The organism is Alteromonas gracilis (assembly GCF_002993325.1).
GTDB classification, from domain to species: Bacteria; Pseudomonadota; Gammaproteobacteria; order Enterobacterales; family Alteromonadaceae; genus Alteromonas; species Alteromonas gracilis.
The window spans coordinates 1-57,671 of sequence record NZ_PVNO01000010.1 but is presented as its reverse complement, the minus strand read 5'-3'; the positions used below and the strand labels follow the sequence as shown (position 1 = coordinate 57,671).

General features: G+C 43.7%; 54 protein-coding genes (1 of these 54 running past the window's edge). 23 read left to right on the top strand and 31 right to left on the bottom strand.

Features of this window, described 5'->3' with window-relative positions:
• The 4 genes from C6Y39_RS04305 to C6Y39_RS04290 form a co-directional block, all read right to left on the bottom strand.
• Positions 1–1,097: the 5' end (the start) of an efflux RND transporter permease subunit gene (locus C6Y39_RS04305; RefSeq protein ID WP_105930091.1), read on the bottom strand. Its footprint begins 2,257 nt before the window's first position; the window shows 1,097 of its 3,354 coding nt (coding positions 1–1,097); the start codon lies at positions 1,095–1,097; its stop codon lies beyond the left edge, outside the window.
• Positions 1,098–1,122: 25 nt separating this feature from the next.
• Entirely contained in the window at positions 1,123–2,256 is a 1,134-nt protein-coding gene (locus tag C6Y39_RS04300; protein ID WP_105930090.1) for an efflux RND transporter periplasmic adaptor subunit, read from the bottom strand.
• A gap of 213 nt (positions 2,257–2,469) precedes the next feature.
• Positions 2,470–2,862, bottom strand: a complete 393-nt coding sequence (locus C6Y39_RS04295) for an OsmC family protein (protein ID WP_105930089.1) — start codon at positions 2,860–2,862, stop codon at positions 2,470–2,472.
• 86 nt (positions 2,863–2,948) lie between these two features.
• Positions 2,949–3,833: a CvfB family protein gene (locus C6Y39_RS04290; RefSeq protein WP_105930088.1), complete on the bottom strand. Its 885-nt coding sequence runs from the start codon at positions 3,831–3,833 to the stop codon at positions 2,949–2,951.
• A 65-nt stretch (positions 3,834–3,898) separates the two neighbouring features.
• Between C6Y39_RS04290 and C6Y39_RS04285 the strand changes: the two genes are divergently transcribed.
• Genes C6Y39_RS04285 through C6Y39_RS04270 form a run of 4 tightly spaced genes read left to right on the top strand, consistent with a single transcriptional unit; the run spans position 3,899 to position 7,279 of the window.
• Positions 3,899–4,636, top strand: coding sequence for a 5-oxoprolinase subunit PxpA (locus tag C6Y39_RS04285; RefSeq protein WP_105930087.1), 738 nt, complete (start codon positions 3,899–3,901; stop codon positions 4,634–4,636).
• Positions 4,637–4,692: 56 nt separating this feature from the next.
• On the top strand, positions 4,693–5,472 hold the full coding sequence (locus C6Y39_RS04280; RefSeq protein ID WP_105930086.1) for a 5-oxoprolinase subunit B family protein: 780 nt from the start codon (positions 4,693–4,695) through the stop codon (positions 5,470–5,472).
• Positions 5,469–6,416 carry a 5-oxoprolinase subunit C family protein gene (locus C6Y39_RS04275; RefSeq protein ID WP_105930085.1) on the top strand — a complete coding sequence of 316 codons (948 nt, stop codon included), beginning with the start codon at positions 5,469–5,471 and terminating at the stop codon, positions 6,414–6,416. Before C6Y39_RS04280 ends, C6Y39_RS04275 begins: the two co-directional genes overlap by 4 nt.
• Positions 6,413–7,279, top strand: a complete 867-nt coding sequence (locus tag C6Y39_RS04270; protein ID WP_105930084.1) for a D-amino acid aminotransferase — start codon at positions 6,413–6,415, stop codon at positions 7,277–7,279. Before C6Y39_RS04275 ends, C6Y39_RS04270 begins: the two co-directional genes overlap by 4 nt.
• A gap of 55 nt (positions 7,280–7,334) precedes the next feature.
• Here C6Y39_RS04270 and fur read toward each other — a convergent pair whose 3' ends face one another.
• Complete coding sequence (fur, locus tag C6Y39_RS04265; protein ID WP_105930083.1) at positions 7,335–7,763, bottom strand: ferric iron uptake transcriptional regulator; 429 nt, start codon at positions 7,761–7,763, stop codon at positions 7,335–7,337.
• Between the two features lie 314 nt (positions 7,764–8,077).
• On the opposite strand from fur, the gene C6Y39_RS04260 reads away from it, so the two are divergent.
• On the top strand, positions 8,078–10,084 hold the full coding sequence (locus tag C6Y39_RS04260; protein WP_105930143.1) for a methyl-accepting chemotaxis protein: 2,007 nt from the start codon (positions 8,078–8,080) through the stop codon (positions 10,082–10,084).
• A 118-nt stretch (positions 10,085–10,202) separates the two neighbouring features.
• Here C6Y39_RS04260 and fldA read toward each other — a convergent pair whose 3' ends face one another.
• The 5 genes from fldA to C6Y39_RS04235 form a co-directional block, all read right to left on the bottom strand.
• Positions 10,203–10,727: a flavodoxin FldA gene (gene fldA / locus C6Y39_RS04255; protein ID WP_105930082.1), complete on the bottom strand. Its 525-nt coding sequence runs from the start codon at positions 10,725–10,727 to the stop codon at positions 10,203–10,205.
• 26 nt (positions 10,728–10,753) lie between these two features.
• Positions 10,754–10,972 (bottom strand): DUF2788 domain-containing protein, encoded by a 219-nt coding sequence (locus tag C6Y39_RS04250; RefSeq protein ID WP_014998613.1) that lies wholly within the window; start codon positions 10,970–10,972, stop codon positions 10,754–10,756.
• Between the two features lie 123 nt (positions 10,973–11,095).
• Positions 11,096–11,875: an alpha/beta fold hydrolase gene (locus tag C6Y39_RS04245; RefSeq protein WP_105930142.1), complete on the bottom strand. Its 780-nt coding sequence runs from the start codon at positions 11,873–11,875 to the stop codon at positions 11,096–11,098.
• Between the two features lie 103 nt (positions 11,876–11,978).
• A complete protein-coding gene (locus C6Y39_RS04240) occupies positions 11,979–12,377 on the bottom strand; it encodes an H-NS histone family protein (protein WP_105930081.1) in 399 nt (132 codons plus the stop codon).
• Positions 12,378–12,522: 145 nt separating this feature from the next.
• Positions 12,523–14,172: an electron transfer flavoprotein-ubiquinone oxidoreductase gene (locus tag C6Y39_RS04235; protein ID WP_105930080.1), complete on the bottom strand. Its 1,650-nt coding sequence runs from the start codon at positions 14,170–14,172 to the stop codon at positions 12,523–12,525.
• A gap of 370 nt (positions 14,173–14,542) precedes the next feature.
• On the opposite strand from C6Y39_RS04235, the gene C6Y39_RS04230 reads away from it, so the two are divergent.
• Positions 14,543–15,295, top strand: coding sequence for an electron transfer flavoprotein subunit beta/FixA family protein (locus tag C6Y39_RS04230; protein ID WP_105930079.1), 753 nt, complete (start codon positions 14,543–14,545; stop codon positions 15,293–15,295).
• Positions 15,292–16,218: an electron transfer flavoprotein subunit alpha/FixB family protein gene (locus C6Y39_RS04225; protein WP_105930078.1), complete on the top strand. Its 927-nt coding sequence runs from the start codon at positions 15,292–15,294 to the stop codon at positions 16,216–16,218. Before C6Y39_RS04230 ends, C6Y39_RS04225 begins: the two co-directional genes overlap by 4 nt.
• Positions 16,219–16,329: 111 nt before the next feature.
• Here the strand turns inward: C6Y39_RS04225 and C6Y39_RS04220 are convergent, their stop codons facing one another.
• Positions 16,330–16,638, bottom strand: a complete 309-nt coding sequence (locus C6Y39_RS04220; RefSeq protein ID WP_105930141.1) for an isoamylase early set domain-containing protein — start codon at positions 16,636–16,638, stop codon at positions 16,330–16,332.
• A 356-nt stretch (positions 16,639–16,994) separates the two neighbouring features.
• Between C6Y39_RS04220 and C6Y39_RS04215 the strand changes: the two genes are divergently transcribed.
• The 4 genes from C6Y39_RS04215 to C6Y39_RS04200 all read left to right on the top strand — a co-directional run bounded on the left by C6Y39_RS04215 (position 16,995) and on the right by C6Y39_RS04200 (position 24,084).
• Positions 16,995–18,227 (top strand): efflux RND transporter periplasmic adaptor subunit, encoded by a 1,233-nt coding sequence (locus tag C6Y39_RS04215; RefSeq protein ID WP_105930077.1) that lies wholly within the window; start codon positions 16,995–16,997, stop codon positions 18,225–18,227.
• Positions 18,227–21,361, top strand: coding sequence for an efflux RND transporter permease subunit (locus C6Y39_RS04210; RefSeq protein ID WP_105930076.1), 3,135 nt, complete (start codon positions 18,227–18,229; stop codon positions 21,359–21,361). Before C6Y39_RS04215 ends, C6Y39_RS04210 begins: the two co-directional genes overlap by 1 nt.
• Before the next feature lie 48 nt (positions 21,362–21,409).
• Entirely contained in the window at positions 21,410–23,572 is a 2,163-nt protein-coding gene (locus tag C6Y39_RS04205; protein ID WP_105930075.1) for a prolyl oligopeptidase family serine peptidase, read from the top strand.
• Between the two features lie 155 nt (positions 23,573–23,727).
• Complete coding sequence (locus C6Y39_RS04200) at positions 23,728–24,084, top strand: hypothetical protein (protein WP_105930074.1); 357 nt, start codon at positions 23,728–23,730, stop codon at positions 24,082–24,084.
• 84 nt (positions 24,085–24,168) lie between these two features.
• Here the strand turns inward: C6Y39_RS04200 and C6Y39_RS04195 are convergent, their stop codons facing one another.
• Positions 24,169–26,445 (bottom strand): TonB-dependent receptor, encoded by a 2,277-nt coding sequence (locus C6Y39_RS04195; protein ID WP_105930073.1) that lies wholly within the window; start codon positions 26,443–26,445, stop codon positions 24,169–24,171.
• Between the two features lie 257 nt (positions 26,446–26,702).
• Positions 26,703–27,692 carry a GlxA family transcriptional regulator gene (locus C6Y39_RS04190; protein WP_105930072.1) on the bottom strand — a complete coding sequence of 330 codons (990 nt, stop codon included), beginning with the start codon at positions 27,690–27,692 and terminating at the stop codon, positions 26,703–26,705.
• Between the two features lie 142 nt (positions 27,693–27,834).
• Between C6Y39_RS04190 and C6Y39_RS04185 the strand changes: the two genes are divergently transcribed.
• The 4 genes from C6Y39_RS04185 (at position 27,835) to C6Y39_RS04170 (ending at position 31,862) form a co-directional block, all read left to right on the top strand.
• Positions 27,835–29,637: an acyl-CoA dehydrogenase gene (locus C6Y39_RS04185; RefSeq protein ID WP_105930071.1), complete on the top strand. Its 1,803-nt coding sequence runs from the start codon at positions 27,835–27,837 to the stop codon at positions 29,635–29,637.
• 79 nt (positions 29,638–29,716) lie between these two features.
• On the top strand, positions 29,717–30,484 hold the full coding sequence (locus tag C6Y39_RS04180; protein ID WP_105930070.1) for an SDR family NAD(P)-dependent oxidoreductase: 768 nt from the start codon (positions 29,717–29,719) through the stop codon (positions 30,482–30,484).
• Between the two features lie 132 nt (positions 30,485–30,616).
• Complete coding sequence (locus C6Y39_RS04175) at positions 30,617–31,378, top strand: SDR family oxidoreductase (RefSeq protein ID WP_105930069.1); 762 nt, start codon at positions 30,617–30,619, stop codon at positions 31,376–31,378.
• A 25-nt stretch (positions 31,379–31,403) separates the two neighbouring features.
• Positions 31,404–31,862: a YaiI/YqxD family protein gene (locus C6Y39_RS04170; protein ID WP_105930068.1), complete on the top strand. Its 459-nt coding sequence runs from the start codon at positions 31,404–31,406 to the stop codon at positions 31,860–31,862.
• 57 nt (positions 31,863–31,919) lie between these two features.
• Here C6Y39_RS04170 and C6Y39_RS04165 read toward each other — a convergent pair whose 3' ends face one another.
• The 4 genes from C6Y39_RS04165 to C6Y39_RS04150 form a co-directional block, all read right to left on the bottom strand.
• Positions 31,920–32,171 carry a hypothetical protein gene (locus C6Y39_RS04165; protein WP_105930067.1) on the bottom strand — a complete coding sequence of 84 codons (252 nt, stop codon included), beginning with the start codon at positions 32,169–32,171 and terminating at the stop codon, positions 31,920–31,922.
• Between the two features lie 108 nt (positions 32,172–32,279).
• Positions 32,280–34,445 carry a S46 family peptidase gene (locus tag C6Y39_RS04160; protein ID WP_105930066.1) on the bottom strand — a complete coding sequence of 722 codons (2,166 nt, stop codon included), beginning with the start codon at positions 34,443–34,445 and terminating at the stop codon, positions 32,280–32,282.
• A gap of 284 nt (positions 34,446–34,729) precedes the next feature.
• A complete protein-coding gene (locus C6Y39_RS04155) occupies positions 34,730–35,920 on the bottom strand; it encodes an amino acid aminotransferase (RefSeq protein ID WP_105930065.1) in 1,191 nt (396 codons plus the stop codon).
• 147 nt (positions 35,921–36,067) lie between these two features.
• The gene (locus C6Y39_RS04150; RefSeq protein WP_105930064.1) at positions 36,068–36,850 is read right to left on the bottom strand and encodes an NRDE family protein; all 783 of its coding nucleotides are present in this window, start codon (positions 36,848–36,850) and stop codon (positions 36,068–36,070) included.
• Positions 36,851–37,115: 265 nt separating this feature from the next.
• Here C6Y39_RS04150 and C6Y39_RS04145 point away from each other — a divergent pair, with 265 nt between their 5' ends.
• Together C6Y39_RS04145 and C6Y39_RS04140 are read left to right on the top strand one after the other, a co-directional pair.
• Positions 37,116–37,751, top strand: coding sequence for a 1-acyl-sn-glycerol-3-phosphate acyltransferase (locus tag C6Y39_RS04145; RefSeq protein WP_105930063.1), 636 nt, complete (start codon positions 37,116–37,118; stop codon positions 37,749–37,751).
• 96 nt (positions 37,752–37,847) lie between these two features.
• Positions 37,848–39,089 (top strand): cystathionine gamma-synthase family protein, encoded by a 1,242-nt coding sequence (locus C6Y39_RS04140; RefSeq protein ID WP_105930140.1) that lies wholly within the window; start codon positions 37,848–37,850, stop codon positions 39,087–39,089.
• A 103-nt stretch (positions 39,090–39,192) separates the two neighbouring features.
• On the opposite strand, the gene C6Y39_RS04135 is transcribed toward C6Y39_RS04140, so the two are convergent.
• Positions 39,193–41,661, bottom strand: coding sequence for a CHRD domain-containing protein (locus C6Y39_RS04135; protein ID WP_105930062.1), 2,469 nt, complete (start codon positions 41,659–41,661; stop codon positions 39,193–39,195).
• Positions 41,662–41,902: 241 nt separating this feature from the next.
• On the opposite strand from C6Y39_RS04135, the gene C6Y39_RS04125 reads away from it, so the two are divergent.
• Positions 41,903–42,505, top strand: coding sequence for an FMN-dependent NADH-azoreductase (locus C6Y39_RS04125; protein WP_105930060.1), 603 nt, complete (start codon positions 41,903–41,905; stop codon positions 42,503–42,505).
• Between the two features lie 185 nt (positions 42,506–42,690).
• Here C6Y39_RS04125 and C6Y39_RS04120 read toward each other — a convergent pair whose 3' ends face one another.
• Positions 42,691–43,245 carry a glutathione peroxidase gene (locus C6Y39_RS04120; RefSeq protein WP_105930059.1) on the bottom strand — a complete coding sequence of 185 codons (555 nt, stop codon included), beginning with the start codon at positions 43,243–43,245 and terminating at the stop codon, positions 42,691–42,693.
• A 179-nt stretch (positions 43,246–43,424) separates the two neighbouring features.
• On the opposite strand from C6Y39_RS04120, the gene C6Y39_RS04115 reads away from it, so the two are divergent.
• A complete protein-coding gene (locus C6Y39_RS04115) occupies positions 43,425–45,920 on the top strand; it encodes a prolyl oligopeptidase family serine peptidase (protein WP_105930058.1) in 2,496 nt (831 codons plus the stop codon).
• 204 nt (positions 45,921–46,124) lie between these two features.
• Here C6Y39_RS04115 and rrtA read toward each other — a convergent pair whose 3' ends face one another.
• Positions 46,125–46,709 (bottom strand): rhombosortase, encoded by a 585-nt coding sequence (gene rrtA, locus C6Y39_RS04110; protein ID WP_105930057.1) that lies wholly within the window; start codon positions 46,707–46,709, stop codon positions 46,125–46,127.
• 112 nt (positions 46,710–46,821) lie between these two features.
• Here rrtA and C6Y39_RS04105 point away from each other — a divergent pair, with 112 nt between their 5' ends.
• Positions 46,822–47,586: an enoyl-CoA hydratase gene (locus C6Y39_RS04105; protein ID WP_105930056.1), complete on the top strand. Its 765-nt coding sequence runs from the start codon at positions 46,822–46,824 to the stop codon at positions 47,584–47,586.
• A gap of 14 nt (positions 47,587–47,600) precedes the next feature.
• Positions 47,601–49,358 carry a gamma-glutamyltransferase gene (ggt, locus tag C6Y39_RS04100; protein ID WP_105930055.1) on the top strand — a complete coding sequence of 586 codons (1,758 nt, stop codon included), beginning with the start codon at positions 47,601–47,603 and terminating at the stop codon, positions 49,356–49,358.
• Positions 49,359–49,518: 160 nt separating this feature from the next.
• Here the strand turns inward: ggt and C6Y39_RS04095 are convergent, their stop codons facing one another.
• The 6 genes from C6Y39_RS04095 to C6Y39_RS04070 all read right to left on the bottom strand — a co-directional run bounded on the left by C6Y39_RS04095 (position 49,519) and on the right by C6Y39_RS04070 (position 52,330).
• Positions 49,519–50,310: a PhzF family phenazine biosynthesis protein gene (locus C6Y39_RS04095; protein WP_105930054.1), complete on the bottom strand. Its 792-nt coding sequence runs from the start codon at positions 50,308–50,310 to the stop codon at positions 49,519–49,521.
• Positions 50,300–50,677 (bottom strand): DUF3703 domain-containing protein, encoded by a 378-nt coding sequence (locus C6Y39_RS04090; RefSeq protein WP_105930053.1) that lies wholly within the window; start codon positions 50,675–50,677, stop codon positions 50,300–50,302. Before C6Y39_RS04090 ends, C6Y39_RS04095 begins: the two co-directional genes overlap by 11 nt.
• 14 nt (positions 50,678–50,691) lie before the next feature.
• Positions 50,692–51,060: an MmcQ/YjbR family DNA-binding protein gene (locus C6Y39_RS04085; protein WP_105930052.1), complete on the bottom strand. Its 369-nt coding sequence runs from the start codon at positions 51,058–51,060 to the stop codon at positions 50,692–50,694.
• Positions 51,061–51,124: 64 nt separating this feature from the next.
• Complete coding sequence (locus tag C6Y39_RS04080; protein WP_105930051.1) at positions 51,125–51,409, bottom strand: hypothetical protein; 285 nt, start codon at positions 51,407–51,409, stop codon at positions 51,125–51,127.
• 240 nt (positions 51,410–51,649) lie between these two features.
• Positions 51,650–51,832, bottom strand: coding sequence for a PLDc N-terminal domain-containing protein (locus tag C6Y39_RS19020; RefSeq protein WP_338065001.1), 183 nt, complete (start codon positions 51,830–51,832; stop codon positions 51,650–51,652).
• An 84-nt stretch (positions 51,833–51,916) separates the two neighbouring features.
• Positions 51,917–52,330 (bottom strand): hypothetical protein, encoded by a 414-nt coding sequence (locus C6Y39_RS04070; RefSeq protein WP_205664136.1) that lies wholly within the window; start codon positions 52,328–52,330, stop codon positions 51,917–51,919.
• Between the two features lie 47 nt (positions 52,331–52,377).
• On the opposite strand from C6Y39_RS04070, the gene C6Y39_RS04065 reads away from it, so the two are divergent.
• The gene (locus tag C6Y39_RS04065; protein WP_105930049.1) at positions 52,378–53,427 is read left to right on the top strand and encodes an IS110 family RNA-guided transposase; all 1,050 of its coding nucleotides are present in this window, start codon (positions 52,378–52,380) and stop codon (positions 53,425–53,427) included.
• Between the two features lie 452 nt (positions 53,428–53,879).
• Here the strand turns inward: C6Y39_RS04065 and C6Y39_RS04060 are convergent, their stop codons facing one another.
• The 5 genes from C6Y39_RS04060 to C6Y39_RS04040 form a co-directional block, all read right to left on the bottom strand.
• Complete coding sequence (locus C6Y39_RS04060) at positions 53,880–54,293, bottom strand: hypothetical protein (protein WP_105930048.1); 414 nt, start codon at positions 54,291–54,293, stop codon at positions 53,880–53,882.
• 116 nt (positions 54,294–54,409) lie between these two features.
• Entirely contained in the window at positions 54,410–54,676 is a 267-nt protein-coding gene (locus C6Y39_RS04055; protein ID WP_105930047.1) for a hypothetical protein, read from the bottom strand.
• A gap of 137 nt (positions 54,677–54,813) precedes the next feature.
• Complete coding sequence (locus C6Y39_RS04050; protein ID WP_105930046.1) at positions 54,814–55,227, bottom strand: hypothetical protein; 414 nt, start codon at positions 55,225–55,227, stop codon at positions 54,814–54,816.
• A 123-nt stretch (positions 55,228–55,350) separates the two neighbouring features.
• Positions 55,351–55,638 (bottom strand): hypothetical protein, encoded by a 288-nt coding sequence (locus C6Y39_RS04045; RefSeq protein ID WP_105930045.1) that lies wholly within the window; start codon positions 55,636–55,638, stop codon positions 55,351–55,353.
• A 132-nt stretch (positions 55,639–55,770) separates the two neighbouring features.
• Positions 55,771–56,067 (bottom strand): hypothetical protein, encoded by a 297-nt coding sequence (locus C6Y39_RS04040; protein WP_105930044.1) that lies wholly within the window; start codon positions 56,065–56,067, stop codon positions 55,771–55,773.
• A gap of 129 nt (positions 56,068–56,196) precedes the next feature.
• Here C6Y39_RS04040 and C6Y39_RS04035 point away from each other — a divergent pair, with 129 nt between their 5' ends.
• Positions 56,197–57,351, top strand: coding sequence for an IS110 family RNA-guided transposase (locus C6Y39_RS04035; RefSeq protein WP_105930027.1), 1,155 nt, complete (start codon positions 56,197–56,199; stop codon positions 57,349–57,351).
• Positions 57,352–57,671: the final 320 nt, after the last annotated feature.

The following is a 57,671-nucleotide window of genomic DNA, read 5'->3' as shown; positions in this document are numbered from 1 at the left end:
ATGATGACGGTAGCCCAGAAATCTTTTAGGAAGAGGTAAAGCACCAGCATGGCTAAAATGCCCCCCATGACTGCTGCTGACTTCACATTGTCTATGGCTTGCTTGATAAACACGCTTTGGTCGTAAATTTCGCTTAGCGTGTAATTTTCAGGCAGGTTATTGTTTATTTCGCTTAATCGGTTAGCCACTTTTTGCGCGACATTTACCGCGTTAGCGTCACCTTCTTTATAAATGGCAACTTCAATGCCTTCGCTTCCGTTGAAGCGGGTTACCACGTCACGGTCTTTATAAGCACTTTCTACCGTAGCAATATCTTTAAGCTGAATGTTTCTGCCTTCGAAGCGACCAATAAAAAGGTTCTCAATATCATTTAACGATTCAAACTGGTTTAGTGTTCTTACTAAAAACGCCTGCGCTGCGTTATCAATTCTGCCGCCAGCTGCATTAATATTCTCAGCGCTAACCCGGTCAATGATGCGGGTGATAGGAATAGACAGCTGACTGGCTTTTTGCTGGTCGATAAGAATGTGAATTTCGTTCTCTAAACCACCGCCTACACGTACTGCAGCCACACCCTCTACGGATTCCAAAGCGCGCTTTACCTGTTGTTCGGCATATAAACGCAGTCGCTTCATTTGCGCTACGCTCAAACTTGATGTGTCGGTTTGTGCCGTAAGACCTAACTTAATCACCGGGTCTAGACTGGGGTTGAAACGAAGAAGTCGTGGCTTCTCTATATCCAAGGGAAGTTGCAACACATCGAGCTTTTCGCGCACTTCTAAGCTTGCGAAATCCATGTCTGTGCCCCAGGCGAAAGATAAAACCACGTCAGACTGACCTGCGCGCGACGTGGAGGTGACTTTACGTACTCCTTTCACAACGCCGATGGCTTCTTCAATGGGTTTTGAAACCAGTTGTTCTACTTCGCCTGGCGCTGCGCCGTCGTAGTCGGTGCGGATAGTGAGGGTGGGGTAAGACAAATCAGGCAGCAAGTTTACCGATAGCCGGCCCAAAGACACCATACCAAATAATAATACCGCAAACGTAAACATGCTAACGGCTACAGGGCGCTTTACAGCGAGATCTACAATACGCATTGTGTGAATTCCTTGTAAGGCCGAATTAGCTGTTAACTACTTCAACGGGGGCGCTGTCTTTCAAGTTTTGGTGGCCTGCAGTAACGACTTCTTCGTTTCCGCTTAATCCATTGATAACCTCAATGACATCGTTATTTTCAAACCCAGTAGAGATATCAACTTTTTTCACCTTGCCATTATCGACTACGAATACGCTGTGGCTGTTATCAATGGTGACCAGCGCTCTGCGAGGTAGCAACGTAGCGTTAGCATGAGTAGCGTATTCAAGTGATACATCGGTAAACATGCCAGCTTTAAGCTGGTTGTCTTCGTTCGGTACTTTTAAGGTAACTTTGAACGTGCCGGTGGTTGCATCGATAACTGGGCTTATACGTTCCACGTTGGCCGTGATAGTTCTATCGCCTAACGCGGCAACAGTAAGTACTGCACCTTGACCAACCACTACGTTAGGAAGTTCGTTTTCTGGCAAGTAAACAACGCCTTGAAGATTACGCTGTTGAACAATATGAAACATTCTTTCGCGTTGAAAAGACTCGGTTAAGTTACCGACTTTGGCGTTTCTCTCTGCAATATACCCGTCAATAGGCGCCGTGATCGTTGCCTCTTTTAAGTCAAGCTCAGCCAATCGTACAGACGCTTTCGCCGATTCAAATTGCGAGGTAAGTTTGTCGTAGGTATCGTCGCTTATGAGCTTTTTGGAATAAACTTTATTGACCTTATCAAGTTCACTTTCTATGCCGGCTAAATCAGCCAGTGCTTTAGATAAGTTCAGCTCGTAGCGACGCTTATCAAGTTGCGCTAGCACTTGGCCCTTTTGCACATAGTCACCTTCTTCAACGAAGATTTCTTCAATGATCCCCGAGGCGCGAGCAACAACAAACGCTTCTTCTCGTGCTTCCAGGATGGCGGTAGTGTCATAGGTGGATGTTATGTCGCCAGTAATGATGGTTTGAGTTTCAACAGGAATAGCAAAGGCCGTTTCCTCTGCTGATTCTGCCTGGGCGTTGGCGTCGATAGCATCGGCATTGGAACATGCAGTCATCGAAAGAGAGAGAGCAACAATACCGCTTCCAAGAAGAAGCTTTAGCGGTGTTGGTGAAAATGAAAGTAAGGAATGTAATGGTGAAAAAGAGATGTTGCTTTGCGTTGATGTTTCCATGGTCAATAACCCTAACGTGTGTGTCGTTATATAGTAATGACCGGATACAGCAGCTAATATGCCAAAGATGTTAAATAATGTTAATTTCTAATTAATTCAATAGCTTATATATGTAACAAGTGGTTTCAATAAGAAAGCCAACATTTGCAGTTGGCCTTTTGCACTAATGCTTAGCGAAAAATGCTAATAACCGGTTATTTCCACTATAGTCTATTAAACCAAAGTATAGCTGGTGGTGATATCAACGTTGCCCGTAAGCATAAGCATAACGGAACAGTATTTTTCTGCAGAAAGCTGCACGGCGCGAGCAAGGGCCTTTTCGCTAATACCTTCACCTGACACTGTGTAATGTGCATGAATCTTAGTAAAAACCCGCGGCGGCTCTTCGGCTCGCTCTGCTTCTAATTCACAATTACACGCTTCGATATTAAAACGGCCTTTTTTCAGAATATCGACCACATCAACACTCGAGCAGGCACCAACGGCTATGAGTACCGACTCCATTGGAGACACTGCGTTGCCGCTACCATCCATTACAGTTTTATAACCGCTGTCTGTAGTGCCAGTAAAAGTAAGATCTTTGTCCCAAGAAACTCGTGCTTTCATTGTTTGTCCTAATATCATAAAGCTATCGAAAGAGGCTGCAAGCCACTGTTGTCACTAACGCATACGACAGCAGCGACATGTTGTTCTTATTTATTCAGACGAATGGCGTCTGGGCTTAGTGTTATTTTCTTTTGCTTGTACAATGCGCCCAACGCTTTTTTATAAGCAGCTTTACTCACATTAAAATGAGAATAAATAGCCTCCGGCGCACTTTTATCTGTTAACGTAGAAATACCACCATGGGCTTCCAAGTCATCTAAAATTGCCTGTTGAAGAGCGTCACGGCCGCCTTTGTCAACGCGCTGAAGGGCAACATCAACCTTGCCGTCCTCGCGGATAGTTTTGATAACACCCTCTGTCGCTTGACCGATTTTAAGCGGTTTAAAAGCATCGCTGTGGAAAATGAGCCCTAAATTTTTCTCGTTGATGACCACTTTAAAGCCTAAATCGGTTTTAGCGTAAACTAAGCAATCTACCGTATCGCCTTCGTTAAGATAGGCGCTGCTTTCTTTGAGAAAATAGTGAAGCTTTGTTGCACCTAAAATACGCTGTGTCTTGTCGTCAAAAAAAGCGTGAACGACGTAATACATTCCTGGGTTAACAGGTTGAGCTTGGTAGTCGTTAGGCATCAACAGATCGTTGTCCAAACCCCAATCGAAAAATGCACCAAAATTCGTCGCTGAGACGGCTTTGAGTACTTTGGTCTCGCCAACTTGGATTAGTGGCTTCTTCACAGTGGCATAAAGGTCGCCGCGCTGATCTGTGGCAACAAAGACTTCAACTTCTTGACCGTCAGCCAGTGGCGTTTCCACGTCGTCAATGGCAAGTGTGACAGTTTGCATTTCATCAGCGTCTTCAATTTCTATGATACCGTCGTTCGCATCATCATTTTCGACAAGTGGCGCAAGTGCGTAGCCAAAGGGGTATTGGGCTACCACGCGTAATGTATTAATTTTTCCAATATTTATCATCAGCACTGACTTTTTAAAAAGAACAGGTAACATGATACTGGAATGAAGGTAAGAGCTAAACCATTATGAAGTTAAATTGCGATTTAGGTGAAAGTTACGGTGCGTGGTCCATGCCGGTAGAGTCGGCTATTATGGCAGAGATTGATCAGGCGAACATCGCGTGTGGATTTCATGCAGGCGATCCACTGGTAATGAAACAGGCGATATTTCTAGCGAAAACCCACGGTGTTGCCATAGGAGCGCATCCAGCTTACCCAGACTTGCAGGGCTTCGGCCGACGAAGTATGACGATAGGGGCCGACGAACTTATCGCCATGATTCAGTATCAGGTTAGCGCGCTAGCCGGTATGGCGGAGCTTTCTGGGACAACAGTGAGCTATGTTAAGCCCCACGGTGCGTTATATAACGATATGATGAAAAGCCTCACAATTAGACGTGCAGTGATGCAAAGCGTGGCTGAAATAAACGCGCAAATTTCACGGGAACCATTGACGCTAATGGTGCAAGCGACAGCAAGAAATGACGTGATTAAAGATGAGGCGAAAGAGTGGGCGCTGCCATTATACTTTGAAGCGTTTTCTGATAGACGTTACACCGATGAAGGATTATTGCAATCGCGAACGATAGAAGGTGCAGTATTAAGCGAAGATGAAGCCTTAGCCCAGGCAGAGCGGCTTATAGAGTCAGGTACTGTTATCACCGCGTCTGGCAGTACGCTGAAAGTAGAAGCAGATTCATTGTGCGTGCATGGTGACACGAAGGGCGCTGTGAGTATTGCGCAAAGGATCAGAAAGTTTCTATAAATTCGCCTCATAAAAAACACAATTATTAAGAATAATTACAGTATCAAGGACAGCAGATGCAGGCTTTCGGGTGTATTAAGCGAATTGTGACAGCAGGTGCTGACGCCATAATAGTGTATTTTGACGGCGCGAATTTAGATGAAGCAAACAGCGCATGTCACCAAATGCTTGCGGCTATTGACGCTAAACAGGAGCATATCGCTCATATTGATGTTGGTAAGAAGCCAGAAGGTGATACAAGTACCCGATGGAGTTGGTTACGCGAATGCGTGCCGTCCTATGACAGTCTGCTTATCATCTTTGACATGGCATTAATTGACAGTCACGGTGTATATCTAGCCTTAAGAGAGTTAGATGCCGAAAATATATATAGGCTTTCTACTGCATCAGAACAGCGCGTGAAAACCTCGGTGGTTGAAATTCCTGTTTGGTATGGCGCGCCGAATGCGAGCGATTTAAGCATCGTGAGCAAGAAAACGTCACTGTCTATTGAAGAGGTTATAGCGCTCCATACAAGTACAACTTATAAAGTATACGCAGTGGGCTTTTCCCCCGGGTTTGCCTATATGGGCGATATTCCAGAAGCGTTGAAATGTGCCCGTTTAGGCACACCGCGCAAGCGGGTTCCCAAAGGAGCAGTCGCTATAGCGGACAGGCAAACTGCCGTCTACCCAAGCGAGTCACCCGGTGGATGGAACCTTTTAGGGCTCACTGCGTTTGATATGCTTCTGCACAAAGATCAGCACAGTGAGTCACGATTGAGAGCGGGAGACGTAGTTAAGTTTGTTTCGATTACTGAGCAAGAATACAAAGCAGGGTTGCAGGTTGAACTATGAGAATTAACGTACTCAGCAAGGGACTGTTTAGCCTCATAATTGATAAAGGCAGAGTAGGAAAACAGAGGGAAGGTTTTTGCGAGTCAGGCCCGATGGACAGTAACGCCTATGATTGGGCCAATTTTCTTGCCTTCAATTTAGATGGCACGCCGTGCATTGAAGCGATTGGCGAGATGCAGATACGCGTTGATGAAGATTGTGTTATTGCGGTTACTGGAAGAGAGCCTTCACTTGATATAGATGGGATCGCTCAAGCGGTATATCAGAGCCAAAAAGTATCAGCAGGCGCAACGATAACCTTCAAAAGTGCGCTTTTAGGTAGCAAAGCATACTTGGCAATATGTGGTAACTGGCAAGTGCCAAAAGCAGTGGGCAGTGCCTGTACGGTGGTTCGCGAACAGCTTGGAGGATTGGACGGTAAGGGATGCGTGTTAAAAGATGGCGATTGCATCGAGGTTTTAGCTAACACAAGAGTGAAAGACAACGCTAAAATGCGAACGCTAGCGCAGCAGCACATAGATGACTATGGCTTTATAGAATCAATCCGGGTTATTCCAGGCTATCAGTTTACAAGCTTTAGTACTGTTGCCGTACGTACATTTGAAACCAGTACTTATACGGTTTCATCATCAATCGACCGTATGGGCTTCAGACTAACAGGTGAGTCAGTGGCCTCCGATATAGAGAATATGCGCTCTGAAGCCATCCACTTAGGCGCCATTCAAGTTCCCGGCGACGGGCAGCCTATTGTGATGATGCGCGACAGGCAAACGTTAGGGGGCTATCCGAAATTAGGCTGTGTGAGCCCCTGTGATATAAGTCGCTTGGCACAAGCCGTGCCCGGTGAAAAGGTAAATTTTGTTTTTCAAGATGAAGAAGAGGCAAGGGCCGACTGGCTGCTTATGACAAGTAGACGCCGCCGATTGCAAGGAGAAATATTGTGACAATTGCGTTTTTAAACGGTGAGTATATGCCTCTTTCTGAGGCGAAAATTTCTCCAATGGATAGAGGCTTTCTATTTGGTGACGGTATTTATGAAGTCATACCAACTTACGCTGGTAATCCTGTCGGGTTCAAGGGACACACCACGCGCATGGCTCAAGGTTTAGAAGCAATCGAAATCACCAATCCGTATACCGCAGAACAATGGCAGGATATTCTGTCAAATCTGGTTTCAAAGAATCAAACATTCATTGAAAGCGGAAACATTGGCGTTTATTTTCACGTAAGCCGAGGTACCGATACTAAGCGGTTCCATGCTTATCCTAAGCATATAGCACCAACGGTGTTTGGCTTTGCGTTTGAAATCGCGCCTCCTCAACCTACGTCTAAGACTGATGTTAAGCCCTTTAAAGTGGCACTCCAGCAAGATAAAAGATGGCAGCGATGCCACATTAAATCAACGTCGCTGTTAGGTAACGTTATGCATTATCAGGCGGGTGTAGACGCGGGCGTTAACGAAACTATATTGTACAACGGCGACGGTATGATAACCGAAGCAAGCTCATGTAATGTGTTTATGGTTAAAGACGGTGCTATATCGACCCCGCCACTCAATCACGAACTTCTTCCTGGCATTACTCGCGCTATAGCCATTGAAGCGTTTAAGCAAGCTGGGTTAGTCGTCACCGAAACGTGGTTTAGTAAAGAAGATCTTTTGAATGCAGATGAAGTATGGCTTACCTCATCGAGTAAAGAAGTAGCACCTGTGGTAGAGGTAGACGGGCACGTCATTGGAAATGGTGAAGTGGGGGATGTCTGGGAGAAAGCTATTGCTGCCTATCACTCCTACAAATTTAAAGCGTAAAAAACAAAAGAGGCCCGCATAATAGCGGGCCTCTTCTTGAATAAATACAAATAACTTAGTCTGGTACGTTATCGCAGTTACCGTCTGTGCATTCGCCGTAAAGATAAAGGCTGTGATGTGTGAGCTTCATCTTATGTTTTTTGGCAATCATTTCTTGGCGTTCTTCGATGATCTCGTCTTCAAACTCGATAACTTTGCCGCACTTGAGGCATACCAAGTGGTCGTGATGATCTTTGTGGCTTATTTCGAATACCGATTTTCCGCCTTCAAAATGATGACGATTAAGGATACCAGCATCATCGAACTGGTTTAAGACGCGATATACTGTCGCTAAACCAATTTCTTCACCCTGTTCAATGAGTATTTTGTATACGTCTTCAGCACTGATGTGTTGGTTTTCTGGCTCTTGCAGAATTTGTAAAATTTTAAGGCGAGGCAGAGTGACTTTAAGCCCTGCTTTTTTCAATTCTTTATTTTGATCCATTACAACCTACTAAGAACGAGTGAATAAATATTTGGGGTTATTATAGGTAAGTTAAAACAATTTAAAAGGAAAACCGTGGAAACTTTGTTTTCTCGACGAAAATTTACCCATTGCTTCAAGAACGACTAAATTTGACCCAGTGTGGTCGAGTAAATTAAGCAACTCCGACCAGTACATAAGTCTCAGATAATGTTACTAAATAACTAAAATAAATAAAACTTTTGACGTATTGCATTAACATCCTGTTAAACTAAACTTAATGAAGTGACTCAACGCTCCGATATTTTTGGCATGCAGTTTTAATGGAAGTGCCCATGCAGTTAACAATTATAAATAAAATCACACTAGGCTTCGGTCTATTCGGCTGCTTGCTTTTACTCACTAGTACTCTCTCTTACTTTGGACTCAGTAGTATTAAAGACTCCGCGTTAGATGTTGTAGAACAGAAAATGCCGGTGCAAACCAGTATGGTAAAGGTGAAAACCGAGATTCTTTCGTTATCGGTAATTACGGCTAATGGCTATCACGTCGTAGATATTGCTGAGTTAAATGCTAATAAAGCGACCTTTGACTCATTATCGTCAGCATTCGAGGGTGACCTATCGCAGTTAACCTCCCTCATGCCCAAAAACAATGTAGCATCCAATGCCGTTGACGTAAGTTTGGCCTATGTTGATAGCAGCAATAACATGTATGCGGCAATTAATGAGAGGATGAATATTGAAAAGGCACTTGCCACCCAGCTTGAGAAGGTTCTGATGACCGCCGACGAAGCCAGTGCTCTTATGCTTGATCTTTCTTATTTAGAAGGTAATAACCCTAGCATCGAAACGCTTATTGGGGCTGGAACGGCTATCGATAATAAGCTACTCACAATGAACGACTCTTTTGTTGAATTGGCGGAAACAAACGATGCAGCACAAAGTGCCAATATTATCGAAGATTTAAATTATCAATTGAGCAATTTGCAAGTTGATAAAGACTACGTTAACCGTTTAGCAACAGATGTTAATGACGGTGGCACAATAGAGGCGTTTAACGAGCAGTATGACCTGCTTATTGAGGCGGTAAACGGGTCAAATGGCCTGATTGCTCTTCAACGTCAGAAACTGTTAGAGGTAGAAAAAGCTGCGGTTGCGCAAAAGCAAGCAAAAGAGGCATTACAGACGGCACTTACCGACATTAATACCTTGTTCGATTCAGTACAGGCGCAGTCGCTTGATGGACAAAACGCCATTCTCGAATCCGTTCAGGAAAATTTAGTTCGCAATATTATTGTTGCAGTCTTAGGGCTAACCGCAGCGATATTCTTAGCGGTAATTGTGACGCGTAGTATTTCAAAGCCATTAGGTCGAATAAACCAAGGGCTGAGCCTGCTGAGTAAAGGCGATTTAAGTACGAAACTATCTGAAGAAGGCAACGATGAGTTTTCAGCACTATCAGCAAAGGTGAACAGTTTAACTGACAGTTTAAGAGAGCTGGTGGGTAATATTTTAGAACAAGAAAAGCGGCTAATTGAAATTACAAAAGAAAGCGTTGAGCTTGGTAACAAAAGCCTTTCGGAGGTGGATAAGCAGCGAGAGCAAGTTACTGTTACCTCAACGAACACGAAAAATGTTCAGGATAAGAGCCGCAGCAATCTTGCTCAAATTCACGATGCAATGGATGCGCTTAGAGAAATAACCCAGCAGAGCACAGACATCGGCCATTTAGTCGATAAGAACCGTCAGCAAGTAGGAAATCAAGCTAGACAAGCCGAATCATCTTCACAAATTATAAGTAGGCTAGACGATAACTCTCGCAGTATTGGCAGTATTTTAGACGTCATTAAGACAATAGCAGAACAAACTAACTTGTTAGCGCTGAATGCTGCCATAGAGGCAGCCAGAGCCGGTGAGCAGGGCAGGGGGTTTGCTGTGGTTGCTGATGAAGTACGAACGTTGGCAAATCGCACACACGACTCAACGGAAGAGATAGAGCAAATGATAGGTAATTTGCAAAAAGATGCTGCTGAGGCCGTTAAAGCGATCAATGCAGGGCGTGAGCAAGCGCAAGAAGGGGTGCAAATCACGCAGCAAGTTTCACAACAAGTTGAAAGCATTCGCCAGATTATTGAACGTTTAAGTGATATTAACGAACATATCGTCACGGATACTCAGCAACAAGACATACTGCTTGGTGATGTTGCCGAGAGCTTGAATAAAATTGTTGCCTTGGCAGATTCGAGTGCACAGAGCACTAGACAGTCTAATGAATCAACGATGATGCTGGATGCACAAACTGAAAGCCTAAGAAAGGCAGTAGAGCGTTTCCACTTGTGATTTTTAGAAGGTACTTCTTGTACGCAACGCAATTCCCTTTAATGTAAATCAAAAAAAACCGCTCGTCTGAGCGGTTTTTTGTATACATATTTGTGCACGCTAATGCACCGCGTTCAAACTAGGCCAGTTCTGCCAAGCATAGTTCGTCGTGAATTTGCTTACACCACGCTTTAACGCGAGACTCTGTTAGTTCAGGTTGGCGATCTTCATCAATTCCTAGACCAACAAAATGATTGTCGTCAGCCATACCTTTAGATGCTTCGAAGTCATAGCCATCAGTTGACCATTGACCAACTAAAATCGCGCCTTTGGCTTCAACGATGTCTCTAACCATACCCATCGCATCTAAGAAGTATTCAGCATAATCTTCTTGATCGCCACAACCAAAAATTGCAACCAGCTTATCATTAAAGTCGATTTGCTCTAACTCTGGAAAAAAGTCATCCCAGTCGCATTGCGCTTCACCGTAGTACCACGTAGGGATACCAAAGATAAGCAAATCAAAATCAGCGATGTCTTCTTTACTGCTCTTGGCAATGTCTTTAACATCAATTAGCTGTTTACCCAATTCCTTCTGGATCATTTTCGCAACATGTTCGGTATTACCCGTGTCACTTCCGAAAAATAGGCCAACGCTTGCCATATCTAACCTCTATTAATCGTTACTAATTAAACGCCTGTGCTTAACCAAAACCATTCAATAATGCCTTTCGCAAGAAACCCCAAGGCTCCTAAACCTAGCACACCATAGGTGACGACACGCCCTATGAGCGGTACATCGTTCTTACGCAGTACATCGTGTACAGCGAAACCCATCAATACGAAAAGTATAAATAAGCCGCCATACAACATGATGGACTCAATGAGTTCGTAATTTTCTGCAAGCATAGTGTTGTTACTTCAAAATTCTGGCGCAATGATACCACAGTATATACGCCTGTAAGAGCCTAAAACGTTCAAAAAAATGTAATAATAGTCATTCTCATCTTAAACGATGGAGAAACCTTATTTTTAGGACGATTTCTTGAGCGTTCTCTCAACTATCGAATTAAATGCCGCAGGCTTTTCTGCATGCAACCAATGGCCCGTACCCTCTATAATATGTGCTTTCGCATTAGGGAAATAACGACTTATCTCATCGCGATAGGCAGATGTTATGTAGTCAGACTCACTTCCCTTAATAAACAATGTTATGCCATCAAACGTCTGATTAGTTTGTTCCCAGTCAATAATATGGGAATAACTTGCAATGAGACCTTCTACATTAAATCGCCATTTCCATGCGCCGCTATCATCCTGATACAGGCTTTTCAAAAGAAACTGGCGCACGCCAGGTTCTTTTACATGCGCCGCCATTTCTTTTTCTGCGTCCTTTCTACTTTGGATGGTGGTTAACGGAACAGAATTCAAGCCTTCAAATACCGCTTGATGGCTATGGTCGTATTTAACCGGGGCAATGTCGGCAACAATTAAGTGGGATATTACATCACTGTGACTTAGGGCTAATCTCATTGCAACTTTGCCACCTAAAGAATGGCCCAATACTGCACTACGACTTATTTCAAGCGATTGCATTAGTTCGAACACTGCTTCAGCTGCATCGTCTATTGAAAACAATGAAGTCCACGGTGATTCACCATGATCCGGTAAATCAATGCTAAGGACATTAAAATCTGATTCAAAATGGCGTTTAATTCCCGCTAAATTATCGGCATTGCCAAAAAGACCGTGAATTAATATTAACCACGGAGAAGATGTTTGGCTTTTTGAAAGTTTATAGTTTAACTCCACAGCTTTATACCTATTTTCCATTTAAAAATGCGCTAACTGACGTGTGGTCAAAATAAAATAAGGCCTGTAAAACAGGCCCCATTATAATGGTTAAGCAGATAATTTAGTTTATAGCGTAATCGTCAAGTGACTTGCCGCTGTCGAGCGCATCTTTATATATGCGAGGCATACGACCTATGCCTGTCCATAAATGTTCTTCGCCTTTTTCATCTACCAGCTTATATTTGATTGGGCGCTTTTTTCCGGCCTTTTTATTTGTGTCTAGATTTAACGCCTGTAAATCTTCTACATTTAAGCCAGCTTCTTCCATTTGCTTTTTAATTGACGCTAGCTTTTCTAACTTTTCTTTTTCTAGTTTTTCTTGCTCAAGCGCTTTTTCTTTTCTTTTTTCTATTATACCGCTAAGTTTTTCTTGAACCTGCTCAAGTTCTTCTATGCTTAATTCCTTAACAGCACCTTGTAAACGTCTTCCATGGGTTAAAATATCTAAAAATTCGCTCATTAATTAACCTTAATACGTTGTACTAAATTTCAATTAGATAATAATTAAAAGTAGCACAAAAAAAAAGCGAGCTACGCTCGCTTTTAAAAATTATCCGTTTAATTGCAGAAACTATTAAATGTTGTTTCGCAAAGCTAGAGGAAATTTACATATTTGGATAATTGGGGCCACCTGCACCCTCTGGTACAACCCATTTAATATTTTGGCTGGGATCCTTGATATCGCAGGTTTTACAGTGAACGCAGTTCTGTGCGTTAATTTGAAAACGAGGTTGTCCTTCTTCTTCAATTACCTCATATACCCCAGCAGGACAGTAGCGCTGAGCAGGCTCGGCAAATTTAGGTAAATTAATTTGAATAGGAATAGAAGGATCTTTCAGTTTTAAGTGACAGGGCTGATCTTCTTCATGGTTGGTGTTAGATAAAAATACCGACGATAATTTATCAAAACTCAACACGCCATCTGGTTTCGGATAGGAAATCTCTTTCGCATCTTTTGCTTCTTTAAGTTGAGCATAATCTTTATGTTCATCTTTCATAGTGAAAAACAAATTGCCGTTAAAGAAATTTTGCTCAAGTGTATTAAATGCGCCGCCCCAGAAATTACCTAGCTTATGAATCGCAGGACCAAAATTACGAGAGCGGAACAATTCGTCATACAGCCACGATGATTTAAATTTCTCTGTAAAGCTGGTTAACTCTTTTGTGGGGGCTTCAGAATTCTCCACAATGGCATCAAAAATACTTTCAGCGGCTAACATGCCTGACTTCATTGCAGTGTGATTACCCTTTATCTTCGCAAAATTGAGGGTACCTGCTTCACAGCCTACTAATAAGCCGCCAGGAAAGGTCATTTTAGGCAACGAATTAAAGCCACCCTTTGCAATTGCACGAGCGCCGTAAGAAACGCGCTTACCACCTTCCAGGTACTGTTTAAAAACAGGGTGATGTTTGAGGCGCTGAAATTCATCAAACGGGCTTAAATAGGGGTTGTCATAATTAAGGTCAACGATTAGGCCAACGAACACCTGATTGTCCTCAGCGTGATAAAGATAGCTGCCGCCGGTGGCATCATCAAGGGGCCAACCCGCGCTGTGAACAACCAAACCTGGCTGATGCTTGGATGGATCTATATCCCAAATTTCTTTAAAGCCAATGGCATAGTGTTGAGGAGAAGCATCTTGATCTAACTTAAAGTGAGAAATGAGCTCTTTGCCTAAGTGACCGCGACAGCCCTCAGCAAACACGGTGTATTTAGCACGTAACTCCATGCCTGGCATATAGCCGTCTTTAGGTTCGCCATTTTCGCCGACACCCATGTCTCCGGTAAGCACACCGCCAACACTGCCATCTTCATTATAGATAACTTCAGAGGCAGCGAACCCAGGAAATACTTCAACCCCTAACTGTTCAGCTTGTTCCGCTAACCAGCGGCTAACGTTCCCCATTGAGACAATATAATTGCCGTCATTGTGCATGGTTTTTGGCGTTATGCCGTTTGGTAGCTTTCTCGATGACGTTTCATCGTTAAGTAAATAGATATGGTCTTCAGTGACTGGCGTGTTGAGCGGTGCACCTTTTTCTTTCCAGTCAGGAAAAAGCTCGTTGAGTGCGCGAGGTTCGAACACCGCGCCAGAAAGAATATGCGCGCCTACTTCGGAGCCTTTTTCGACCACACAGACCATTAGCTCTTGGTCTTTCTCATTTGCAAGCTGCATAAGCTTGCAAGCCGTTGATAATCCAGCTGGGCCGGCACCGACGATGACTACGTCAAACTCCATCGATTCTCGTTCCAAGGGAGGCTCCTTATGTTTGTATTTTTATAGTGCACTATTGATGAAACAAATAATGCTTTGTGTCAAAAACATGTAAATTAATTGTCGTTTTGCAAGGTAATGCAGGTTGACGTTTACGTCAACAGTAAGTACATTGCAAAGCAGTTTACGTTAACGTTAACTGGTAGTTCATTATAACTGCTCGTAAACGTGGTGTTAACGTCGTTTTAAGGCTAGCCTTTTAAAAACGTACGTTCCACAGTTTCTTTTTTAACGTAGAAGCATTGTTAAAGTTTCAAAAAGCGTGGTGATGTAATACGTTTTTAATTATTAATAGTTAATTATTAATGAAACGTAATTAGCACCGACGAACTCAACAATTGAGGTAAATATGAAAATACTCGTACCGGTCAAACGCGCGATCGACTACAACGTTAAGGTAAGAGTGAAGGCCGATGAATCAGGCGTAGATCTTACTAACGCGAAAATGGCGATTAACCCTTTCTGTGAAATTGCTGTTGAAGAAGCCGTTCGTTTAAAAGAAAAGGGCGTGGTCACTGAAATCGTTGTCGTTTCAATTGGTGATAAAAGCTGCCAAGAACAAATACGTACAGCACTAGCCCTAGGTGCTGATCGTGGTATCCAAATCGATACCGATCAAAATCTTGATTCACTTCAAGTGGCAAAGCTATTAGCCAAAGTGGTAGAAGAAGAGCAGCCTCAGCTTGTTATTCTTGGTAAACAGAGCATCGATTCTGACAACAACCAAACAGGCCAGATGCTTGCCGCATTAACTGGTATGCCTCAGGGAACTTTTGCCTCTGAAGTGGTTGTAGATGGCGAAAAAGTGAATGTAACTCGTGAAATCGACGGTGGTCTTCAAACTGTTGCGCTCTCGCTTCCAGCTGTAGTCACAACAGACCTTCGTTTGAACGAACCGCGTTACGCCTCGCTTCCAAATATTATGAAAGCAAAGCGCAAGCCTCTTGATGTTAAAGCGGCCGCAGACTTTGGTGTTGCGTTAGAGTCAAACGTAAAAGTGCTTAAAGTCACGCCTCCGCCTCAGCGTGAGGGTGGCATTAAAGTGGCAGACGTTGCTGAGTTAGTAGACAAGTTAAAAAATGAAGCAAAGGTGATCTCATGAGCGTACTCGTATATGCAGAACACGATAACACAAGCTTAAAGACGGAAACGCATAAGCTTGTGAACGCGGCACAGAAAATGGGCGGCGACATCCACGTTTTAGTGGCAGGAGAAGGTTGCCAAGCGGTTGCTGAAGCTGCGGCTCAGATTGATGGGGTTGCGAAGGTACTTGTTGCTGATAATGCAGCTTATAAGCATCAACTGGCCGAAAATACGGCCGACTTGGTTCTTGAACTAGCAGGCGACTATAGTCATGTCATTGCAGCTGCAACAACTACAGGTAAAAACTTTATGCCTCGCGTAGCGGCATTGTTAGATGTTGCCCAAATATCTGACATTATTGGCGTAGAAAGTGAAGATACTTTTGTACGTCCAATTTATGCAGGTAACGCAATTGCTATCGTTCAATCATCTGACGCAAAAAAGGTGATTACGGTTCGTGCAGCATCATTCGATGCAGCTGCAACTGGTGGTAGTGCTGAAGTAACCGCAATTGACGTGGTTAAAGGTAGTGAGAAATCTGACTTCGTTTCAGCAGAGCTTACTGAATCTGAGCGCCCTGAACTCACAGCGGCAGAAGTGGTTATTTCGGGCGGCCGTGGTATGCAAAACGGTGACAACTTCAAGCTTCTTGAAGGTATTGCAGACAAGCTTGGTGCAGCCATTGGTGCATCGCGCGCAGCGGTAGATGCTGGCTTTGTTCCAAACGATATGCAGGTTGGTCAAACGGGTAAAATTGTTGCGCCTCAACTTTATATCGCTGTAGGTATTTCAGGCGCTATTCAGCACCTTGCTGGTATGAAAGACTCTAAAGTTATTGTTGCAATCAACAAAGACGAAGAAGCGCCAATTTTCCAGGTTGCTGACTACGGTTTAGTGGGAGACCTATTCGACGTTCTTCCAGAGCTTGAAAATTCACTTTAGTCATATCGCTTAAACGACAAAAGGCTGCATTAATGCAGCCTTTTTTGTAGGGATTGGTTTTTCAATACGCGAGGTATCTTATAGGTATAATGCTTAGATTTGAGCTAGTTGTTATACTCGAACAACAGAGTTGTCTTCGATGCTCACCGGTGAGGGGATGTACGCATCTGCATCCCAGTCATTTTCCCATTTTTCCCCGTCAAGAAGATATCTGAATTGATATTCGTTATCTTTTTCTAGGTCTACCGTTAAGGTAAAGTCGCCGCTTTTTAGCTTCTTCATTGTTAATGGTTGGGTTTTCCAATCAGTGAAATCTCCACATAGAGATGCTTCTTTGGCGTCTTTTGCCGCTTCCGCATTTAGTCGAAATGTCACTTTACACAGAGGTTTTGATTTAAGGTATTGTTTCTTAAGGCTCATAATCTGTTTTCCCTTCAACGTTGCGAATTCAATCCCGAGGCGAATGAGCATGCAAGACAGTGCTCAAATGATAGCCGCCGGTTAACTCATAACCAATGAGTGCTTAAATAATCAACGAAAACCTCATAATTATCAATCATACTTTGTATTCTTTTGATATTTTTTTATATTAGTAACGCTCGATTTTTTTGTGCTCATTTTTTAATAATTCGAAATAAATTTTAACAATCTTAAATGAGTACTCTACCAATAAAATCAGTACACTAGTGTTGAGACAATAATAATAGAAATTTTGGGGTATCTGAGTGGCAAGACATTGCTTTTACTTTGGTTACCTTCGTTCCTAGGGATAGTAAATGAAAAACTCCATGTTAATGAAAAGTGGTATTCCACTGTTCATAGTGTTAATCGCGTTTGTTGCAGCAGCGGTTATGATTAAATCGCGCAAGCCACCTGAGCAAGTCCCCGTAGAGATACCTGCTTTCTTAGTAGATGCAAAAGCAGTGAACGCAGAGCAAGTAAGCTTCATTGTAAAATCGCAAGGTAATGTGGTACCCCGAAATAAAACCGGGCTAAGTGCGCAGGTCAGTGGCAAGGTAGTGAGTTTGTCTGATGCGTTTATCGCAGGAGGAACATTTAAGAAGGGCGACATACTCGCCACGCTAGAGCAAGATGACTATCGAACAGATTTAAAGCTTGCAGAAGCTGAACTCGCTCAAGCGCAAGCTGCCTTACAGGAGGAAATAGCGCGAGGAAAGGTTGCAGAACAAGAATGGCGCTCAGTAAGCAGCGTTGCGCCACCAGAGTTGGGTTTAAGAAAGCCCCAATTGGCAAAAGAACAGGCAAACGTTAAAGCCGCAGAGGCTAAACTAGAGCGTGCGAAGCGCAATTTAGAACGAACTAAAATTACAGCGCCATACAATGGTATCGTTGTAGAGCGAAATATTGATCTTGGACAGTTTGTGGCTGCGGGTTCAATGCTGGGCACTGTATATTCTACCGATACGGCAGAAGTAAGATTACCTATTCCAGATAGCGACCTCATGTTTATCGATATAGCTGGGCAGTCGAGCGAAAGCGCCCCCGTTTCTCTCTTTGCGTCTGTTGGTGGCGTTAAGCGCACATGGGAGGGCAAGCTAGTTCGTTCAGAAGGAATTTTAGATACGGGTAGTCGAGTAGTCTACGCCATTGTTGAAGTTAAAGACCCCTATAATCTTAACGGTTCTCACCCTTCGCCACTGCGTTTTGGTCAATTTGTGGAAGCAGAAATTACCTCTCGCCAAAACGAAGAACTTGTGGTGCTACCTCGCAGTATTTTGCGGTTAGACAATACCGTACTTACCGTTAACGACAATCGAGAAATTGATATTAAGCCGGTTGAAATTGCTCGTACCACCGCGAAAGATGTGTTTATTCGCTCTGGTATCGAAGAAGGTTCATTGGTCGTCACCAGCGCGGTTCCAAACCCCTATAACGGTATGAAAGTCCGTTTGCCAGGTGATGAGCCTGTGTTATCTGAAGCAGCTGAATCTGACACGTCGAAAAACACTGACAAAGTGGAAAGCACGTCCTCTGAAGGAGGCAACTAATGAGCCGCATTGATACAAACAAAGGCTTAATTGCCTGGTTTGCAAGAAATAATGTTGCCGCTAATCTACTAATGATATTGCTTGTTGTTGGCGGTATTTTCAGTGCGTTCAGTATTCAAAAGCAAGTTTTTCCAAGCTTTGAAATAGACGTCATTAGTGTACGGGTTCCCTACTTAGGTGCTGCGCCACAGGAAGTAGAAGAGGGCGTACTGCTAAAAATAGAAGAGGCGATTAAAGACTTAGAGGGCATTAAGCAAATTAACGCTACCGCCGTTGAAGGGATGGGAACGGTAAGCATCCAAGTCGAAGAAGATTACGATGTGCAGTCGTTGCTTGATGAGGTAAAGGTACAGGTGGATGCAATACCAAGCTTCCCCGCTGATACTGAAAAACCAGTAATTTATCGCCAAAAAATACAACAGGATGTGATTTGGATTTCAGTTTATGGTGATGCTTCAGAGCGAGAGTTGAAAGAGTTTGCCAAAAACTTGCGCGATGACATTGCTAATTTGTCAGGAATTTCCAGTGTTCAAGTAGTGGGCGCGCGCGACTACGAAATATCGGTAGAGCTGTCTGAAGTCGATTTACAAAAGTACAATCTTACCTTTGCTGATGTTGTAGGGCGCTTAAGCCAGTCTAGTGTGGACTTACCTGGTGGTTCAATTCGCACCGAAAACGGCGATATCTTGCTAAGAACAAAGGGGCAAGCCTATACCGGCTGGGACTTTTCTCAAATTGTACTGGTCACTAATTCGAATGGAACGCGAGTAACTTTGGGTGATGTTGCATATATAAACGACGGCTTCATCGAAAATAATCAATATGCCTTATTTGACGGTAAGCCAGCCGTTAGCTTGCGGGTACAAGCCGTTGGTGATCAGAATGCGTTAGAGATATCTGAACAAGTAAACAATTACATCGATAGTCAAAAGGCAGAATTCCCAGCCCACATTACGGCCGATACATGGGGAGATAGCTCATTCTATCTCGCTGATAGACTTAATATGATGCTCGAAAATATGTTTTTCGGCGCGCTTCTTGTTTTTCTGGTTCTGTCTCTATTTTTAAAAATAAAGCTCGCATTTTGGGTTATTGTAGGGCTACCGGTGTGTTTCCTTGGCACTTTATTTGTCATGCCGTTAGATGTAGTGGGTGTATCTATTAATATGCTCAGCTTGTTCGCCTTTATCCTTGTATTAGGGATAGTGGTAGACGATGCCATCATCATGGGCGAGTCAGCTTACTCTGAAATAGATAAAAAGGGTCACAGCGCTGACAACGTCATTGCCGGTGTTAAGAAGGTTGCTATGCCCGCCACTTTCGGCGTACTGACTACTATCGCTGCATTTATGCCAATGCTTATGGTGTCTGGCCCTTTCGGTATTATTTGGAAGACCATCGGCATGGTGGTGATTGTCTGTCTGATATTCTCACTTATAGAGTCTAAGCTTATATTGCCTGCCCACCTTGTGCATATGAAGCTGAAGCCCTATGATCCAGCAAAAGCAAATGGCTTTCAAAAGTTTAGAGACTTTTTCAGTGAAGGTATAAAGACCTTCATTCAAAATAAATATGCACCTTTTTTAGCTAAAGCCATACGCAATAGGTATACCACGGTTTCCGTTTTTGTCGCGATGCTGATTTTAACGGTCGGTTTATTTGGCGGTGGTATCGTACGTTTTGTATTTTTCCCTAATATCCCAAGCGACTTTATGGTTGCCAGCTTTGAGCTAGAACCAGGCTCGTCACTACAGCAGCGTGATAATGTGCTTACAACGCTTCGTGAAGCTATGCATCGCATGGACGAAAAGATTGCTGAAGAATCTGGAGAAAATGTAATTAAACACGCCATTGCATTTGATAATGGCAATTTAGGCGGAGAGATTTTTGCGGAGCTTACAAAAGGGGAAACACGAACGCTGACTGATTTTGAAATTCAGGACATGTGGCGTCAGGAGCTTCCTGAAATACCTGGTGTTAAGTCATTCAATATTAGTTCTCCTGGCGGTCCAGGTGGTGGTGCAGACCTTAGCTTTGAGTTTAGTTCAGGCGATATCAAAGCGCTGCGTGCTATTAGCGAAGAGCTAAAAGAAGCGTTAGATCAATACGAAGGCGTAACCGATATTAACGATACTTTCTCTGGTGGCAGTGATGAAATTCAGTTAGCACTTAAGCCACAAGCTGATGCACTTGGTATTTCGTTACGAGACCTTGGTCAACAGGTACGTTTTGGCTTTTATGGCGCAGAAGTTCAGCGTATTCAGCGAGACGATGAAGAAATAAAAGTTATGGTGCGCTACCCTAAAACTGAGCGAAGCTCCGTAGAGCATCTTGAAAATATGCGTATTCGCGCACCAAATGGACAAGAAATACCTTTTGAGCAAGTGGCGACCTTCACTGTTGGCCAAGGCTTTGACTCTATTATTCGCGTAGACGGAAAGCGTTCTGTTACCGTTACGGGTGTAGTTGATAAAGCATTACTCGACCCATCAGAAGTGACGAATGACGTAATTGAAAACCTAATGCCAGACTTGTTGGCTCGTTATCCAAAAGTTGACTTTCAGCTGCAAGGGAACTCAAAGGAACAAGCCGAAGCTATGTTTAGTCTGATGCAAGGGTTGTTGTTTGCATTGTTCGCTATCTACACATTACTTGCTATTCCGCTTAAATCTTATAGCCAACCTCTGATCATAATGTCAGTTATTCCTTTTGGCATAGTGGGCGCTATTATCGGCCACTTGGTGCTTGGTATGGCGGTAAGTGTATTGTCTGTCTGTGGCATTATTGCGTTATCTGGGGTTGTGGTAAACGACAGCTTGATCATGGTGGATTTTGTAAACCGTGCGCGCAAAGAGGGAATGTCTCTTATGGAGGCAGCAATTAGCGCTGGAACGCAGCGTTTTAGAGCGATAATCCTAACGTCATTAACTACCTTTATGGGGTTGATGCCAATTGTGTTTGAACGCAGTCTGCAAGCACAGGTTGTCATACCTATGGCTATTTCTTTGGCCTTCGGTATTTTGTTTGCAACGGTGATAACGCTGCTACTCGTTCCTGCACTTTATCTAATTCTTAACGACCTTAAGAATGTATTTAAAGGCAGAAGACAAGCTCAAGTTACGACAGAAAGTTAAATAGATAATGCCGGGTAAAACCGGCATTTTTCTTTTAGGGAATAAAAAATGAAGAAAAATCTAATATACGCAGCCGTGGTTGCAGCTTCCGCAGGCTTAACTTTGGCTTGCACAAGCTCGCCAAGCGAAACGTCTGATTCAGTTAAAATAGAACAGAACAGCGCTGCCATGCCGAAAGTGTCTGGTTATCCAGAAACGAAAACCGTTGCACAGCAGGATAATTATCATGGCACTATGGTTAGCGATCCCTATCGCTGGTTAGAGGAAGAGAAAAGCGAAGAAGTAAAAACGTGGGTTGAGTCGCAAAACACGCTTGCTCGCCCTTACTTGGCAGAATTACCCTCTAGAGAGCGTTACAAAGAGCGTTTAACCGCGCTTTGGGATTATGAGAAGTATTCAACGCCCTACATGGTAAACGGCAAGCTATTTTATTCCTACAACAACGGTTTACAAAATCAGTATGTGCTTTACATGGCAGACGGCGTTGACGGTGAACCCGAAGTGTTGATTGACCCAAATACGTTAAGCGATGATGGCACAGTATCAATGGCATCAACAGAGCTTAGCCCCAAAGCCTCGTACCTTGCATATATGCTATCTGATGGTGGTACTGACTGGAAAACCATTCACCTTCGCAACACCAGCAATAAATCAGACTTAACGGATACTATCAAAGGCATTAAGTTTTCGAATATCGCCTGGTTGCCTGACGAAAGTGGATTCTTTTACTCTCGTTACCCAAAAAATGACGCGGGCGAGTATGATGATAGTCAAACGGTAGCTATCTACTTTCATGCGATAGGTACAGCGCAAAGTGCAGACAAAAAGGTCTTTGCGTTTGAAGGAAAGGATACCTGGAACCCATATCCTTCAGTTGTACAGGATGGTGAAACATTGCTTATTTCTGTTTTTGAAGGGTATCAGGCTAATGGTGTCTATGCTAAATCGCTTAAAGAGGATGATAGCGAGCTTGTTCCTGTTTTCGAGAAGTGGGATGGTCGATATGATTTGATTGGCGAGCATGGCGATGCGCTGTTCTTCACATCTACTGCAGATGCCCCAACGGGCAAGGTCGTTAAAGTAACTTTTGATAATGGTGTTAACGCTACTGAAACCGTTATTGAAAGTACACCTGATACCTTATCTAGCGTTTCTCTTCTGGGTGAGAAGCTTTTTGCACAGTATCTAAAGGACGTGAAAGGTCAGGTGAGTGTATTTGATTTAACCGGCGAAAAAGTTGATGAAATCACGTTCTCTGACATAGGTAGCGTAAGCGGCTTTTTTGGCGGCAAAAATGCCGATACAACCTTTTATAAACTGACTGGATTTACAAATCCGGGTCAGGTGTATGCCTACAATATAAAAAGTGGTGAGTCTTCGTTATTTAAAACCATTGATACCGGTATTGATTATGACGATTACGAAACAAAGCAGATTTTCTATACCAGTAAAGATGGAACGAAAGTGCCCATGTTTATTGTACATAAGAAAGGCTTAAAACTAGATGGCAACAACAAAACCCTGTTGTACGGGTATGGTGGTTTTAATATTTCATTAGTACCACGGTATTCAGTATCGCGTATGGTATGGGTAGAGCAGGGTAATGTACTGGCCATAGCTAACCTACGCGGTGGTGGCGAGTATGGGCAGAAATGGCACAAAGCTGGTACTAAGCTAGACAAGCAAAACGTATTCGATGACTTTATCGCAGCCGGTGAGTATTTAGTTGAAAGCGGCTACACCACACCTGAGAAAATGGGTATTCAAGGTGGCTCGAATGGCGGCTTGCTTGTAGGCGCGACCTTAACTCAGCGTCCGGACCTTTTCTCTGCCGCCTTACCTGCAGTCGGTGTGTTGGATATGCTTCGCTACCACACGCCAAGTGCAAATACACGGGCTTGGTCTTCTGATTATGGGTTAAGTGAAAATAAAGAGGAATTTGAGGCGCTTTACGCTTATTCGCCACTTCACAACACTAAGCCAGGCACCTGTTACCCAGCTACATTAGTCACTACAGGTGATCACGATGACCGTGTTGTGCCGTGGCACAGTTATAAGTTTGCAGCTCAACTACAGGCAGATCAAAGCTGTGATAACCCGGTTTTGCTTCGTGTAGAAACCCGTGCAGGTCACGGTGCAGGTACGCCAACGTGGATGCAAATTGAAGGGTATGCCGACCAGTGGGCTTTTTTAGAATCTGCCCTTAATTAACTTCCCATCATTATTCAACAAAAAACAAGCCGCTGTAAAAAGCGGCTTTTTTGTTTGCATTTTAAACAAATGACCATATACTGTATATATATCAGTATGGTTTATTTTGAATCTTATTTAGGCGTGTGACTTTGCACAACCTTTAGGAGAAAATTATGCAAACAGGCATTAAAGCGGTTGATCAACTTATCTCGAAACACGGCATTATGGCTGAATTGGGAGCAGACACCTTTCAACGCCGCACTCGCTTAACCGGTGGCGATGAACGCGCGAACACACTGCCTTTTTGTATGTATCAAAAAGTGGCACACGCCCCTTTATCAAAGCAATTTACCGTGCACCATTTTTACATGCCGGGGAACAAAGGAAAGTTAGCGAGCTTTTTGTTTGATGAAAAAGGGCAGTTAATAGAGCAGGTCTACTATCAAAAAGTCGCGCGGTGGGTGCAGGTGTGCAGAAAACTGCAGCAATTAGTGGAAGTGCCAACCTCAGACGTTCATATGGCGGCGTAAAAAAAAAGCGGTAGCGTTTGTAAACGCTACCGCTTTTGATAAACCAAATCGCTACCTTACATGAAAGTAGCTACCTATATTGGCTTAGTAATAAGTGTACTTAAACTCAACACCCCAAACGCGTGGCTCGTTTACGATACCCGTTAGGTTGTTAAAGTCGATCGCACCTTTAACGTTATCTTCGTCAGTAATGTTACGGCCAAATAGCGCTACTGTGTAGTTGTGCGCGAAGTTTTCGTAACCAATACGTAGACCACCTTCGAAGTTGTCGTCAGTAGTGAATTCAACCGCTTCGTATAGGAAGATGTTAGTTTCACCTTGGAACGCCCAATCGGTAAACACGAAGAACTCACCGTCATCACCCATTGGAATGGTGTAACGAGCAGTAAAGTTGAAGATTGACTCTGGTGCTTGTGGGAATGGGTTGCCGTCGATTGAAGCAACGAAACCGTCTGGACGAGGGTCGGTTACCGTACAGTTTCCTGTAGAACCAAACGCTGGGTTAGTACCACATGGCGAAACCGTTAACGTATCGTCTTTGATTTCAGTGTGGTTGTAGCTGTAACCTGCAGTAAACGTTAGTTCATCAGTTGCAAGCCATTGCGCATCTACTTCAAAACCGTACGCTTCACCTTTGTCAGCATTAACTAGTGCTGTAAAGTTGTTGCCACCACCAATCGCAGAGAACTGCATATCATCTACTGTGTAGTAGAATGCAGCTGCGTTTAAGCGAAGTGTGTCGTCTAGAAGGTCAGATTTAACGCCTACTTCAAATGAATTGATAGTTTCAGCATCAGCAACAGAAGGTGCGCCTTCAAACGCAACGTCACGGCCTTGAATAGTTTGGGCGCGGAAGCCGTTTGCATAACGTGCGAAAACAGACATGTCGTCAGTAACGCGGTAGTTTGCACTAAGTTCAAAGCTAGTTTGACCATCATCTACATCAATGTCGTCGTAGTCCTGAATTTGAGCATCTCCGGTAACCAACGCAAAACCATTCACGTTTTGATCGCCAACCACTAAACTCTTAGAGTCGTGCGTATAGCGAATACCACCAGTAACGTTTAGTTTTTCGTTAACTTGGTAAGAGGTTTGACCGAACACTGCCCACGTTTGGTTTTCGTGGAATACGGTTGTTGCACCAAAGTAACCGTCGATACTAGTAACGTTAAAAGATGCATCGTAATAAAACGCACCTAACTGCCAGTTCATAGCATCGCGCGTGTTGCTTGAAAGTCTAAATTCTTGAGTGTATTGCTCTAGGTCATCAAGGTTATCTTGCGTTACCGCCGAGAAAGGAATGAATCCAGGACCTGAAGTACCGTCTGCACGGTTAAAACCACCATCAACATCGCCTAAGCTTGAGCCATCAGCTGTTTCGATAGCCGAGATAGACGTGAAGGTAACTTCATCCATATCGTATTCAAGTTTTAGTGACGCACCAAACCCGTCATATTCTTGTGGGTTATTGTCGATGCCGTCGCCTTGAAGGTCGCCATCATAGAAAACAGTTTCGCGATCGTAGTTTTCGTTAAGCTCGTTACTGCCTTTGGTGAATACGTTGGCACGGAAAATAGACGCTGTACCTTCAAGCTCGCGACCGTGTACGTTTAATAGCGCAGAGAAGTCAGCAGACGGTTCCCAAAGAAGCTGTAAACGATAGGCTTTCTCGTCGTAGCCACCGATTGCATCGTTTTCGCCTGTGAATGCGTTATCGATGTAGTCGTCACGCTCTTGTGACAATACAGAAAGACGAGCAGAAAGTTCGTCAGTAAGGCCACCGCTAATAGCACCTTCGAAGTTCATTGTACCGTAAGAACCAAAACCAGCTTTCGCGTAACCTTCAAGGTCTTGTGTTGGTTTTACAGTATCAAACTTAATGATACCTGCAGTGGTGTTACGACCAAATAATGTGCCTTGTGGACCGCGAAGTACTTCAACTTGTTGAACGTCGAAAAGCGGGAAGCTCTTAAGTACTACGTTTTCCATTACCACTTCATCCATGATAATAGAAACAGGCTGTGACGCCGCTAGGTCAAAGTCGGTGTTGCCAAGACCACGGATATAAAAGCGTGGAGCGACGCGACCGTTTGACGACTCGGCGTAAAGACCAGGTACACGTACTGCTAGTGCAAGAATGTCTTCACCACCAGAGAAAAGGCTTTCGAATTTTTCACCGCTTAACGTCGCAACAGAGATTGGTACTTCTTGAATTGACTGACTACGCTTTTGCGCAGTAACGGTAATTTGTTCAAGTGAGGCTTCTTTTTTTTCTGTCGTTGCGGCCTCTTGTGCAAGAACTGAAGAGCTGAACGCGGCACTAACAGCTAGTGCTAGCGTGGCGATTTTGTGTGTTCTCATGTTTCCACCAAGATGATTTTGAAATTATACTTTTGTAGTGTTTTAAGCACATAAATTTTCAATCTATGCTTGGCGCTGCATTTTACACAAAGTTTGAAATAAAAACTTCAAATTTGTGCAAAAAAGGGCTTATTTCATCTAATGTGCACTATATTGGCAAACTTGCATGTATTAAAAAGCCCTGTTTGCACTGCCGTGAGCCAATTAGTTATTGAAACCTACTTTACTGGTGCAGCTTCCTTGTAAAACGTGAAAAGCTAGTTTCGCTTAAACTTCGCTCGATACTGAGAAGGGGACATGCCTGTCGCTTTTTTAAATAGTCGAGTGAATGAACTTAGGTCTTCGTAACCTACCGCGCTTATCAGGCTTTCTAACGGAGTATTTGAGGTTTCCAACAACTTTCTTGCCTGTTCAATCCGCAATGACTGTAAATATTGACCCGGAGTGGTATTGCATGCATTTTTAAAACGGCGTGTTAACGTTCGCTCGGTCATATTGTGCCGTGCTGCCACGTCAGAAATTGTGACTTTGCTTTGCAGATGCTTTTCCAAAAATGACTGGACCTCCATAATGTCTTTATCCGAATGGAAACGCCGCTGCCGACTGCTTGCATAAATAGTTTGGCTTGTCCTCGACACATCTAACACATGAGATTTCGCAGTATCGCTTGCCACTTGATGACCACAATATCGCTCTATCAATAAAATGGATAAATCAATCCATGCCATCCCTCCACCTGCACAATAAACTTCATTGTCTTCCGTCACCATTTTTTCAGGCTGTAAATTAACTGAGGGAAACATAGCGTTAAATTTTTCGGCATATCCCCAGTGCGTTGTGGCAACCTTATCTGTGAGTAACCCTGTATTTGCCAATAAGAAGGTGCCAGTGCAGTTTGCAGCAATATCGGCTCCCACCTTTTGCAACCTTTTTATATGAACAAGTAATGGCAGTGTTTCAATGAGAACTTGGTCTATATCTCCACCAATGGTCGGGATCAATAAAATATCCGTGTGAGAGACGTCTTCAATAGCGATATTCGGCTGCAATGTAACCTGATTCGAGCAAAGAAACGTTTGGCCGTGATGACTGGCTAACTGCACTTTAAACTGCGGTGAAGTTGGTAATTTGTGAATGCGCTGCCAACTGATACCAGCGAACGCAAATACATCCAACGCTCCAGTTATTGCTGAAGCGAGAGCCTGATCAAAGCCGAGCACGGTAACGGTAAACTTCGGTTTATTCATAAAAGTAATGCAGGTTATTAATACGGATAAGATATGCTTATCATTGGCGGTATTGACCATTATTGTGTCATTAATGACAATAATGGCACGATAACGAATATGACACAATGTGTTAACAAGTATTTGTAAAGGACAAAACACCATGGCCGACCAACTCATTCCTCGTCGTGAAATGCAATTTCAGCTGTATGAAGTATTAGACACTGCTGCGCTGTGCGAGAAGGCGCGATTTGAAGAGCACAACGTTGAAACCTTTAATGCCGTTATCGATATGGCTGAGAAGATGGCAGAGGAGCTTTTTCTTCCTCACAACGCTGTTGCTGATAAGAATGAGCCCACATTTGATGGGACCAAAGTATCAATGATCGATGATGTGAAAGTGGCATTCGACACATACAGAGAGTCGGGCTTTATTGCAGGTCACTTCGATTATGAAGATGGTGGTATGCAGCTTCCTGTTACTGTGATGAATGCTTGTGCAGGTTATTTTTTAGCAGCGAACCCTTCGTCCACTGCCTATCCATTTTTAACGGCAGCTGCAGCGAACGTTATAAAACACTTTGCATCAGAAGACGTAAAAAACGCGTTTTTACCTAAAATGCTCAGCGGCGACTTTACCGGTACCATGGCACTCACCGAGCCTCATGCTGGCTCGTCGCTTGCAGACATTCGCACCTCGGCACGGCTCCAAGAAGATGGCACCTATCGGGTAAAAGGTAGCAAAATTTATATCTCAGGCGGAGAGCATGAGCTTTCTGACAACATTGTACATTTAGTGCTGGCTAAAATTCCTGGCGGTCCGGCTGGTGTGAAAGGTATCTCACTATTTGCTGTGCCTAAATACCGTTTAGATGCTGATGGCAATCCAGATGTGCGCAATGATGTGACCCTTGCCGGCCTTATTCACAAAATGGGCTATCGCGGTACGACATCCACGGCGTTAACCTTCGGTGAGAATGGTGATTGTCATGGTTATCTCATTGGTGAACCACACCAAGGTCTGCGCTACATGTTCATGATGATGAATGAGGCACGCATAGGCGTGGGCTACGGTGCAGCGATGATTGGCTATCGCGGTTATCGTTATTCATTAGACTATGCAAAAGATCGCACGCAGGGGCGTGCGGCACCTAATTTAGCGCCAGAAGACGACCCAACACCAATCATTAATCACGGTGACGTTCGTCGTATGCTGCTAGCTCAAAAAGCATATTGCGAAGGCGGTATGGCGCTTTGTCTTTATGGCAGCATGCTGATAGACGAAATGGAAACGGAAACCGATAGCGAAAAACGCACCGAACTTTCCCAGCTTCTTGACCTATTAACGCCAGTGTTTAAGGCGTGGCCGTCTGAATTCGGCCCCAAAGCAAACGACTTGGCGATTCAAATACTAGGTGGCGCGGGTTACACCCGAGAATACCCTGTTGAACAATGCTGGCGCGACAATCGCTTAAATCCTATTCATGAGGGAACTAACGGTATTCAGGCGCTTGACTTGTTAGGTAGAAAGTTATGGCAGCATGACGGGAAAGGACTTCAAGTATTACTTGCCCGAGTAACCGCTGACATGAAGCGCGCTGAAACACCAAGAGCACAGGCACTCGCTGCTAAGCTTAAGCCCTACTTAGACAAACTCGGCGCACTTATTCAGCAAGCGGCGGGAGATTTACGCTCAGATAAGCAGTCGGTACTGCTAACCAATGCCAGCTGCTTTTTGAACATATTCTCAAGCTGCGTTGTGAGTTGGATTTGGTTACGCCAAGCAAACGTTGCTGAGCAAGCCTTGGCTCATGAAGTGGGTGAACAAGATGTCGATTTCTATGAAGGTAAGTTAGCTGCTGCAGAGTATTTCCTTAATTGGGAGCTGCCGTTGGTAAGCCGTGATATTGAAGTTTTAAGTACGCGTGACACAACGTGTAATGACATAAAGGCAAGTTACTTCTAGCTATAGATCACGATTTATAAAAAGCGATGGCGTGCAGGTTCACGTCATCTCGATGACTTAATTACTTGGAGTACAGCTAATGAACGTAGCTGCAAATGTTGAAGGCAAACATATTCTTATTACTGGAGGTGGCTCGGGAATTGGCGCTGCATCTGCCCGCGTATTAAGCGCCAGAGGCGCAATGGTAGGTATCGCTGACCTAAACCAAGATAACGCAAAAGCGCTTGCAGATGAAATTACCAAGTCAGGTGGCAAAGCCTATGCAGTGTCGGTAGACGTTACCGAGCCTGCTCAGGTTAAAGCGATGTTTGATACCGCTTTCTCTCATAATGAAAAAATTGACGTCATTATAAATAACGCGGGTATTGATCATTTTCCTGCGCCTCTTACCGAAGTTGACGACGCTATGTTTATGAAAAACATTCAGGTCAATTTAGCTGGCGTCTGGTATTGCATGAAAAATGCACTGAAACATATGACGGCAACAGGTGGTGGCCATATTATCAATATTGCTTCTGTGGCTGGGCTGCGCTCTGCGCCTATGATCAGTGCTTACAGTGCGTCTAAGCATGGAGTGATAGGTTTAACGAAATCAGCGGCAGTAGAATACGCGCGAGCTAACATTCGCATCAATGCGGTATGCCCAAGTTTTGTAGACACACCGATGGTACAGGGCGTGCTATCTAAGCTAGATGAACGTGGTCAAAAAGGCCTCATTGGCGCAAACCCGATGAAGCGCCTTGGTAAGCCCGAAGAAATTGCAAATGCTATTGCATGGCTGTGTAGCGACGAATCATCGTTTATGACTGGCCAGTCTGTTGTACTTGATGGAGGCATGCTGGCATAGGACATTAATGTTTGGATGCCTAAAGGCTTGCCTTCTATTCTTATTATTTTTTAACAGATTTCGTAACTAACGTAGGTAGTCAAAAAGCTATCCAATGGGTTAGTTCACAAACAGCAAGAGAAGGAATATTTAATGAAGAACTTATTCGATTTAACAGGAAAAGTTGCACTGGTCACTGGCGCCAGCCGTGGTATTGGAGAGTCTATTGCTCGTTTGCTTGCACAATACGGGGCCCATGTGATTGTATCAAGCCGCAAAATTGACGGCTGTGAAGCGGTTGCTTCATCTATTCGCGACGCAGGCGGCAAAGCTACCGCACTGGCGTGTCACGTAGGCGAAATGGAACAAATTACTGAAGCCTTCAATGTAATAAAACGTGATTTCGGCAAACTGGACGTTCTTGTAAATAACGCGGCGGCTAATCCGTATTTCGGTCACATTCTAGATACTGACCTAGGTGCGTACAACAAAACTGTAGATGTAAATATTCGCGGTTATTTCTTCATGTCTATTGAGGCGGGCAAAATGATGAAAGAGCAGGGCGGTGGCGTAATTTTAAATACGGCATCAGTAAACGGCGTCACCCCTGGTGACATGCAGGGAATTTACTCTATCACCAAAGCGGCGGTTATCAGCATGACGAAATCGTTCGCAAAAGAATGCGGTAGCCTGAACATTCGCGTCAACGCGCTTCTCCCTGGATTAACGGATACTAAATTTGCATCGGCGCTAACGACCAATGAGCAAATTCTTAAACATGCGCTTAAAGTCATTCCTCTTGGTCGCGTTGCCGATCCCGATGAAATGGCGGGTACCGTACTGTACTTAGTATCAGATGCTTCAAGCTACACCACGGGCACGACAGTGGTGGTAGATGGTGGTATGCTAGCGTAATTAGTTACAATTACGAGATACGACCATGCATATATGGGTTGACGCCGACGCGTGCCCTGCAGTTATCAAAGACATTCTTTTTAAGGCAGCCAGACGAACAAAGCTGCCTTTGTCTTTGGTGGCTAACCATTCTATGTCTGTTCCACCAGACAAACATATAACATTGACCCAGGTGCCTTCTGGGTTCGATGCCGCAGATGATTACATTGTGGAGAAGTGCGAAGCGGGTGATCTGGTGATCACTAACGACATCCCCTTAGCGGCTGATGTGTTGACGAAAAATGCACTAGCGCTCAACAATCGTGGTGAAGAATACGATAAGTCGTCTATCAAGCAGATATTGGGTATGCGAGATTTTATGGACACCATGCGCTCAAGCGGCGAACATACCGGTGGGCCCAAAGCATTTTCACAGCGTGACAAACAGAACTTCGCCAACGCACTAGACCGACTTCTAACCCAAGGTCTCCGCAACCTCAAATAAAATATTGGGGTCAGAGTACTTTAAATACTGAAAAAAGTACTCTGACCCCATTAGGCTTTAGCAGTCGCCACCGCCGCCATCACTTCCGCAAGATGAGCTCGAACTGCTTGTTGGCGTGTAAATCGCAGCACTACTGTCTGCATGAGAACTGAATGTACTGCCGCGAGTTTTTGTTGCAAATGATACTAAAAACACCAATGCACAAAGAGCAACGATAGCGACAGATGCTTTCCATTCGCCAGTTGTCGCTCCACTGTAACAAGCGTATGCAGCGACGGCTAAACTCAAAAGTCTTATTATCAACCTCATAACGATCTCCTTTTTACCGCAAGGTACTAGGGGTGGAAAATGTACTCTGACCCCATTTTTGCCTTTTTTATGGGGGCAGAAAAGTACTCTGACCCCATTATTTGATGATTATTTAACTATAGTCATCTCTTCAATGAGGTTCGTTGCGCCGTCAACGTATTCCATTACCCATAACATGTAGCGGCTATCTACATGGATGGTACGGGTTGTTTTCGGATCAAAGTCCCAATCTGAGTTTACGCTTTCAAACGTGCCGTCAAATAACAAACCGATTAGCTCAGCTTTTGCGTTAAGCGTTGCTGAACCTGAATTACCGCCTGTTGAATCTAAGTCCGTAAGGAAGTTAACCGGTACGCTGTTAATGGCTTCTAGCTTGTAAGGTCCGTACTTTTTGTCTTCGATAAGCTCAAGCTGCTTTTTCGGTGAATCAAACGGTGTTTCACCGGTATCTTTTTCCGTAATGCCTTCAAGACGGGTAAAGGGTTCGTAAATAAGCCCGTCTTTTGGCGAACCGCCCATTACGTTACCGTAAGTTACCCGAAGCGTACTGTTCGCATCTGGGTAAGCAAGGCTTCCCAAAGACTTTTGCCATTCAATAATCGCACTCATGTACTTAGGGCGCAGCGCAGCAGATTTACCACTTAGCGTTTTGCTCTTATCTTCAATAGCCATTTCGGTATCAAATAGGGCAACAGCAAGTTTAATAAACGGGTCGTTACTGTTCTCAAAATCTGCGCGGCTTGCGGTTAACCACTTCAAACGTTCTTCAGTGCTGGTCAGTGACGTGTTGTCATAGAACGCTTTTAGCTTTTTCTGAAGTGTTTTGCTGTCAGTATTTCCGTCAATGCCCACCGCTTTATCAAACGCCGCAACGCGGTTTTCTTCTGGCTGTTCTAGGTACATGCTGATCATTTTCTGCCACACGGCTTGGTCAACTACCGGATCAAAACGGCGTTCGATGCGCTCTACGCTTTCTTTAAGACGAATTTGGTCCCGTTCTTGGTATCCGCTCTCGCGCTCTGCGTCTGGCTTTTCTCTCTCAATTGCATTTCGATAAAGGGTTTGAGCAGAAGATAAAAGCTGTGCGCGACTTAGGTTGTTGTACCAAAAGTTTTGCTTGTTCATTTGCATTTGTTCAGCGCTAACCGCATCAAGATCGGCAAGGGCTTGCTTCATCTCACTCTTACCGTTTTTATCAAGCCATGCTGCTAACTGCTCTTCACGCTCTGCGCGACGTGGAACCAACCCAACACGTTTAGCGCCAGAAAGCTGGCCCAATGTATTTTTGTGGAAGTTGTTTAGACCCGCTAACAATGACTCGTACTTGATACGCGCATCGCTGCCTTCTTCAGATGCACTTTCAATAGTTTTAATCCACGCGTCTACCAGTTCAAGATAAGTTGGATATAGCCAGTCGAAAGTGTAAGAAACTTGAGACAAGCGGGCATAGCGATTAGTGGAACCAGGATAGCCCGCCGCCATGACAAAGTCGCCGTCCTCAAGCCCTGCTGCAGATACCTTTAAGAAATGGTCAGGTTTGAAGGGAACATTATCTTCACTGAAATCAGCTGGTTTTCCATCTTTGCCAACATAAGCGCGATAGAAAGAGAAATCACCGGTGTGACGAGGCCACATCCAGTTATCTACATCACCGCCGTATTTGCCTATAGAATCGGCAGGCGCATAGGCGATACGTACATCACGAATTTCCATTTGCTTAATAAGTTTATATTCAAGACCTTGAAAGAATGAAGGTACAGAGCAGCGGAAACCTGCTTCAGATTCGCACTCAGCAATTAAAGCTTTACGGTTCGCTTCAATTAGATCATAGCGCTCGCGCCCTTGAATATCTTCACTGATATCGCCAACTACTTTGTCCGTTACATCGGAAAAATCGACGGTAACAAACATACGAGTACCCGGTGCAGCGGGAAGTTCGTCACCAATTTCTTTTGCTAAAAAGCCGTCTTTCAAGTAGTTGTTTTCTGGGGTGCTGTTGTATTGTACCGAACCGCGTGCGCAGTGGTGGTTAGTAACCGCAAGCCCTTTGTCAGAGACAAACGATGCTGAACAACCACCTAAAGATACAATTGCACCCATAGGAAATGCAGTTAAGTCATTAATACTGCTGGCAGGAATTGCCAAGCCTGTTTCTTTCAAATCGCCAGCAATTGAAGGGAGCTGCTCTGGCGTGAACATGCCTTCCTTTGCATTTACTTGCATTGCACTGCCAATTAGAGCGGCAGAAAGACAAAATACACTTACTTTAGACATGGGGTATCCTTGTTCTTGTCGTTAATCTTATTGTTATAAGTCAGTCTTAATAAATACCAAGTTAACGTGTACGTCAACATTGTTACAGTGTAACGATTATTCCCATTTCGCCTAAGAAAAAGCGTTAGGTGCAAGGAGGAAATTTGTTAAGAAGTGTAACTAACTGCCATTAACAGCACGATTAGGTTGTTTATCGCAGAAATAGGAAAGCGAGAAATTTGAAGGTAATAAAAAAGGCAGGTATGAAACCTGCCTTTCGCATCTTAAAAATCGTTAGTTAATGCTTAAAGCACTGATACCAATGCTTTCGCTAGCGTTTCTACGTTTTCGTGATTTATGCCCGCGATGTTTACGCGGCTAGAATCTACAAAATAAACACTGTGCTTTTCACGTACTTCGCGCACTTGCTCAGGTGTGATACACAAGAACGAGAACATACCTTTTTGGTCGTTTACGAAGCTAAAGTCTTTAGGTGAACCATTGTCGTGAAGGTTTTGAACAAGCATGGCACGTAGTGACTTCATACGATCGCGCATTTCGTTCACTTCAGATACCCACTCGTTGTTAAGTGCTTCGTCAGCTAGGATAATATCAACTAAAGCGCCACCATAGCTTGGCGGCATAGAATAGATGCCACGTGCAATTGATTGAATCTGACCCTGTGCAATTTTTCGGGTTGCTGAATCTTCTGTAATGATGGCAGCTAAACCAACGCGTTCGCGGTACAGGCCAAAGTTTTTAGAGCAAGACGCTGCAACGATAACTTCTGGCAGATTTTCTACCAACAAACGCATGCCGTAAGCATCTTCTTCTAAGCCTTCACCAAAACCAAGGTAGGCCACGTCGATGAAAGGCAGGAACTCGCGCTCTTTCGCTACTTCTAGTACTTCATCCCATTGTGCATTGGTAAGGTCAGCACCTGTTGGGTTGTGACAGCAACCGTGAAGAAGAACGATATCGCCCTTTTCAGTTTTGCGAAGGGTTTCCATCATCGCGTCAAAGCGAATGCTTGCTGACGCCTTATCGAAGTACGGGTAGGTTTCAATTTTAAGGCCCGCAGAGCCGATAAGTGGAATGTGGTTTGCCCACGTAGGGTCGCTTACCCATACTTTTGCGTTGTCGTTACAACGAGCAAGTAGTTCTGAAAGAATGCGCAGTGCACCGCAACCACCTGGTGCTTGAACCGCAGCAACGCGGTCAGCTAAAAGAACTGGGCTATTCTTACCTAACAGCAAAGACAACATACCATCGATGAAACCTTGGTTGCCCTGAGGCGTGATATAGGTTTTGCTGGTTTCTGTGTCTAAAAGCACTTTTTGCGCTTTAGCAACACTTGAAAGAATAGGGGTATTACCTTGCTCATCTTTGTAAACGCCAACACCTAAATCGATTTTATTTGGGTTGGTGTCTTCACGAAAAGCAGCAGACAGGCCAAGAATTGGATCTGGGGCGAGATGGGGTAATACTTCAAACACGATATGTCCTCACGTTACGTTGGTGTGCAAAAGATAGCAGGCAGGCATTATGCCACCGATGGTAGAAAAAACGACCCCCAAAGGTTGAAAATATTTCAATTAGTCAAAGAAACAAAACGTAAACGAAAGTTTCATTTCAAAAATGGCTTAAATTGAAAAGGAAAATTCACGTGTTTCTAGTATCTCGCCTTTGTCTGAAAAGCACCGCTCTTTCCAAGTCAGCGTTTTGTTTTTATCTACCAGCAGCAGGGTAGACGTGCGCGTGCCGTATTTCTCGGTTTGAATGAAAATAGAAGATAACGCCTTTTCCCATTCATAACCCACTCCCGTATCGGGAAGTAGCGCGTCGTCGGCTTTATTGTCACGGCGCAAAATACCAAACAAGTCGTCATCATTAATCACGTCTTCATTTGTTACATAATGGTTCAATGCCCTTACGCCTTGAGTTACTTTTGGCCAAGGTGTAGCTATATCTGCGTTTGATAAACCGTACACGCCTTGTTCGATAAAATGGGTCGAATTGTTTACGTTATTGTAAACCCTTAGCGCGTCGACATGACCAAATAGCAAATTATAGCCGTTATATTGCGAACGTGTATTTTCGAGTGTTGCCAAGTATTGTGATTGCGCAGCGTGGCTCCTATCAACAGAGTCTTGCTTTAGCCAGTTAGCGACTAATTCACCCCGTGATACGGCATTGTTGTTGATATTCTGTGGGTCTCTGACGTTGGTAAGTGCCGCCAAGTTTCCATTACGCGTAACGCCCATCCAAGTGCCGTTTGCTTCTAAATCCTGCCCTGCAAGTAAATTAGGATGCTCATCCCAAAAGGTAGATGGGGCGGTGGGGCGCGCGTAAAACTCGTCCCGATTTGCTGCAATAATTAGCGGGTAGTCCTCTCGCATTTTGTTAGCGATAAATAAAATACACATACTGAAATTTTCGAACCTTTTCTCTTTTGAATGTCCTAATCGGCCCTTTCATGGTTATGTTAACAATTGTTTTACATGTCGAATTTGATTACTCTTCGAAGAAATAAACACAGAATCATGGTTTGTCTAAAGCAAAATAGTTACGCCTTAATAAATACTTTGAGAGCGCTAAAAATTGCGACTTATTGAGTACTCACTCGTTAAGTACTCGTTCATTACGTAATTATTGAGCCGTAATAAACCAAGAAAATAGAGCATAATAATAATGACAGAACCCTCACACCCTAGCACGTATTCTCAGTCTGCCAATATTGTTATTGTCGGAAAAAATATTCCTCGAAAATGGCCAAATTGGTTGTCGACATTTGCGGCATGGGTGCTCACAAAGCGAGGTTGGCACGTGGAAGGTGAGCTGATTAATCAGAAAAAAGCCATTTTAGCGGTAGCACCACACACATCTAATTGGGACTTCTTTATTGGTTTATTCATTGTCTTTTCATTTAAGCTGAATATTAATTTTTTTGGAAAGCACACTATATTCAAGCCGCCTTTAGGCGCGATTGTGAGAAGACTCGGTGGCATTCCGGTTGAAAGGAGCAAAGCGCACGGTGTGGTAACATCTATAGCGAATAGGATTAAAGAGGCTGACTCGCTTATCCTAGCATTGGCGCCAGAAGGGACAAGAAGCCCCATTTACCCATGGAAAACAGGGTTTATGCATATTGCTCGTGAAGCCGAAATACCCATTCAAGTCATTGGGTTAGACTATGCCAGAAAGGCAATTGTGCTAGGGCCAATTATTCAGAAAGTGACTAACATAGACGAACAAATGCAAACTATCTATGCGTTTTATGATAATGTTTGCGCAAAATATCCTAAAAACTGCATAACAAAGCCATAATCATTTCTGGTGAAGTGGTAAGTACGCAACCGTATCAAGTAAGATAGCGGTGAGCGCATGGCAAAGTCGCAAACATCTATTTTCGGAGCTTTACCCGTGACAAAATTGGGATTCACAACCCGTCAGGTTCATTCTGATCGTATGCTAAATACCCCAGAGCATGGCGGTGTTCATAGCAGTACGTCTAATTCCGTTCTTTTTGAGTTTAAAGATGCGCAGGGCATCATAGACGCGTTTCAAGGCAAACGTGCTGCCCATGTTTATTCTCGTTCTTCATCACCTTCTGTCGCTGCGCTACAAAATATGCTCAATGACCTTGAAGGCGGCGTTGGCACACTTTGTTATTCGACGGGGATGGCAGCGATAAGCAGCACCTTATTTGCACTGCTTAAATCGGGCGATCATTTAATTGTAAGCCAATACCTTTTTGGAAACACGCGCAGCTTTTTTGAAACAATTAAAGATTTTGGCGTACAGGTTACCTACGCAGATGTAACTGACATTCAGCAAGTTAAAGAAGCCTATCGTCCAAACACTAAAGGGGTTTATACAGAGACCGTAGCTAACCCTGTGACACAGGTTGCCGACCTTCACGCAATCGGTCAATTCTGCGAAGAAAAACACATGCTGTTTATGGTCGATAACACCATGACGCCTCCGCCCGTTTTTTACGCAAAAGATGTTAAGGCGTCGTTGGTGTTCTGCTCGTTGACGAAGTACATCGCAGGTCACGGCAACGTTTTAGGCGGTGCAGTAGTCGATACGGGTAACTTTGACTGGACAAAGTTTGATAACCTAAAACCTGCTTATCAGGTTGCAGATACTGCACAATGGGGAATTACCCAGATTAAGAAGAAAGGTTTACGGGATTTAGGTGCTACGCTAGCTCCGCAATCTGCTTCTGCCATTGCGTTGGGCATGGAAACCTTAGCTCTGCGTTTGTCACGAAGCCAGCATAATGCGATGCAGTTAGCGACATTCCTTGATAATCACCCGAGAGTATCAAAGGTCTTTTACCCTGGGCTTGCAGATCATCCACAGCATTTCATGGCCCGGGAATATCTACACGGCGGCTATGGCGCTATTTTAAGTTTTGATCTGATCGAAGGTGCTGATCCGGTGGCATTTTTAAACGAAATGAAGTTGGTGATTTGTGCTACTCACTTGGGCGACAACCGCACGCTGGCGCTACCTGTTGCACCTACTATCTATTTTGAAAATACAGCCGAAGAGCGAGAGATAATGGGGATTTCCGATACCATGCTGCGTATATCGGTAGGTATTGAAGATACGCAGGATCTAATTGAAGACTTTGAAGCAGCGCTAAATACAATTTAGAAAACGTTTTTCTTTTTTATATACGAGAAAGGGGCCTAGGCCCCTTTATTATTTTGCTTCAGTCTCAGTAAGTGTGAAACGCAATGCGTTTGACTTACTTCGTTTAGTCGAAGCCTAATGTGATCTGACCGCGAATTTCACCACTTGGAAATGCATCTGAGTGGAAGTTAGTGTAAAGACCACCGTCTGCCATAACACCCATTTGCTCAGCCGTTAACGTTGTATTAGTTGGTACTGACCACATGCCATCTGCAACGGCAGTGAGTCCCAATAATACATTACCGTTTGCGCCCGCTTCACCTTCGTGGATATGCGCCATATTCGCTGTCATACCGGTAATAGTTACACTACCTGACAATGCGCCTGTAGACGTGTTAAGGGTAAATGCGCCAGCGCCGCTCGCATCGGTAGTGACGGCTGGTACCTCTTGTTGTCCGTTGGCGATAATGCCGTACACTTCAATGTTGTCAGGCGTGATCTGGCCGCGAATTTCGCCACCAGTAAACGCGGCGGTGTGAACATTGACATAGTGACCGCCTGAAAGTAACTGCGTAGCTGTTGCTTCGTCTAGCATTAGGCTTCCATCTGTCATCCAAACACCAGCTGTTTCTTCACTTTCAACAAGCGCTTCTAACACAGGGCCATTTACACCGGCGAAGCCAGTATGAATATGTGCCATCGTCGCGTTTTCGATGGTGGTTACCGCTACAAGGGAAACATTATTGTTGGTCGTATCGAAAAGCGCATAGCCAGAGCCCATTGCCATTGTATCGACCGCTGGAACCTCTTGGCTGCCACTTAGTGAGAAAGTAACCACCGCTGTTGTGTCTGGAACAATTTGACCACGTACTTCGCCGCTAGGGTTAGCTGTAGTGTGTACATTTAAGTACCATTCACCACTAGTCAGCGCATCTAGGTTGCTAGGTGATATATTGGTTTCAGCTAAAATATACGTACCGTTGCCAGCATCAGTGAGTGGGAAAGCAACTGGCCCGTTCAAACCAATGCCACCATCGTGTACGTGCACACCAGTAACATCGGTTAGGCCTGAAACATCAACACTTACGCTAAACGCTGGTAAGTCTTCGTCAATTTCAACTACTGCTGTTGCAGAAGACATGGTAGTAACAGCGGGCACTTCTTGAGAACCGCTTAAGCTTACATTATAAGTCATGTCGGCGTTAAAAGCTGGCGGAGGTGGAGCCAGACCATCAAGTAATGCTAGTTGAGGTAAGTCGCCCTCCATCGCACCGTCTAGCGCAATCGCAGTGTATATCTCGCCATTTTCTAACGAAAGCACGCCCGTTTCGATTGCCGCTGTCTTGGTGCCTGTTGGTGTAACAGTGACTACATAGTCGCCTTCTGCCAAGCTTACATAACCCGTTTCAACTAATTCGCCAGTTTGATAAGCAATATCGGCAAACGCTGGTTCAACAGTGTCAATTTCACCATCTGTGGTTACATAAATATCCACGTTGCCCGCTGACGGTGAAGCGTGAACAATACGCACTTTCGCTTCAGTTGCTACAGAACGGGGCATATCAACAAGAACATCAAGTTCTGGTGCGGCTAAAACGTTGTTTGCTATGGCGGTATATGACATACCCACTTCTAGCGTCAATTCAGCATCGTCAACTGCCACAACACTGTTGTCGCTATCAGCTACAACATCAATTAGGTAGTCTCCTGCAGCAACAGACAAGTAATCGGTGGTTCGCGGAAACTGAATGCCGTCTACCAGTACAATTTCGTTGTTTGCTATAACATCAACCGCTGGCGCGTCACTAATACCATGCACTACACGAATCTCGGAACCCGCTTCTGCATCCCATATTTTGAAACTGCTATCGCCGTCTGCAGCTAGGAGCGTTACAGGTGAATCACCCGTGCCAACATTGTTAGTTGCGGCTATGAGTAAATCAGCACCGTCGGCTAGGTTTACAGTACCAGAGTCATACACAACCGTCGTCTCGCCCGCCGGTGTAATACGAATTTGATAATCACCTGCAGGCACTTGAATCAAATCTGTTGAGTCAGTAAATTCTGCCGTAACAAGTGGCTGTTCCGCAGTGATATCTGCATCGGGCGCGGTAACATAAATATCAACTGTCGGAGCCATAGATGCTGCATGTACAATTTGTACTTGCGCGTTCCCTGCCTCGACCGCGGTTTCCATGCTCGTTACTGTTAACAACGCTAGTGTCTCGTCGCTAACATTTCCTACGGCAAAGATATCGTAGTTCATATCAGCTTCAAGCGTAACGTCAGCCTGCAATACTTCAGCGTCTTCTCCAGGAAGAATACCTGTCACGCCAATGTCGTAGGTGCCTGTTTCTACTTCAAAACGCGATGAAGCAACTTGATAATCAACATTTTCCAAACCGTTTAGTATGGCATCGTTAGCGGTGATATTAACCATCGGAGCGTCAGATGCCGCGTGAACAACGCGTACGTTTGAATACTCGATAACGGGGGCGGGGACTTCAACTACTTCATCATCGTCATCATCAGAGCAACCAATTAGAAATAGTGGTAATATTGAACATGCAAGGAGAGCCTTGTTCCTTCTCATTTTTCGTATCCTCTTAATTGTGTTGTAGCAGACTCGATTACGCGAGGGAATTGTGGGAAGATCATCCTCCTTGCAACATTAACGCAATGTAATGTTTTCATTATTTTTACAAGGTATTTCGAACACGTAAGATCATGTTCTACAAAATAGAACGCAACCTTCATTTTTTTGATATTTTCATTCAATCTAATTGCTCTAATATAACTTCGCATCATCGAAACAACGAATATTGGAGTTCGGCATGAAAAAAGTTTTAGCGATATTTTCCAGTCTTAATGGCAGTGAAGGTAATTCTTCAAAGCTTGCAAACGAGTACCTTTCTAAAATGGGGAAGGATGACTCGGTACTTATCAACCGCGTCGATGCAGCCTCGCTAGCGTTACCTCACCTAACGAGTGAAGAAATGCAGGCTTGGATGACTGAGGCTTCTGAACGAAATGAATCGCAGCAAGCGCTGGCTAAAGTGTCTGACGATATCGTAGAAGCGGTAAAGGAAGCTGATGAGATTGTGTTAGCAGTGCCAATGTATAACTTTGGCATTCCTTCAAGTCTGAAAGCATATTTTGACCGTGTGGCTCGAGCTGGTATAACGTTTAAATATACTGAAACGGGTCCCGTGGGCTTGTTAGAGAATAAATCAGCTACGGTTTTTGCAGCCCGTGGTGGTGTTTATGCAGGTTCAGACTTCGATACGCAAACGCCATACTTAAAACACTTTTTAAATTTCGTTGGCATTAACAATGTAAAATTCGTTTATGCTGAAGGACTTAACATGGGTGAAGAGCAAGCAAACGAAGCTTTTTCAGCTGCAAGTAAAAAAATTATTGAACTAACCAACGGCTAAACACACTAAATTAATGCAGTTAGCTAAAACGTAGGAAGTATGTTTCAGCTAAAAGTGTGTTCCAAGTTGAGTGTGCTTGATTGCCCCGCGTATAACGCGGGGCTTTTTTATGTGCGTTAACATTGATGGCGTTAAATTGTAGGCGTTAATAAAAGGTCAAGGGATGCTTATGAACGTAACAACACTTACTCACTTTTTAACAGCGCTTCAACCTCAGCAATAAAGGCCGGGTCAGTAGGCTTTGTTGAACTAGGAAAGTGAGTGATTTGCTTGCCCGTGCTATCTATTAGGTATTTGTTGAAATTCCAAGATGGCGCTTTGCCAGTAGCAGTTTTAAGCATTCGATACATAGGGTCCGCGTCTTCACCTTTTACCGATATTGGCTCAAACATCGGAAACTTCACGCCGTAGGTTAATTCGCAAAGTTCGGCGGTTTTACCTTCATCATTATCTTCCTGATTGAAATCATGTGATGGAAAACCAAGTACTACGAAATCTTTGTCCTTGTAGTCACTGTAAAGTGCCTCTAAGCCTTCAAACTGTGGTGTATAACCGCAATAGCTAGCTGTATTAACCACCAACAGCGTCTTGCCACCATATTCGTTACAGAGATTGACCGTTTCTTGAGAGTTGAGTTTGCGCTTCATAAATTTGAGTACACTAGGGCATTCATTTGCAAAGCTAGTAGAGGTTAAAAAGGTAAGCGTAAGTAACGCCGGTACAAATCTTTTTGCTTTCATAGTGTTTTACCTCGAGAGTTAGTTTTTGTTATTTTGAAAGGGTAAGAGACCCAATGTAGACAAACCATAAACGGGGATGCTTTACGTTTGGTTCACTATCACAATCGATGAACGTTAGCGCTTTGATAAATGCTCTGGGTATAATGTTAACGCTTTTTACATAACAACGATTTAAAATAATGAAAAAATATTCTTCTTTACTCATCGCGGCCAGCGTAACGTTTGCGCTTGGTGGATGTGCAAGCACAACGAACGACACGTCAATTACAACAACCTCTTCGCCATTGCCTGCGACGAGTATTCAACAATCGGTCACACCTGATGCAGCGCCGTCAGCCAGCCAAACAAACGGTGAAATCACGCTCAAACAAATCATGTCAGATCCTCAATGGATAGGCGCGCTGCCCGAGGGTATGGGCTGGTCAGTTAATGGCGACAAAATTGTGTTTGAAAGGGAAAAGCAAAATAGTGCACTCAAAGATGTATATATTGCTGACCTATCAAATCCTGAGAATGTGATAAAAGCGCCGCTATCCGACTTACACAAATATCGTTTCAAAGAGCGCGTAGTAAGGAACGATGGTGTCATCGCCTATTCCTTTGAAGATAGTGTGTATGTGCAATTTACCAATGGAGAAACTGTACGTATTGCCCGTGGCGGTAACGCACTCTCAACGCTTTCATTCATGACCGATGGCCGCCTAATGGCGTTAAGTGGTGACCGGTTCATTGCTATCGACCTATCAAACGGCACCCGTGAAGAGCTGTTGAGTTGGAAATTTAGCGACGAGCCAAAGGCTGTTGAACCACCTAAAGATTATATTGCTGAACAGCAACAGTCGCTGGTGGAATACATCAAGCTACAGCGTAAAAACAAAAAAGATAAAGACGATGCAAAAAAAGCACTGGCTGAAAAGAACGACAGCGTTGCACCTTCGCCGTTTTATTTCGATAAGTCGCATCGACTAGCGGGGATCAGTGTATCGCCTGCGGGTAACTTTGCTGTGGTTGCAACTACTGAAAGTAAGCCGACCCGCGATGACAGCGACATCATGCCCCATTACATTCAAGAAGACAGCCGTATCGCGGCAAAGCCGGTACGCCAACGTGTGGCAGATGCAGAATCAGTAAATCACGAACTGTGGCTGCTTAACTTGAAAACAGGCGAGAAGAGTGAACTTAAATACTTTAATTTACCTGGCTACAATGACGACGTACTTGCAGATGTAAAAGCAGAGAACGCGAAGGCAAAAGGCGAGACTTATGAAGTGAATCGTCTGCCCCGCGATATTACCTTACTGCAAAGCTGGTACTGGACCAAACCTTCTATTCGCTGGCACAAAAACGGTAACGCCGTCGCGGTTATGCTTGAAGCATGGGACAACAAAGACCGCTGGATTGCGACCGTCGATCTTGCAAATAAAACGCTGGAAAACCAACACAGGCTTCATGACGATGCGTGGGTAAACTATCGTTTCAACGCGTTTGATTGGCTGAATGACAGCGAGACCCTTTACTATCAGTCTGAGCATACTGGCTACTCGCATTTATATATTCAAAAACCTGGTGAGAAGCCTGTCGCGCTGACCAGTGGCCGTTTTGTTGTTGACGATTTAACGCTTTCCAACGATGACAATTATATCTACTTTAAAGCCAATATGGAGCATCCTGGTCTTTACGAAGTTTATCGTGCCGATTTACGTGATAACACTATCGACACCATGACTGATTTGAATGGTATGACGGACTATTCACTTAGCCCTGATGGTGAAAACTTGTTGCTAAGCCATAGCAAAGTGAATCAGCCACAAGAGCTTTATATTAAGCCAGCAGATGAAGCAACAGCAGCAAAGCAAATTACACAAAGCACCAGTGCTGAATTTAATGCGCTCCCTTGGGCAGTACCGAACATCGTTGCTATTGACTCATCGCATACCGACGCGCCAATTTACGCTCGCGTTTATCTACCAGAAAATTACGACAAATCAGCACTAAACAAAGCGGTAGTGTTTAACCATGGTGCAGGCTATTTACAGAATGCCCACATGGGGTGGTCTGGGTACTTCAGAGAATACATGTTCCACAGTATGCTAGTGCAGCAAGGCTATGTCGTGCTTGATATGGATTATCGTGCAAGCGCGGGTTACGGGCGTGATTGGCGTACAGCGATTTATCGCCAAATGGGTACGCCTGAAGTGCAGGACTTACGTGACGGCTTGAATTGGCTGGTAGACAACGCAAATGTAGACCGTGAGCGCATAGGCACATATGGCGGATCGTACGGCGGTTTCTTAACCTTTATGTCTATGTTTACCGCTCCTGACCTATTCGCGGCCGGTGCAGCACTCCGTCCGGTAACCGACTGGGCACATTACAACACACCATATACGGCAAACATTTTAAATACTCCTAATATCGATCCCATCGCATACGAGCGTAGTTCGCCAATCTATTTCGCAGATGGACTCGAAAAGCCGTTGCTTATCAACGCGCCAATGGTTGATGACAATGTGTTTTTCCACGATACCGTGCGATTGGTACAGCGCCTTATCGAGTTAGAAAAGGAAGATTTTGAAACGGCGATTTATCCAGTAGAGCCACATGGATTTGTTCAGCCTAGTTCATGGCTTGATGAATACCGTCGTATCTACAAGCTATTCGAGGAAAACTTATAACTGAAACGGTTAATTCATGAAAAGCTCGGTGTTTAAAAACATCCGCTTTTTCATATCATATTAGTTTAAAAAGCTACGAAAAAAGGCCCGAGTTCAGCTGAATTCGGGCCTTTTTAATGTCATTGGCTTTGTCGTTTACGCGCTTTTTAATTACCGCAGGCATATGAAATACAAGGAAAGAGCGCCGCTCTATCGCAAGGGCGTTTATTTTCTTTTAGCGGTGATATACATAAGCAAAAATATAACAATGCCTGTCAGCGCACCGAATAAATGGGCATCTACGGCAACTTTTGCGTCAATCAGGTTTGCGACTTGTTCGCTGCTACCGTCAATTTGTTCGTATCCCACTTTAATCGCTAAACCGACAAGTAGTAACCAACCCGACTTCATTTTCTCTTTAATATCAACACAGGCGCCCCAGGCGAAAATACCGTGTAATGCACCCGACAAACCCGCGTACCAAATCAGATCTGGAGAGAAAAAATAAAGCCCGACACTCGTTCCTAAGCAGCACCACACAAAAACTTTTAAGTACAAACCAATTCGATAATGTTCACCGTGTAGGGCCCACAACAGCGCCAGACCGGCTAAATTTAAAAGTAGGTGGTAGCCATTGGTGTGAACGATATTACCGCTAACTATTCGCCAGGTTTCTAAACCTTGTATGGCATAACGGTCGTAAGCCAAATAGTTGCCAGACATGGGTTCAAAGAAAAACGCAACAACGGAGCATAGCGCTACAAATAGAGGACCAGCACTATACTTAAGCGAAAACGGCAGTGACATCATCAGTGTTAGTTATTTTTGAATTTCGAATTTGCTGGCTATGATACAGAAATTGCCTACAGGGTGAAAACTGAAGTACACCTAAAATAAAATAGACGACAGTAAAGGAGTAATTATGTCTTACATCATTACCGAAAATAATCAGCAGTGCTTAACGATTACACTCAACCGCACAGAGAAAAAGAATGCATTAACACGGGATATGTACCAGGCAATGGCGAATGCTATTTTAGGTGTTAAGAACGATGGCTCAACGAAAGTGGTTGTGATTAAAGGTGCGGGCGATTGTTTTACCGCGGGTAATGACATTGGAGACTTTGCACAGCAACAAGAGCACGCTCAGGTGCCGGAAACCGCAGCGTTTATGCGCGCTCTGGCTGCATGTAACATACCTGTCATTGCGCAAGTGCATGGTTTAGCGGTGGGAATAGGGACTACCTTGCTGCTTCACTGCGATTTTGTTTACGCCACTCCAGATACCCGATTTGTTCTACCGTTCATCAATTTAGGGCTTGTTCCTGAATATGCATCAAGTTATCTTTTGCCTAAGGTTGCAGGTCATATCAAAGCAGCAGAATGGCTAATGTTGGGTGAGCCTTTTTCTGCTGCCGACGCATATCAATTCGGAATTTTGACCAAAATTACTGATGCCAATGAAATCGATCAGACTGTTCAAGCTACGGTTGATAAACTCATCGCCAAGCCTTCATTTTCGCTTAGACAAACAAAAGCGCTATTAAAAGGCGATGGAGAGCATATCAATCAGCAAATGAACGAAGAATTTGATATTTTTTTAGAAGCATTGGGCACTACTGCAGCCCAAGAAGCGTTTGATGCGTTTCTTAAAAAACGCCCGATTAACCCCGAAAAGTTTAAATAAGAGGAAGTATTATTTTGAGACGCAGTGCTTTGTTCAGAGCTTCGGTAGTTACCTTTGCATTATCTAGCTGTTTTATTTTTGGTGCGACCGCGAAGCAAGCGCGCGAAGTAGGTGAGCCAGAAGCAGCCACAGGCTATATTGAGAAAAAGGCGTTTGAAGCTAGCGAATATATGGTTGTAGCAGCAAACCCTTACGCGTCTTGGGCGGGGAAGAATATACTAGAGAGAGGCGGAAGTGCTATCGATGCGGCCGTGGCTGTCCAATCAATGCTTTCTTTGGTTGAACCACAATCGTCCGGTATTGGTGGTGGCGCTTTCATCCTTTATTGGGATAATAAGAATAAAGTACTTCACACCTTTGACGGCCGCGAAACCGCGCCAAAAGCGGTAAATTCTCATTGGTTCATCGAAGGCAACAAACCTATGCGCTGGTTAGACGCCGTTGTAGGCGGTAAGTCAGTAGGTGTGTCTGGCGCAGTAAAAGCGCTAGAAATGGCACAGGGAGAGTTCGGTAAGCTACCTTGGAATACGCTCTTCGACGATACGATAAAAACCGCTGAAGACGGCTTTAAAGTGTCACCACGTCTAGCAAAGCTGGTGGCTTTAGACTATCACCCTGGACTTAAAACTTTTCCTGCAAGTTCTACTTACTTCTTTCCTGCAGGTTTGCCGCTAAAAGAAGGCACAGTGAAGAAAAATAAAAAGTTAGCCAAAACGTTAAAAGGTATTGCGGAAAAGGGCAGCGACTATCTATTGAAAGGTGAGGTTGCTGAAAAAATTGTTGAAGCAGTAAATAGCGCTGAGATTAACCCAGGCCAGATGACGTTAGAAGATTTAGCAAACTATGAACCTGTAAAACGAGAACCTGTTTGTGGCCTTTATCACGAGAAACGTATTTGCGGCATGGCGCCACCTAGTTCAGGTGGTGTAAATGTTTACCAAATTTTGAAAATGCTAGAAGATTTCAATCTTGGCCAATACGCACCGGATTCGGTAGAGTTTGCAAATCTGTATACCCAAGCAAGTGCACTTTCATACGCGGATCGGGAGAAGTTTATTGCCGACAGCGATTTTACCAATCTTCCGTTTGCAGCCATGATTAATACGGCTTACCTAGAGCGCCGTGCTGAAAGCATTGGTGTGGATAAAGAGTGGCGCCGTAAGCGCGCAGGAAACCCGTACGCTGATGCGAACGTGGCACTTGGTACATCAATGGAACTGCCTAACACCTCACATGTTTCCATCGTGGACAAAGAGGGCAATGCAGTATCAATGACTACCAGCATTGAGTTTATGTTTGGTTCTGGAATTATGGTCGAAGGCTTTTTGCTTAATAATCAGCTAACCGACTTTTCATTTTCGCCAACTAAAAACCGTTTCCCGGTGCCAAATCGTGTAGAGCCAGGTAAGCGCCCGAGAAGCGCTATGAGCCCTACAATGGTGTTCGACAAAGAAGGGAACTTAGAGGTTGTTGTGGGCTCACCGGGCGGCTCTAGAATTGTAAGCTATGTCGCTCAAACCCTAATTGGTGTTTTAGATTTTGGCTTGGATATTCAACAGGCCATCAACCTACCTAAAATCACTAATAGAAACGACTATACGGCGTTAGAGAAGGGCACTCCAATAGCTGAACTAGAAGAGCCGTTAAAAGCCCTTGGACACAACGTTAAAGTGGTAGATTTAAACAGTGGTCTTCACGGAATACAGTTTAAATCAGGCAAACTGATTGGCGGTGCTGACCCTCGTAGAGAAGGTATTGCTGTAGGGCGTTGATTTTGCGTTTGCTTAGGTAAAACTAGATGCCGTAATGTGCCGTTACGTTATTGAAAGCGGAAGGTTACATACCTTCCGCTTTTTTGTTTGTGTAAGACAATGTGAGTCAAATGTGAGTCAATTAGCCAATTCTGTCTAGTTTCTGTTCAATGATAAACCATCAGATAGTAATGTACCCTTCAAGATAAGACACCGCTTGGCCGGAAATAAGTACGCGGTCCCCTGCAACTTCACATTTTAACGTTCCGCCTCGTTTAGATGCTTGATAGGCCATAAGTTTTGATTTTCCCAACCTTTTGGCCCAAAAAGGTGCCAACCCAGTGTGAATTGAACCTGTTACTGGGTCTTCATCACCACCGTTGGCCGGCCAAAAGTAGCGTGAAACAAAATCAAATTGTGTCCCAGGTGCTGTCACTACCACGTCATAGGGCGCGAGTGTTTTAAGTTTATCGCTGTCTTGTATCACGCTTAATACGTCGTCTTCGTCAGAGTAAACTGCAAAATATGCTTGGCCGTTCTTCAATATGTTTTCGGGCTTAATAGAAAGACCAGCTAGTAATGCCTCGGGGACGTCATCGACAGGAGTAGGCGTTCTGTTTGGAAAGTCCATTTGAATGAAACCGTCGTCTTTTCTGACGACTTTCATCATTCCCACCGAGTCTGCGAAAAGAGTAATGTGCGGTAGTTGATAATTTTCGTTAAAAATCACGAATGCAGAAGCCAAGGTTGCGTGCCCACAAAAATCAATTTCTGTAAGCGGGGAAAACCAGCGTATAGCAAAAACGCCGTTATCATCTTCTACTAAAAATGCGGTTTCCGAGAGGTTATTTTCAGCTGCGATTTCCTGCATTTTTTCATCGCTGAGCCATTTTCCGGTTATAACGACGGCAGCTGGGTTGCCTTTAAATCTGACGTTGGTAAAGGCATCAACAACATGTATTTTAATTTTCATACGATCGCGCTTTCTCTATTACTCTTGCAAGCTTAGGTTTAATTGGCATTGCTTTAAATGGACTAACGTTAGCTCCGCCTGTATTTCCATGGGGGACAAGCCCGAAAACGGTTTTTGTGGCAGCGCCTATTATTCTAAAGAGTTGACCACAAAACTCCCCCAAATTACGCTGCCTAACTGCCCATAAAAGCATCATGATATGTACTTTTACGTGGAGTCGAGTGGAAGCTTGACCAAGAACGTGAGCATTTTCTAGATGTGCAAAAGCGTCTGCCTCATTGTGTTGAAATTGCTTATTGCGAGCTAACACCAGTTCGGCTTCGACATAAGGGCGAATTTTGCGCGTAAAGCTCATTGCTTCAAACATGGTGTAAGCACCTTTTATTGAGGTTGATTTAAACCAAGCTCTTTTTGCATTTTCTTGGTTAACCCTAACGATACAAGTTTGTAAGATGCGCTTAAATAATATTTTAACGCCTCATCTTCATCATTCTCACAATTGTACTGTTGAATCCACTTCATTCCACGACTAGCAAGATAGGGCGCAGGTCTATAGCCAGGCTTTTCTTCAAGAAAATAATAGTTTTGCTCAGACGTTTTAAAGGTAAAAGCAGGGTGTTCGTCCCTGCTAATGCTCCCAATAGCGAAAACTTTTCCACCCACTTTCCATACGTCAGAGTTACCCCATTGAACTACATGGGTGGTGCACGGTAACGATTCACAAAAGTGATTAAATTCCGCAAGGTTCATAAAAAACTAATCCACAGTAATTGAAAGAAGTGATTTACCGTTCCTAAGTTACTTTTGTGAGATGTCACTCTACGTTATCTTTGGAACCACATACTAATGTTTCTTCGCCTAAATGATAAACATTGTTAATAGCCATATAGGTGCCGGAAACTACGCCAGAAATTGGAAGAAGTATAAGGCCACTTACCGAGTAAAAAGTGTTCGTATCTTCAAAGGCATTCACGACCTTCAGTGTTTTGCGGTCCGTTGATATTTCACACTCATTTACTTTGGTGACATCCGTTTCTGGTACAACTATGCATCCGCTTATAAAAAGTATAAAAAAAGGGAAGACTGAAAAATATTTCATCTCATAAATCCTTTTTTATTTGTTGTATTAATATGACTTAGTTTTCTAAGTTAGCTCGCCTATTACAGTTAATTGCCATAAACCCATGAGCTTTATCTGAGTTTGATAAAAGTCTTACTCGTAGGTTGTCCTCTTGATGAAAATTCAATACTTACTCATTTAGCCTTACTATTGACAAGGATTTTCTTACCAATAAAGCAAATCTTCAGCCCTCGGACCGGATTATTTATATTACACACCTTAACGACCATTAGTGTTTTGCCTTGCGTTTAACGGGGCAAAAAGAAGATAAAAGATCCACGCTACCCAAGATATGAAGAGCATTGCTAAGATCCATCCTAATTTTTCAGAGCCGTTCGTTTTTTTAGATTTTATGATAAGCGTAATGGGGATAATCCAGCACAACAAAATTAAAGAGAGCACAATATAAGTAAACAAAATTTAGTCCTTAAAAATATAAAATCAATTGACCACAGTGGGGGATTTTTTCCATTTGTTATATGTAGGTTATTCTAAATCCCCATACTCCCAATTTGCGTTGGCATGTATTTTTTGTGCGAAAGAACCAGGCTTTAAGCAAGTTAGTTCGTTAATAGTTGGATCTGCTTGAGTCAAATGGCCAGCACCGACAAGGTGTGGTTTTGAGTTCTCAGGACAATTCTCATCATCACAGAAAAACTGCCAATCACCGTAGGGATCTCGAATACTGACAAATATAGGGGACTCTTTCTTAAATACATGGGGGCAAACATATACCCCGTAATTATCATTAAACTCCATAATTCCCTTCACACATAACTTTTTGATAACGGGCGCAGGCTGGGTTGTAATGGCGAAGCCGCCCTGCGCGTATGCGTCCAAGCGAACGAAGTGAGCGACTTGATTGTTTTGATAATCATTGAGCCTCCTCCCTATCAGCATAAACTGAGTTTATCCTAATAGGCGACCAAACCAAGGGAGAAAACTCAATGAACTTTTATACTAATACACATCCGTACTATTGTGGAATCGATCTTCACACCAAACTGCTTTATGTCTGCATTATTGATAATGAAAACAACATTCTCGTTCACGAAAAAATCGATGATTCACCCGACAAACTGTTAGTGCTTTTAAAGCCATATCTGGGCAATATTGTTGTTGGTGTTGAATGTATGCACTGCTGGTATTGGGTATCCGACTTTTGTGAAGAGCATAATATTGATTTCATTCTTGGCCATGCGCTTTATATGAAGGCCATTCATGCCGGTAAAACGAAGAACGACAAAATTGACGCACTGAAAATAGCGAAGCTAATGCGCGGTGGGAACTTCCCTCTCGCGCATGCTTATTCAAAGGAGCATCGCTCTATTCGAGATGCGCTTCGCCGCAGAACCCACATAATGAGAATGAGTGCTCAGCTGAAAGCGCATGTTGCTAGCACAGTTAGTCAATACAACTTACCCGCTTTAGAAACGCGGTTAGATTTAAGAAACTCACCTGATAGAGAAAATATGCGTCACTTCTTTCCAGACGAAGCAGTGCAAAAGAGCATGGATTTAAACCTAAACATTATCGAAACCATGGTGAGTGAGCTCTACAAGATTGAACATTATGTAAAGACTCAGGCACAAACACACTGTGCAACAGATTTACATATTCTAAAGTCGTTTCCAGGTATCGGAAAAATTCTCGCCCTCACCATTTTGTATGAAGTTGGCGATATTAAACGGTTTCCATCAGTTCAGAAGTTTGCCTCGTATTCACGGTTAGTAAAATGCAAAGCTGAGTCAGCCGGTAAAACGCATGGTACGCAGGGAAATAAGATTGGTAATGCCCATTTAAAATGGGCATTTAGTGAAGCAGCGGTGTTGTACCTTAAAGGTAATGACAACGCCAAACGATATCTAGCCAAGCTGCAAAAGAGAATGAGCAAGGCGAAGGCTTTATCTGCACTAGCCCATAAAATCGGACGATGTACTTACTTTATGTTGAAGAACCAGCAGGTATTCGATGAAGAACGCTTTTTAAACGGGTAAGTCGCACAGTTGCATGAGCTTAAAAGTCTAACTGGTTAAATGGTGAGTATCTCTTTTATCGTGTAATAGTCTGCAAAAGCAGCATCGATAAATATACCGACATGCCAAAACCTGTTGGTTTGATTAGACATGCGACTGTTGCGCATCTCTACCTTTTTACGAATTTGCTTACACCTTCACTGAACCTGATACTAACTGGTCAATGTAGCCACTTAGATTTGAATAGGACAGAGGAAGGTTAACCGATGAATGTCTAGTGCCGTTGCCAGTCAAAAGGAATTGAAAAGCGCAACAACAAGAGCCTCTATATGTGTTTGACGTAGGCAATTTGCCTAACATCAGCCATGACAGACGAAGTAAACGAGTTCTAAAAAGGCTACGGTATTGATCTTGAAATAGTGGTCAAAGGGCTATCTTTTTTCATTGACAGCCCGGGGGCTCATATGTGTGTGTTAGGGCCGTTTTCGTTTAGTGAAACCATATACTAAAGTTAACGCCCCAACCAATAAAATAACTAAACAGCCTATGATTCCTTTTGGTTCGAATTTAGTATTTTCAATTATTGCTAAAAACAGAATTACAATAGAAAAAAAGGTTAGAATTCCACCTATAGCCATAAATGAAATAGCACTTGGCTTTGCCGCTTTTGTAAAAACAGCTCTAATTAATGCCCAAACACTAAGTGAAAACAACAAATAGTAAAATGTGTAATCAAGAGCTTCTAGTTCACCTTTATATGTCTGATGAATTCCCAAAAATGAAACGGCGCCCGTAATAGTAGAGCATATGAATCCGAGAAAAATCGCTAATATCCTTTCTCTTCTTGTAGGCAGTCTGTCAATAGATTGGGGGTGTGCAATTTTCATAGAGGCCCTAACTTCCGTTTAAGGGGCACAAATGCATGGGCTACAATGCGAAGCAGCCCATGTGTTTGTGTCCCAGTGTGCGATAGCACACGGCTTGAAACGTTTGTTATACGTTTTCATTGATCTTCCTTTAGACCTAGTATTTGTTTTAGGTATTCAGTTCTTTGAATTGCGGCATTTCCGGTTATAAAAATATTGGTAGCCAATAGAAGGGCAATGTAGGTATTGTTAAGCGGATTACCGATAAAGTTTGTTGCAAAAATACAAGCGATTACTAGCAGAAAAGCAATTCCGGGAATGTAATAAACTTTAGAGTATTTACTTTCCAACGCTTGAATTTTGTTTATGTTTTGAAGCTTTAACTTAGCGTCTATATTTTCCATTTACTTATTCCTATGGGCTCACCCAGACGTATAACTTTTAAATAAGGGGCGCAGACATCTGGGCTAAAATCCGAACGAAGTGAGCAGCCCATATGTTTGCGTCCCAGCCCGCGCAGCGGGCGAACTTAATTTTTTTGTTATACGTGTTTTTCAACGAAGTGCATACCCCAGCGATTTGATGCAGAAAGCATAAAGGCAAAATAAACGATTGAAAATACACAGCCCAAGAATGCTTCACTACCTGTTTTAATGAGTAGAGATTTAAAGAAATTTACTACGAAGAAAAACAGCGTTATAAACCAAATTGCTTTTATAACGTTGTCGTAAGTATGGTTTTTTAGAATGCCGCTGTGTTCTTGGAAGCTGAAGAAAAAGCCTGAAAGTTTGCAAGTAAACCAAGTTAAGAAAAAAGATGAAAATGAAATGAAGATTGCAGTTGCTATTTCTAGAGTAAACACGCCGATTAATAACGCTGAAGCACACCAAACTAGTGGTAACTTATGTCCTAATTTTTCAGTAATGAGAAGATACTTAGGTTTTTTAAACTGCATTTCTATCCTTGATGCTCATAGCGTATAACTTCCAAATATGGGGCGCAAACACGTGTGCAATAATGGCGAAGCCGCGCACGTGTTTGCGTCCCAGGAGCGGCAGCGAGTGCCATAATTTGTTTGTTATATTGCAACATGTTTAAAAAGCGCTTTGAGGCTGAATACTAGAATAACAAATACGAAGCCTAACCCTGCAATCCTTAAAGCTGGTGGCGCATCTGCTTTTATTTTTAGTTGACTGGCAATTCCAAACTCTTCGTTAAGTGAGAAGAGAACTACTTTATCAATACACCAAATAACTAAAAAACAGTAGACGCTGAGCAAAGAGTAAAACTCAATATTCAAAAAAAGCATTATCAGCATCGTTAACAGCGATGCGGTTTGAATTAACAATGAAACTTTTTTTACCAAGCTAAATCGTCCTTGCAATATAACGCTAAGCTTTGGGGCACAAATACGTGGGCGATAATCGCGAAGCGCCCACGTGTTTGTGTCCCAGTGACCGAAGGGAACGACAATAGCGTTTTGTTAGAAGTGCCATGCTTACCACCCCTCCAAATGTGTGCCGACTTCCTTGCCTTTTTCTAAATCATTCTTTGCAAGGTAACCAAACCGGTTATGCTCATTCCGTAAGCTTAACCGATGAAATGTGATACAGAAAAGTAGATAAACTATCCAGAAGAAAACCAATAGTCCGACAAATAGCAGTGATTTTTCGATAAGTCCTAACCCGTCTCTGAAAAAGACAATTGGAATACCGATTAAGGCAACCAGCCAAGAAATATGAAGAAACGATACTTTTGCAGCGGTCTTCAAAATAGTTGAATTGTAATATGACACTTACAGATCCCTCTGGTACTTCTAGACACAATGACTCCCTGTGAAATGCTAGCCTCCGCATTTTCGTGGGTTAGCTGAAAGCCAGTGCCATAATTAGTTTGCTTAAGACTAAATCATTTGGAGGCTAGCATGAACAAACATAGCATGATTTTTATCGGGTTGGATACACACAAAGAATTCCATGAAGTGGCATATTGTGAGGAACATCGCGGGGCGAGTCCGGTTCATTACGGCCGTATCCCTTCTTCCAAAGTCAGTGTAAAAAAGCTGCTCCGCCAGTTTGAATCTAAATATCCTGGCGCAACACTTCACGTTGTTTACGAAGCAGGGCCATGTGGCTACTGGATATATCGTCTCATTACCAGTCTTGGGCATTGTTGCTATGTAGTGGCTCCGTCTCTTATTCCCAAAAAGCCAGGAGAGCGAATTAAAACCGATCGCAGGGATGCGCTTAAACTCGTTAGGTCACTAAAGTCCGAAGATCTCACGCCTATCTATGTGCCTGAGCCAGAAGATGAAGCGGTTCGGGATTTATCACGTGCTCGTGAAGCGGCAATGAAGGATTTAAAAGAAGCAAAGTATCAACTCAAAGCCTTATTACTTCGCAACAACATACGTTATGAAGGCACTGCCAACTGGTCGAAGAAACACCTTCGCTGGCTCACCGAACTGATTTTGCCTCATCCAGCCCAGCAAATTGTCTTGCAGGAACAACTGCAAACCATTGAGGAACGTATCCGGCGACTGGAAAGGCTCGACAATGAGTTAACCCACCATGTACACCAATGGCGTTATTACCCAGTAGTGAAAGCCGTTCAGGCGATGCGAGGCGTTCGATTGCTCGTTGCTGTTGGTGTGGTGGCAGAGCTCGGTGATTTACACCGCTTCGACCATCCCAGAAAGCTCATGGCTTATCTGGGCTTAGTTCCCAGTGAACAATCATCAGGTGGAAAGCGACACTTAGGAGCCATTACAAAAGCAGGAAATGGTCGAGCAAGGCGTTTACTGATTGAGGGGGCGCACAGCTACCGTTATCCGGCTAACGTCTCTACTGAATTACAGTTAAGGCAGGAAGGCTTACCTAAAGACATCGTCGATATCGCTTGGAAAGCACAGCTTCGCTTGTGCAAACGCTATCAGCGCATGAGTAAAAAGGGAAAGCACTACAATTTAATCATTACCGCGATAGCTAGAGAAATGGCGGCATACATCTGGGCTATTGCAAAGGAAGTGGTACTTACGCCGGTTAATCCAAAACTAAGACTGAGCCGTGTACCTGCATGATAAACGAGTTTGAGCTAACGCATTCGGATCAGGCCGCGGGATGTGGCACAACCTACGAGGGCGTTATGATGGCAATCACTTAATGGTGATTGATCCACGAGCCTAGACTGATGAGAAGGTGCTACGGCGGAACATGTAAGGTCAGCTCTGCTTATTCAATGAATAAGTAACCTACGAATACCAGCATACCAACCGACGACATTACTGCCTCATCCGGTGCGTTAGCTCAATTTATTATGAGTGAGAAACAAAGCTAATTATGGGCTGAAAGAATGTCAGGGATGCACTCGCTCAGGGTTGACAAAGGGAGTCATACCAAC

Bases quoted from the DNA above. Each gene is read 5' to 3' on its own strand.
- C6Y39_RS04300 (WP_105930090.1), bottom strand. From the start codon at position 2,256: ATGGAAACATCAACGCAAAGCAACATCTCTTTTTCACCATTACATTCC.
- C6Y39_RS04295 (WP_105930089.1), bottom strand. From the start codon at position 2,862: ATGAAAGCACGAGTTTCTTGGGACAAAGATCTTACTTTTACTGGCACT.
- C6Y39_RS04290 (WP_105930088.1), bottom strand. From the start codon at position 3,833: ATGATAAATATTGGAAAAATTAATACATTACGCGTGGTAGCCCAATAC.
- C6Y39_RS04285 (WP_105930087.1), top strand. From the start codon at position 3,899: ATGAAGTTAAATTGCGATTTAGGTGAAAGTTACGGTGCGTGGTCCATG.
- C6Y39_RS04280 (WP_105930086.1), top strand. From the start codon at position 4,693: ATGCAGGCTTTCGGGTGTATTAAGCGAATTGTGACAGCAGGTGCTGAC.
- C6Y39_RS04275 (WP_105930085.1), top strand. From the start codon at position 5,469: ATGAGAATTAACGTACTCAGCAAGGGACTGTTTAGCCTCATAATTGAT.
- fur (WP_105930083.1), bottom strand. From the start codon at position 7,763: ATGGATCAAAATAAAGAATTGAAAAAAGCAGGGCTTAAAGTCACTCTG.
- C6Y39_RS04260 (WP_105930143.1), top strand. From the start codon at position 8,078: ATGCAGTTAACAATTATAAATAAAATCACACTAGGCTTCGGTCTATTC.
- fldA (WP_105930082.1), bottom strand. From the start codon at position 10,727: ATGGCAAGCGTTGGCCTATTTTTCGGAAGTGACACGGGTAATACCGAA.
- C6Y39_RS04250 (WP_014998613.1), bottom strand. From the start codon at position 10,972: ATGCTTGCAGAAAATTACGAACTCATTGAGTCCATCATGTTGTATGGC.
- C6Y39_RS04240 (WP_105930081.1), bottom strand. From the start codon at position 12,377: ATGAGCGAATTTTTAGATATTTTAACCCATGGAAGACGTTTACAAGGT.
- C6Y39_RS04230 (WP_105930079.1), top strand. From the start codon at position 14,543: ATGAAAATACTCGTACCGGTCAAACGCGCGATCGACTACAACGTTAAG.
- C6Y39_RS04225 (WP_105930078.1), top strand. From the start codon at position 15,292: ATGAGCGTACTCGTATATGCAGAACACGATAACACAAGCTTAAAGACG.
- C6Y39_RS04220 (WP_105930141.1), bottom strand. From the start codon at position 16,638: ATGAGCCTTAAGAAACAATACCTTAAATCAAAACCTCTGTGTAAAGTG.
- C6Y39_RS04215 (WP_105930077.1), top strand. From the start codon at position 16,995: ATGAAAAACTCCATGTTAATGAAAAGTGGTATTCCACTGTTCATAGTG.
- C6Y39_RS04210 (WP_105930076.1), top strand. From the start codon at position 18,227: ATGAGCCGCATTGATACAAACAAAGGCTTAATTGCCTGGTTTGCAAGA.
- C6Y39_RS04205 (WP_105930075.1), top strand. From the start codon at position 21,410: ATGAAGAAAAATCTAATATACGCAGCCGTGGTTGCAGCTTCCGCAGGC.
- C6Y39_RS04200 (WP_105930074.1), top strand. From the start codon at position 23,728: ATGCAAACAGGCATTAAAGCGGTTGATCAACTTATCTCGAAACACGGC.
- C6Y39_RS04195 (WP_105930073.1), bottom strand. From the start codon at position 26,445: ATGAGAACACACAAAATCGCCACGCTAGCACTAGCTGTTAGTGCCGCG.
- C6Y39_RS04190 (WP_105930072.1), bottom strand. From the start codon at position 27,692: ATGAATAAACCGAAGTTTACCGTTACCGTGCTCGGCTTTGATCAGGCT.
- C6Y39_RS04185 (WP_105930071.1), top strand. From the start codon at position 27,835: ATGGCCGACCAACTCATTCCTCGTCGTGAAATGCAATTTCAGCTGTAT.
- C6Y39_RS04180 (WP_105930070.1), top strand. From the start codon at position 29,717: ATGAACGTAGCTGCAAATGTTGAAGGCAAACATATTCTTATTACTGGA.
- C6Y39_RS04175 (WP_105930069.1), top strand. From the start codon at position 30,617: ATGAAGAACTTATTCGATTTAACAGGAAAAGTTGCACTGGTCACTGGC.
- C6Y39_RS04170 (WP_105930068.1), top strand. From the start codon at position 31,404: ATGCATATATGGGTTGACGCCGACGCGTGCCCTGCAGTTATCAAAGAC.
- C6Y39_RS04165 (WP_105930067.1), bottom strand. From the start codon at position 32,171: ATGAGGTTGATAATAAGACTTTTGAGTTTAGCCGTCGCTGCATACGCT.
- C6Y39_RS04160 (WP_105930066.1), bottom strand. From the start codon at position 34,445: ATGTCTAAAGTAAGTGTATTTTGTCTTTCTGCCGCTCTAATTGGCAGT.
- C6Y39_RS04150 (WP_105930064.1), bottom strand. From the start codon at position 36,850: ATGTGTATTTTATTTATCGCTAACAAAATGCGAGAGGACTACCCGCTA.
- C6Y39_RS04145 (WP_105930063.1), top strand. From the start codon at position 37,116: ATGACAGAACCCTCACACCCTAGCACGTATTCTCAGTCTGCCAATATT.
- C6Y39_RS04135 (WP_105930062.1), bottom strand. From the start codon at position 41,661: ATGAGAAGGAACAAGGCTCTCCTTGCATGTTCAATATTACCACTATTT.
- C6Y39_RS04125 (WP_105930060.1), top strand. From the start codon at position 41,903: ATGAAAAAAGTTTTAGCGATATTTTCCAGTCTTAATGGCAGTGAAGGT.
- C6Y39_RS04120 (WP_105930059.1), bottom strand. From the start codon at position 43,245: ATGAAAGCAAAAAGATTTGTACCGGCGTTACTTACGCTTACCTTTTTA.
- C6Y39_RS04115 (WP_105930058.1), top strand. From the start codon at position 43,425: ATGAAAAAATATTCTTCTTTACTCATCGCGGCCAGCGTAACGTTTGCG.
- rrtA (WP_105930057.1), bottom strand. From the start codon at position 46,709: ATGATGTCACTGCCGTTTTCGCTTAAGTATAGTGCTGGTCCTCTATTT.
- C6Y39_RS04105 (WP_105930056.1), top strand. From the start codon at position 46,822: ATGTCTTACATCATTACCGAAAATAATCAGCAGTGCTTAACGATTACA.
- C6Y39_RS04095 (WP_105930054.1), bottom strand. From the start codon at position 50,310: ATGAAAATTAAAATACATGTTGTTGATGCCTTTACCAACGTCAGATTT.
- C6Y39_RS04090 (WP_105930053.1), bottom strand. From the start codon at position 50,677: ATGTTTGAAGCAATGAGCTTTACGCGCAAAATTCGCCCTTATGTCGAA.
- C6Y39_RS04085 (WP_105930052.1), bottom strand. From the start codon at position 51,060: ATGAACCTTGCGGAATTTAATCACTTTTGTGAATCGTTACCGTGCACC.
- C6Y39_RS04080 (WP_105930051.1), bottom strand. From the start codon at position 51,409: ATGAAATATTTTTCAGTCTTCCCTTTTTTTATACTTTTTATAAGCGGA.
- C6Y39_RS04070 (WP_205664136.1), bottom strand. From the start codon at position 52,330: ATGCTGATAGGGAGGAGGCTCAATGATTATCAAAACAATCAAGTCGCT.
- C6Y39_RS04065 (WP_105930049.1), top strand. From the start codon at position 52,378: ATGAACTTTTATACTAATACACATCCGTACTATTGTGGAATCGATCTT.
- C6Y39_RS04060 (WP_105930048.1), bottom strand. From the start codon at position 54,293: ATGAAAATTGCACACCCCCAATCTATTGACAGACTGCCTACAAGAAGA.
- C6Y39_RS04055 (WP_105930047.1), bottom strand. From the start codon at position 54,676: ATGGAAAATATAGACGCTAAGTTAAAGCTTCAAAACATAAACAAAATT.
- C6Y39_RS04050 (WP_105930046.1), bottom strand. From the start codon at position 55,227: ATGCAGTTTAAAAAACCTAAGTATCTTCTCATTACTGAAAAATTAGGA.
- C6Y39_RS04035 (WP_105930027.1), top strand. From the start codon at position 56,197: ATGAACAAACATAGCATGATTTTTATCGGGTTGGATACACACAAAGAA.